Origin of the sequence: Chitinophaga hostae (assembly GCF_018224885.1) — a bacterium.
Taxonomy (GTDB): Bacteria; Bacteroidota; Bacteroidia; order Chitinophagales; family Chitinophagaceae; genus Chitinophaga; species Chitinophaga hostae.
This window is the reverse complement of record NZ_JAGTXB010000010.1, coordinates 230,685-288,355: the sequence shown is the minus strand read 5'-3', so window position 1 is coordinate 288,355 and position 57,671 is coordinate 230,685. Positions and strand designations below refer to the sequence as shown.

41 protein-coding genes and 1 pseudogene (2 of these 42 cut by a window edge) are annotated in these 57,671 nt (G+C 46.7%); 26 read left to right on the top strand and 16 right to left on the bottom strand.

Going from position 1 to position 57,671, the window contains the following annotated elements; all coding sequences use genetic code 11:
- Positions 1 to 1,313, top strand: the end of a protein-coding gene (locus KE626_RS20960) for a PKD domain-containing protein (RefSeq protein ID WP_211974888.1). Its footprint begins 2,779 nt before the window's first position; 1,313 of the gene's 4,092 nt are visible here — the last part of the coding sequence; the start codon falls outside the window, past its left edge; it ends in the stop codon at positions 1,311 to 1,313.
- On the opposite strand, the gene KE626_RS20955 is transcribed toward KE626_RS20960, so the two are convergent.
- Positions 1,310 to 1,924 (bottom strand): acyltransferase, encoded by a 615-nt coding sequence (locus KE626_RS20955; protein ID WP_211974887.1) that lies wholly within the window; start codon positions 1,922 to 1,924, stop codon positions 1,310 to 1,312. The two genes, KE626_RS20960 and KE626_RS20955, sit on opposite strands and share 4 nt — an antisense overlap.
- A 2-nt stretch (positions 1,925 to 1,926) precedes the next feature.
- A complete protein-coding gene (locus tag KE626_RS35090; protein WP_211974886.1) occupies positions 1,927 to 3,129 on the bottom strand; it encodes a glycosyltransferase in 1,203 nt (400 codons plus the stop codon).
- 175 nt (positions 3,130 to 3,304) lie between these two features.
- On the opposite strand from KE626_RS35090, the gene KE626_RS20945 reads away from it, so the two are divergent.
- From KE626_RS20945 to KE626_RS20915, 7 genes and pseudogenes are all read left to right on the top strand, one after another.
- Positions 3,305 to 4,825, top strand: coding sequence for a bifunctional GNAT family N-acetyltransferase/carbon-nitrogen hydrolase family protein (locus tag KE626_RS20945; RefSeq protein WP_211974885.1), 1,521 nt, complete (start codon positions 3,305 to 3,307; stop codon positions 4,823 to 4,825).
- A 139-nt stretch (positions 4,826 to 4,964) separates the two neighbouring features.
- On the top strand, positions 4,965 to 5,762 hold the full coding sequence (locus tag KE626_RS20940) for an FkbM family methyltransferase (RefSeq protein ID WP_211974884.1): 798 nt from the start codon (positions 4,965 to 4,967) through the stop codon (positions 5,760 to 5,762).
- A gap of 341 nt (positions 5,763 to 6,103) precedes the next feature.
- Positions 6,104 to 6,403, top strand: coding sequence for a thiamine-binding protein (locus KE626_RS20935; RefSeq protein WP_211974883.1), 300 nt, complete (start codon positions 6,104 to 6,106; stop codon positions 6,401 to 6,403).
- A gap of 44 nt (positions 6,404 to 6,447) precedes the next feature.
- Positions 6,448 to 6,948: a PH domain-containing protein gene (locus KE626_RS20930; protein WP_211974882.1), complete on the top strand. Its 501-nt coding sequence runs from the start codon at positions 6,448 to 6,450 to the stop codon at positions 6,946 to 6,948.
- A gap of 179 nt (positions 6,949 to 7,127) precedes the next feature.
- Positions 7,128 to 8,972 (top strand): SusC/RagA family TonB-linked outer membrane protein, encoded by a 1,845-nt coding sequence (locus KE626_RS20925; RefSeq protein ID WP_211974881.1) that lies wholly within the window; start codon positions 7,128 to 7,130, stop codon positions 8,970 to 8,972.
- 24 nt (positions 8,973 to 8,996) lie between these two features.
- Positions 8,997 to 10,292: pseudogene (locus tag KE626_RS20920) on the top strand (TonB-dependent receptor domain-containing protein); the annotation flags it as partial.
- 11 nt (positions 10,293 to 10,303) lie between these two features.
- Complete coding sequence (locus KE626_RS20915) at positions 10,304 to 11,713, top strand: SusD/RagB family nutrient-binding outer membrane lipoprotein (protein ID WP_211974880.1); 1,410 nt, start codon at positions 10,304 to 10,306, stop codon at positions 11,711 to 11,713.
- A 196-nt stretch (positions 11,714 to 11,909) separates the two neighbouring features.
- On the opposite strand, the gene KE626_RS20910 is transcribed toward KE626_RS20915, so the two are convergent.
- Positions 11,910 to 13,142 (bottom strand): nucleoside recognition domain-containing protein, encoded by a 1,233-nt coding sequence (locus KE626_RS20910; protein ID WP_211974879.1) that lies wholly within the window; start codon positions 13,140 to 13,142, stop codon positions 11,910 to 11,912.
- A gap of 67 nt (positions 13,143 to 13,209) precedes the next feature.
- Here KE626_RS20910 and ychF point away from each other — a divergent pair, with 67 nt between their 5' ends.
- From ychF to KE626_RS20890, 4 genes are all read left to right on the top strand, one after another.
- Positions 13,210 to 14,313 (top strand): redox-regulated ATPase YchF, encoded by a 1,104-nt coding sequence (gene ychF, locus KE626_RS20905; protein ID WP_211974878.1) that lies wholly within the window; start codon positions 13,210 to 13,212, stop codon positions 14,311 to 14,313.
- Between the two features lie 363 nt (positions 14,314 to 14,676).
- Positions 14,677 to 17,994, top strand: coding sequence for a HEAT repeat domain-containing protein (locus tag KE626_RS20900; RefSeq protein ID WP_211974877.1), 3,318 nt, complete (start codon positions 14,677 to 14,679; stop codon positions 17,992 to 17,994).
- A gap of 15 nt (positions 17,995 to 18,009) precedes the next feature.
- Positions 18,010 to 19,665, top strand: coding sequence for an SWIM zinc finger family protein (locus KE626_RS20895; protein WP_211974876.1), 1,656 nt, complete (start codon positions 18,010 to 18,012; stop codon positions 19,663 to 19,665).
- 458 nt (positions 19,666 to 20,123) lie between these two features.
- Positions 20,124 to 21,716, top strand: a complete 1,593-nt coding sequence (locus KE626_RS20890) for a reverse transcriptase family protein (RefSeq protein ID WP_211974875.1) — start codon at positions 20,124 to 20,126, stop codon at positions 21,714 to 21,716.
- 145 nt (positions 21,717 to 21,861) lie between these two features.
- On the opposite strand, the gene KE626_RS20885 is transcribed toward KE626_RS20890, so the two are convergent.
- Both KE626_RS20885 and metX read right to left on the bottom strand, forming a co-directional pair.
- Positions 21,862 to 24,747 carry a TonB-dependent receptor gene (locus KE626_RS20885; protein WP_211974874.1) on the bottom strand — a complete coding sequence of 962 codons (2,886 nt, stop codon included), beginning with the start codon at positions 24,745 to 24,747 and terminating at the stop codon, positions 21,862 to 21,864.
- A 156-nt stretch (positions 24,748 to 24,903) separates the two neighbouring features.
- Positions 24,904 to 25,941 carry a homoserine O-acetyltransferase MetX gene (gene metX, locus KE626_RS20880; protein ID WP_211974873.1) on the bottom strand — a complete coding sequence of 346 codons (1,038 nt, stop codon included), beginning with the start codon at positions 25,939 to 25,941 and terminating at the stop codon, positions 24,904 to 24,906.
- 134 nt (positions 25,942 to 26,075) lie between these two features.
- Between metX and KE626_RS20875 the strand changes: the two genes are divergently transcribed.
- From KE626_RS20875 to trhO, 7 genes are all read left to right on the top strand, one after another.
- Entirely contained in the window at positions 26,076 to 26,495 is a 420-nt protein-coding gene (locus tag KE626_RS20875) for an OsmC family protein (RefSeq protein WP_211974872.1), read from the top strand.
- 20 nt (positions 26,496 to 26,515) lie between these two features.
- Positions 26,516 to 27,703 (top strand): O-succinylhomoserine sulfhydrylase, encoded by a 1,188-nt coding sequence (locus tag KE626_RS20870; protein WP_211974871.1) that lies wholly within the window; start codon positions 26,516 to 26,518, stop codon positions 27,701 to 27,703.
- Between the two features lie 238 nt (positions 27,704 to 27,941).
- Positions 27,942 to 28,604 carry a hypothetical protein gene (locus KE626_RS20865; protein WP_211974870.1) on the top strand — a complete coding sequence of 221 codons (663 nt, stop codon included), beginning with the start codon at positions 27,942 to 27,944 and terminating at the stop codon, positions 28,602 to 28,604.
- A 39-nt stretch (positions 28,605 to 28,643) separates the two neighbouring features.
- On the top strand, positions 28,644 to 29,009 hold the full coding sequence (locus KE626_RS20860; protein WP_211974869.1) for a hypothetical protein: 366 nt from the start codon (positions 28,644 to 28,646) through the stop codon (positions 29,007 to 29,009).
- A gap of 81 nt (positions 29,010 to 29,090) precedes the next feature.
- Positions 29,091 to 31,613 (top strand): DUF5686 and carboxypeptidase regulatory-like domain-containing protein, encoded by a 2,523-nt coding sequence (locus KE626_RS20855; RefSeq protein ID WP_211974868.1) that lies wholly within the window; start codon positions 29,091 to 29,093, stop codon positions 31,611 to 31,613.
- A 466-nt stretch (positions 31,614 to 32,079) separates the two neighbouring features.
- Complete coding sequence (locus KE626_RS20850; RefSeq protein ID WP_211974867.1) at positions 32,080 to 32,286, top strand: hypothetical protein; 207 nt, start codon at positions 32,080 to 32,082, stop codon at positions 32,284 to 32,286.
- Positions 32,287 to 32,399: 113 nt separating this feature from the next.
- Positions 32,400 to 33,419 carry an oxygen-dependent tRNA uridine(34) hydroxylase TrhO gene (trhO, locus tag KE626_RS20845; protein WP_211974866.1) on the top strand — a complete coding sequence of 340 codons (1,020 nt, stop codon included), beginning with the start codon at positions 32,400 to 32,402 and terminating at the stop codon, positions 33,417 to 33,419.
- A 368-nt stretch (positions 33,420 to 33,787) separates the two neighbouring features.
- Here trhO and KE626_RS20840 read toward each other — a convergent pair whose 3' ends face one another.
- The 7 genes from KE626_RS20840 to KE626_RS20810 all read right to left on the bottom strand — a co-directional run bounded on the left by KE626_RS20840 (position 33,788) and on the right by KE626_RS20810 (position 44,831).
- Entirely contained in the window at positions 33,788 to 36,886 is a 3,099-nt protein-coding gene (locus KE626_RS20840) for an efflux RND transporter permease subunit (RefSeq protein ID WP_211974865.1), read from the bottom strand.
- A gap of 12 nt (positions 36,887 to 36,898) precedes the next feature.
- Complete coding sequence (locus KE626_RS20835) at positions 36,899 to 38,212, bottom strand: carbohydrate porin (RefSeq protein WP_211974864.1); 1,314 nt, start codon at positions 38,210 to 38,212, stop codon at positions 36,899 to 36,901.
- Positions 38,213 to 38,219: 7 nt separating this feature from the next.
- The gene (locus tag KE626_RS20830; RefSeq protein ID WP_211974863.1) at positions 38,220 to 39,311 is read right to left on the bottom strand and encodes an efflux RND transporter periplasmic adaptor subunit; all 1,092 of its coding nucleotides are present in this window, start codon (positions 39,309 to 39,311) and stop codon (positions 38,220 to 38,222) included.
- Positions 39,312 to 39,315: 4 nt separating this feature from the next.
- Complete coding sequence (locus tag KE626_RS20825) at positions 39,316 to 40,593, bottom strand: TolC family protein (protein WP_211974862.1); 1,278 nt, start codon at positions 40,591 to 40,593, stop codon at positions 39,316 to 39,318.
- A 79-nt stretch (positions 40,594 to 40,672) separates the two neighbouring features.
- A complete protein-coding gene (locus KE626_RS20820; protein WP_211974861.1) occupies positions 40,673 to 42,043 on the bottom strand; it encodes a HAMP domain-containing sensor histidine kinase in 1,371 nt (456 codons plus the stop codon).
- A 16-nt stretch (positions 42,044 to 42,059) separates the two neighbouring features.
- A complete protein-coding gene (locus tag KE626_RS20815) occupies positions 42,060 to 42,746 on the bottom strand; it encodes a response regulator (protein WP_211974860.1) in 687 nt (228 codons plus the stop codon).
- Between the two features lie 117 nt (positions 42,747 to 42,863).
- Entirely contained in the window at positions 42,864 to 44,831 is a 1,968-nt protein-coding gene (locus KE626_RS20810; RefSeq protein WP_211974859.1) for an ABC-F family ATP-binding cassette domain-containing protein, read from the bottom strand.
- 278 nt (positions 44,832 to 45,109) lie between these two features.
- On the opposite strand from KE626_RS20810, the gene KE626_RS20805 reads away from it, so the two are divergent.
- On the top strand, positions 45,110 to 45,697 hold the full coding sequence (locus tag KE626_RS20805) for a DUF3347 domain-containing protein (protein WP_211974858.1): 588 nt from the start codon (positions 45,110 to 45,112) through the stop codon (positions 45,695 to 45,697).
- Between the two features lie 67 nt (positions 45,698 to 45,764).
- Positions 45,765 to 48,125: a TonB-dependent receptor gene (locus KE626_RS20800; protein WP_211974857.1), complete on the top strand. Its 2,361-nt coding sequence runs from the start codon at positions 45,765 to 45,767 to the stop codon at positions 48,123 to 48,125.
- 136 nt (positions 48,126 to 48,261) lie between these two features.
- Here KE626_RS20800 and KE626_RS20795 read toward each other — a convergent pair whose 3' ends face one another.
- Positions 48,262 to 48,723 (bottom strand): hypothetical protein, encoded by a 462-nt coding sequence (locus KE626_RS20795; protein ID WP_211974856.1) that lies wholly within the window; start codon positions 48,721 to 48,723, stop codon positions 48,262 to 48,264.
- A gap of 375 nt (positions 48,724 to 49,098) precedes the next feature.
- Here KE626_RS20795 and thrS point away from each other — a divergent pair, with 375 nt between their 5' ends.
- Both thrS and infC read left to right on the top strand, forming a co-directional pair.
- Positions 49,099 to 51,039 (top strand): threonine--tRNA ligase, encoded by a 1,941-nt coding sequence (gene thrS, locus KE626_RS20790; RefSeq protein WP_211974855.1) that lies wholly within the window; start codon positions 49,099 to 49,101, stop codon positions 51,037 to 51,039.
- Positions 51,040 to 51,211: 172 nt separating this feature from the next.
- The gene (gene infC / locus KE626_RS20785; protein ID WP_211974854.1) at positions 51,212 to 51,910 is read left to right on the top strand and encodes a translation initiation factor IF-3; all 699 of its coding nucleotides are present in this window, start codon (positions 51,212 to 51,214) and stop codon (positions 51,908 to 51,910) included.
- A gap of 84 nt (positions 51,911 to 51,994) precedes the next feature.
- Here the strand turns inward: infC and KE626_RS20780 are convergent, their stop codons facing one another.
- Positions 51,995 to 52,510: a hypothetical protein gene (locus KE626_RS20780; protein ID WP_211974853.1), complete on the bottom strand. Its 516-nt coding sequence runs from the start codon at positions 52,508 to 52,510 to the stop codon at positions 51,995 to 51,997.
- A gap of 26 nt (positions 52,511 to 52,536) precedes the next feature.
- Positions 52,537 to 53,115 (bottom strand): HD domain-containing protein, encoded by a 579-nt coding sequence (locus KE626_RS20775; RefSeq protein ID WP_211974852.1) that lies wholly within the window; start codon positions 53,113 to 53,115, stop codon positions 52,537 to 52,539.
- A gap of 168 nt (positions 53,116 to 53,283) precedes the next feature.
- On the opposite strand from KE626_RS20775, the gene KE626_RS20770 reads away from it, so the two are divergent.
- A complete protein-coding gene (locus KE626_RS20770; RefSeq protein ID WP_211974851.1) occupies positions 53,284 to 54,261 on the top strand; it encodes a cation diffusion facilitator family transporter in 978 nt (325 codons plus the stop codon).
- 58 nt (positions 54,262 to 54,319) lie between these two features.
- On the opposite strand, the gene KE626_RS20765 is transcribed toward KE626_RS20770, so the two are convergent.
- Positions 54,320 to 55,531 carry a serine hydrolase domain-containing protein gene (locus KE626_RS20765; RefSeq protein ID WP_249207602.1) on the bottom strand — a complete coding sequence of 404 codons (1,212 nt, stop codon included), beginning with the start codon at positions 55,529 to 55,531 and terminating at the stop codon, positions 54,320 to 54,322.
- Positions 55,532 to 55,842: 311 nt separating this feature from the next.
- Between KE626_RS20765 and serA the strand changes: the two genes are divergently transcribed.
- Positions 55,843 to 57,078 (top strand): phosphoglycerate dehydrogenase, encoded by a 1,236-nt coding sequence (gene serA / locus KE626_RS20760; protein WP_211974850.1) that lies wholly within the window; start codon positions 55,843 to 55,845, stop codon positions 57,076 to 57,078.
- A 177-nt stretch (positions 57,079 to 57,255) separates the two neighbouring features.
- Positions 57,256 to 57,671: the 5' portion of a hypothetical protein gene (locus KE626_RS20755; RefSeq protein WP_211974849.1), read on the top strand. The gene runs 343 nt beyond the window's last position; 416 of the gene's 759 nt are visible here — the first part of the coding sequence; it begins with the start codon at positions 57,256 to 57,258; the stop codon falls past the right edge of the window.

Here is a 57,671-nt window from a genome sequence, read left to right as displayed (position 1 = left end):
AGAAAACCGCAGGTCCGGCGGGTGGGGATCTTACTGCTGCCGCTGCCGCTAAAACAAATGTCAACAACCTGCAGGAAGGTACCTATACTTTCCAGCTCACGGTAACCGATAACGATGGCGGGAGTAATAGCGCTACGGTAAACGTAGTGGTGTTGCCGGCTATAGTGCCTAACAAGCCACCGGTAGCCAACGCGGGAAATAATATCCAGGTGCAGCTGCCTGCAAATACCGCGTCGCTGGATGGGAGCGGATCTACCGATGCCGACGGACAAATTACCACCTGGCTATGGCAGAAAACCGCAGGTCCGGCCGGTGGAGATCTTACTGCTGCAAGCGCAGCTAAAACAAATGCCAATAACCTGCAGGAAGGTACCTATACTTTCCAGCTCACGGTAACAGATAATGATGGAGGAAGCAGCAGTGCTAGTGTGAACGTAGTAGTGCTGCCTGCGGTGGTGCCCAATCAGCCACCGGTAGCCAATGCGGGAGTTAATATCCAGGTGCAGTTGCCGGTTAACACGGCCATGCTCGATGGAAGCGGGTCCACTGATCCCGACGGACAGATTACTGCCTGGCAGTGGAAGAAGACAGCAGGTCCTGCAGGAGGAAGTATTGCCACTGCCGGTCAGGCCAGAACGACCATTAACGACCTGGTAGCAGGTACATATACTTACCAGCTCACGGTAACAGATGATAAACAGGCAACAGCTACTGCTACGGTAAATGTAACCGTGTTACCGGCGGTAGTGGTAAATAAGCCACCAGTAGCGGTAACCACCGGCGATAGAACTATACAATTACCGGTTGATGCCATCTTTGCAGATGGTAGTCCTTCCTACGACAGCGATGGCAGCATTGTGGCATATGCCTGGTCACAGTTGACCGGACCTTCAGAAGCAGAAATTGTAAATACTGACAGGGCCCAAACATTGATCAAAGGCATGAAGGCGGGTGATTATCAGTTCCAGCTCACCGTAACGGACGATAAGCAGGCAACGTCCACCGCTGTCTTTAATGTGAGAGTAATTGCATCCGGACCGGATATCCACATGGAGGATTCAGCGCGCCTGTTCCCCAATCCTGCTGCGCACCGTATATGGCTGCACGTAGCCAGAACGGGTAACAGTCCTTTGACGGTCACCATCATTGATATGAATGGAAGGATGTATCAGCGTGTGAGGTACACCACACCCGACTCGTTCCAGACAGAAATCAATATCGACAACCTTCCCAATGGTCATTATACTATGGAGATAAAAGGAGAGGACAAGCATTTCCGTTGGAGCGGACATTTTATAAAACTGGCTGATTAGATCTTTTCCCAGGTACCGGTCGATGGCCGGTACTGGCGGATAGGGCGGGCCGGGTTGCCTGCTACTACCGTGTAGGGGGGAACGTTTTTGGTAACTACGCTGCCGCCGGCTACTACGGAGTGCCGGCCTATGGTAACGCCGGCGGTGATTACGCTGTTGGCGCCGATCCAGCAATCATCTTCCACTACAATTTCGCCTACAGAACAGGGCTGCAGGGATATCGGGACATCGGGATCAGTGTAGCCGTGGTTAAGTCCTGATAATACTATGTTTTGCGCCAGTATAACGTTATTCCCTATACGAACGGGACCAATTAATACATTGCCTATTCCTATCCTGGTATGATCGCCTATAATCACTGCGCCCATACCATTATTAACAGTAGCAAAATCTTCAATGGTGGAATAACGGCCAAGGGTAAACGTATTAAACGGAAGTACATCCATCCTGGTTCTTCTCCTGATCAGTGAACCCTTTCCTTTTTTATGTTTGAATGGATTAATAAACAGCTGTACCCATTTCCGGGGACGTGCCTGGTTTTTAGGCATCAGCAGGTACAATGCCAGCTGCTTCAATCCGGGATGTTGCTTTATTTTATCTGTAATACTCATAACTAATTGCCGGGAGTGGTTAAGATGGCCTGGTAAATAGCTGCTACGGAATTTTCCCAGGTATGGGTGCCCGCAAATTGGATACGCCTGGCCGTCAACGAATCGGTATTTTCTGACAACGCTTTTTCTATCAACGGAATATAATCGTCCGGTGTAGCAGCCAGGTATACATAATCCCTGAACAACTCCATGGTTTTGGTGGCCGTAGCTACCACCGGTTTACCCATCGCCAGGTATTCATCAATCTTTAACGGATAGTTACCTACGGTTACCACATTTAATATCTGGGGATTGATGCATACATCAAAAGACTGCACATATGCCGGAAGCTCCGGCACCTCCTTTTTACCGGTGAAGTAAACATTCGGTAAACGGTGCAGTTCAGACTGAAGGAAATCTTCGTCTTCAGGCCCCACCAACACCAGCTTCCATTCCGGCCGCTCCCTGGCTATTTTCAACAGGGTAGAAATATCAAGCCGCAGCGATTTCAGCGCGCCCACATATCCTATTACCGGTCCGCTCCCTGTTGGTACATCCGGGGGAACCGGGTGTTTTACGGTGGCGTCGAAAAGACGCAGGTCGCAACCCTGACCAACATAAAAGCTGGAAGGGTTGTATTGCCGAAGCATGTCTGCCAGGTACAATGAATTAGCCACCGCCACATCTGCTTTGGCGATGTGCCGTGGTTCAAGCAGTTGTCCGTGTTTATGCCAGTAAGGTACGCCTAGCAAATAGTCCCTGCTGTAATACACATAATGTTCGGGTTGCAGGAACTCTTTCAGGTAGTAACCCCTGAAAATGTCATTATCATTAAAGAGAATGATATCTTTAAAATCCATCTCAGCTACCGCTTCTTTGATACTGTCGGCGAACTTCCGGTTATTTCGTTTGTTAAACCAGGAGAAAAGCGGCGTAAAGGGCAGCCAGTTAACAGATTCCAGCACCACGGAAGGATAGAAGTTCCATAAGTTTTCGCTTATCTGTATTATAGGAGGTACTTTTTTATCCCTGGTATTGAGGTGATACTGCACATGAGGATCGTTTTTCCCATTTAATATGGTACGCCGGTCTAACGGAGCATTTATATATAACACCCTGTTATGCCGGGCAAATTCCTGCGCAATATTTTTACAGTTGCTGCCAATAGCGGTATACCATTGCTGAAGCCCTATAATGACTATATCTCTGTTTTGAATTAAAGGCACAGTAGTAAGGTCTAAAAAGTGTATCGGTTTGAATAATAATATAAGGTAAGGTTTACCTGGGGTATGGTTAAATTATTGCAGTCGGTAAATTAAAGCACAAAGTAAATAAAATTTTCAATATTATTGAATAAGTCATTCAGGAACCGGTGTTTACTTAAAAAAAGAAAATCGCATTATGTCGGAAACAATTGAAATCAGGACGTTAACCGTGGAAGATTACCTGGATCTGAAAGAATCTATGGTATCTGCCTATGCAGATATGGCCGGTAGTTATTGGAGGGAGCCAACCATTCAAAGACTGATCAAGCTTTTTCCCGAGGGGCAGATAGCCGTTACGGTGAATGATAAAGTGGTGGGCTGCGCGCTGGCGATTATTGTAGACTACGATAAATTTGGCGATAGTCATACCTATGAGCAGATTACGGGCTATTATACTTTTAATACCCATAACCCTAAAGGTGATACGCTTTATGGTATTGAGGTGTTTGTACATCCGGACTACAGGGGTAAAAGACTGGCCCGCCGCTTATATGACGCGCGGAAAAGTCTTTGTGAGCAGTTGAACCTGGAAGGGATTGTGGCAGGTGGCCGTATTCCCAATTATGAGAAGTATGCCGACAAACTATCGCCGAGGGAATACATAGAGAAGGTGCAGGACAGGGAGATTTATGATCCTACATTGACCTTCCAGTTTTCCAATGATTTTACGGTAAAGAAAATACTAAAGAACTACCTGCCGAACGATGAGGCATCGATGGGCTTCGCTACCTTGTTGCAGTGGTTCAATATTTATTATGAGAAAGACCTGGACACTATCCGCTATAATAAATCCACTGTCCGCATCGGGTTAGTGCAATGGCAGATGCGGGATTATGGCAACCTGGATGGGTTCCTTCAGCAGGTGGAGTATTTTATTGATGCGGTGAGCGATTACGGATCAGATTTCGTGGTATTCCCTGAACTATTCAACTCCCCGCTGATGCAGGAATTTAACCAGATGGACCCCGCGGGCGCTATCAGAGGAGTGGCAAAATACACCGACCGGCTGCGGGAAATTTTCCAGCAACATGCGGTGGCCTACAACGTAAATATTATCTCGGGGAGTATGCCCATTGTGATCGGCGAGGGATTATACAATATCTCTTATCTCTGCAGGCGTGATGGTACCTACGAACAGTATATCAAAATGCATCCCACCCCCGGAGAAGTATCCGCCTGGGGTATTAAAGGCGGCAGTGAGATAAAAGTGTTTGACACGGATTGTGGTAAAATAGGTATTCAGATCTGTTATGACGTAGAGTTTCCGGAACCATCCCGTATCCTGGCGGAGCAGGGAATGCAGATCCTGTTCGTGCCTTTCATGACGGATACACAACATGCCTATAACCGGGTTCGCTTTTGTGCGCAGGCAAGGGCAGTTGAAAATGAATGTTACGTGGCCATTGCAGGATGCATTGGAAACCTGCCCAAGGTCAACAATATGGATTTACAATACGCACAATCCTCGGTGTTCACCCCTTCCGATTTTGCCTTTCCGGTTACTGGCATAAAGGCGGAATCCACTCCGAATACAGAAATGGTAGTGATTGCGGACGTAGACCTGGTGCTGCTGAAAGAGCTGCATGCCTTTGGAAGTGTGCAAACAAAAAAAGATATGCGTAAAGATCTTTATGAAGTAAAGTGGAAGAAAAAATGATTGTCAGGGAGTTACTAAAAATGAATTTGTAGCGCAACTTTTCGAGGCTTAAAAAAAACATAAAATACGGGAAGCTTAAGTCCATAGGGGATTGCAGCTTCCCTATTTTATTTGTAAATTTAGTCAAACTCCCTTAGTTATGAAAGATCAAGCCTATTATCCGTCCTGGAGAAATCTTTCTAAATACAAAAAGTACCTTGCTTACTTTGGCGAATATATCCGCTACAACGATTGGAAATCTCTTCAGGCTTCTCTTAAACTTGTATTGTTAAATAAGCCAACTCTGCAAAGCTGGAATGCTACCTCTGCGATGGGGCATTTCAGGATCCGGGAAGGCACTACCGACTTTCAGTTCATTAACTATGCTTATGAAATAGAGATCCGTAAATATCTGAAGCAACAGCTGAACCTTGGCAAGCTGGACGGCTTTATTGATATTGGCGCCTGCATCGGGGAGTATGATATCTGGCTGGCGGGCATGGGGGTACCCTGTGTAGCCTTTGAGCCGGTGAATTTTAAAGCCGTGGAAGATAATATAAGGTTGAACAATGTGGCTGATAAAGTAAAGCTCTTTCCCTGTGGTTTAGGCAGCAAGCAGGAGAAGGTTAACTTTAATGTGATGACCACCGTTACCGGATCCAGTTACATTGACCGAGATAATCCGAATGAGGGCAATATCGCGATCGAACGACTGGATGATCTGATACCTCAACTTGGATTTGCACCAGGTAGTCAGCTGGTGGTAAAACTGGATGTGGAGGGAATGGAAACAGAAGTGCTGGAAGGAGCCAGGCAATTTATTCAACAAACCCCCAACCTTCGTATTATTTTTGAGCGTTATGAAGGGGACAATACTGTAAACGATAAATTGAGTTCGTTAGCCAATTTTGCCTTTGAAAGAATTGATGAGTTCAACTACCTGGCCACTAAAAAATAATTACCGTCCGCCATCTTTTTAAGAAGACAACACCGTTATCCTAAGGTGTTGTCTTCGTATTTTTACCCCAAAATGGCTGGGTTTAAATGCGAAATATTTTTTATACGTAAGTAAAATCAGGCTGTTGCATTTTTCGGTATTTTTAGTTTTTATAAAGATATTAAATGCTTGATTTATAGTATTGTATGTGTTAACTGTTAAAGCATCACTGTAATATAAAACCACATTTTAAATCAGGAGTGCGCGTTTTATTCTTAAATTAACGACGTTTTATTTAAACTAACGCAGTAGATAAATTTTGTATTTTATTAATAATCAATAATTTGTAAACAGGTATAAAAATGAGTAAAAAGATCAATTTAGCCCTGCAAATCCTTCCTTCTGTACCGTCTGAGCAGGTTTATGCGGTAGTGGATGAAGCCATCGCTGTTATCCAGGCATCAGGGGTAAAATACAGGGTATGTCCGTTTGAAACGGTGATGGAAGGAACGTATGAGGAGCTGATGGAAGTCGTGCAAAAAGCGCAGGAAGTCTGTTTTAAAGCCGGCGCTTCCCAGTTACTGGTGTATATAAAAATGCAGATAAGAAAAGACGAGGATGTAACCATGGAAGAAAAAACAGGGAAATATGATAGCATATAGCTAAAGTTTTTTATCTTACCGGCCGAATAAAAGGAGAGGAATATATGCGTTACGATGCCCCACTGGATGCTAACTCAAAGATTATCACTAACCTGGTCATCATCCTTGCACTGGTTTTTTTCTGCCGACAGATAACTGATATCTCTCATGATGCCGTAAGCACCACTATGCTTTTATTCATCCTGGTGCCGGTAATTGTGGTCGCCTGGTGTCTGAGCCCCCGGTATTATGCTATCACTGCCACGGCTATACTTATTAAGCGGCCGCTGTTTAGCATATCCATCGAAATGACGAATGTGGTAAGACTGAGAAGTATCACAGAAGAGGATCTGGGCAGCAGCTCCCGGCTGTTGAATATAGGAGGGGTATTTGGTTACCTGGGCACCTATCGTTCTAGCGAAATTGGCAAGTATCAGCGCTGGTGTACCAGCCGTGAAAACCTGGTGCTGATAGAATCTGATAAGCAGAAATGGTTAATCAGTCCTTCCGAAGCGGATGACTTTGTAAAGAATGTAAATAAGATTATCAACGTAGCGGCTATTTGATAAAGCAGAAAGCGGAAAGCAGAAAGCAAAAAGCTATCGAGACGAATAATCAATGTGGGAGTTTCAGATCCACATTGATTATTCGTCTCGATAGCTTTTTGCTTTCTGCTTTCCGCTTTCTGCTCTCGTTTTTTTTAACGATATTTAAGTAATAGCATTATCAACCAAAATCTATCACCATGAAGTCATTTTACACTATGACGCTGGTGGGCACCTTATTTTTTTTCCCCCTTTTGTTGCTCGCCCAGAATCATCTTATTACCGGTAAAGTAGTTACTGCAGGCACCCCGGATGCGTTACCAGGTGTTACTGTTCATATAAAAGGCGCTGCTGCCGGAACTACCACCTCACCGGACGGCAGCTTCCGGCTTAATGTACCGGATGCCAACAGCATCCTTGTCTTTAGTTTTGTAGGCTACCTGACGCAGGAGCAGCCATTAAATGGCCGTACCAGTCTGGATATCCGGTTACAGCCCGATACCCGTCACCTGGAGCAGGTAGTAGTAACTGCCCTGGGTATTAAAAAGGAAAAGCGCGCGCTGGGATATGCCGTTCAGGATGTAAGCGGCGCCGACCTGATGCAGGCCAAACAATCGAATGTAGTCAACGCCCTGCAGGGAAAAGTAGCTGGCGTGCAAATTTCCAGCGGAGGAGGAGCGCCGGGGCAGGGCTCCCGTATTGTTATCCGGGGTATCAACTCCCTCGATCCGGGCAGGAACAACCAGCCCTTGTTTGTGGTGGATGGTATTGCCCTGGATAATGAAACGGTGGTGACCGGCACTGTATCCGGCTCAACAAGCGATCCCAACACTGAAACCCGGGGCATGAGCAACGGCGCTGCCGATCTCAATCCCGATGATATCGAAAGCGTGTCTATTCTGAAAGGAGGCGCCGCCACCGCATTGTACGGATTGCGCGCCGGCAATGGGGCGGTAATCATCACCACTAAATCCGGTAAAGCGGGCCGGCTGCGGGTAACTTACAGCAGTACGGCGGGTTTTGACAAAGTCAGTAAAACACCGGATGTCCAAAACACTTACAGCCAGGGCAATAACGGTGTTTATGATAACCAGAGCTTCTGGCCTTCCTGGGGCCCCACGGTAGCACAGGCCCGCACACTGGACCCCACGCACCCGGCCGCATTGTACGATAAATACAAACAGGCCTATAATACCGGCGGCCAGTTTCGCAATACCCTGGGCATCAGTGGCGGAACGGAGAAAGTCGTATATGCGGCATCGTTATCCCAGTTCAATCAGAATGGGCTCATCCCGTTTAGTAACTATAAAAACTACTCCGCCAGGGTGAGCGGTAATGCTACCCTGAGCGATAAATTCAAAATAGGTATCTCTCTCAACTATATCAACTCGGGTGGTAACCGCGCCAATTTCGACCGCTACGGAGAACAGCTGATCTATTGGTCGCCCCGGTGGAATATGCGTGACTATATCAAAGATGATGGTACCCAGCAAACTTATGGCGCCACCGACAATCCTATTTATACGGTATATAGCAATCGATTTGAAGACAATGTAAACCGGGTAATAGGGAACATCAATTTCAGCTACGCGCCTTTTAAGTGGCTGGAAATACTTTACAGGGCCGGAACAGATTATTCCAACAGCGGTATCCGGCATGCAGCTCCCGGTCCCAAAGGAACAGTCGGAGAGGTGCCCAGCACTGATAACGAGTTTGGTTTTGTAGACGAATACACAACCAACAGGAAAGCGCTGACATCAACCCTGATCCTCAATTTTAAAAATAAGATCAGCTCCAAACTGAGTTCAGACCTCAAAGTTGGACAAGATATTTATCAAAGAAAACTCAAACGGGTGTCGACCGAGGCAGACACCCTCGATATACCCGACCTGCTGATCCTGCAGAATGCAAAAAAGGTGCTGACCAACCAGTATAACGAAAACTATTTCCTGATGGGTATTTTCGGCGACTGGACCCTCAACTGGGACAGATGTCTATACCTGAACCTAACCGGAAGAACAGATATCACCTCTACCTTGCCCTAAGCCAACCGGGCATTCTTTTATCCCTCGGCCAGTTTATCGTATATTTTTACAGAACACCTGAAAATCCCGGAAAGCATTTTGTCGTACGGAAAACTCCGGGTGTCCTGGGCCCGGATTGGTAAAGATGCCACCCCCTATAATACAGGTTCGGGGTATATTCCATTGATCAACGGGCCTATTGGCGGATCCGCCATAGGCTGGACCCGCGACGACCGGCTGGGCGACCCCAACCTGAAACCGGAGTTTACCAATACGTTTGAAACGGGCGCTGAGCTGCGTTTCCTCAATGACCGTTTAGGCGTTGACGTGGCCTGGTATACTTCCAAAAGCACAGATCTCCTCATTCCGTTAAAATTATCAAATGCTACCGGCTACGAGGATTTTTATACCAATGTGGGTTCCATCCGGAATAAAGGAATAGAGGTATCGTTAAATGGTACGCTGATCAAATCAAAGAAATTCAACTGGGAAATGCGGATCAACTATTCATCCAACCGCAATAAAGTGCTCAGCCTGGGGCAGGGACTCGATGAAGTAGCCGTGGCAGAACACTTCGGCTACGCCGGTTCTACCGCCACCATGAAGTACATACCTGGCTACCCCGTAGGGGCTATCTTCGGTACCAGCTATCAGCGATACTATGGCAGCGACAAGGAAGATCCGCTCATGATCGACTACAGCAAACCCATGATCATTGGCCAAACAGGTAACAGTGCCGGATTTCCGCTGATCAACAGTAGTCAGAAATACCTGGGTAACTCCCAACCTAAATGGATAGGAAGCATCACCAATAACTTTACCTACGGTCCGTTTAGTTTATCTGTTTTAATTGACACCCGGCAGGGCTTAAAGAAATACAACCAGCTGGCCAACTTCCTGGCGGCCTTTGGGGAATCAGCTATGACGGCCAACCGGTTTGACCAGGTGGTATTTCCCGGTGTGCTGGCGGATGGTACTGCCAACACACAAAAAGTATATCTGCAGCAGGCAAAAGGTCCGGATGGCCGCAACTACGGCGCAGGATATTATCGGAATGTATACCGTGGCGTAACAGAAAACTTTGTGGAAGATGCCTCCTGGATACGTTTACGCAACGTAAGCTTTACCTACCAGCTCCCCGCAACATTGCTCAGCGCCACGCACCTGATTTCAGCCGCCAGCATTACTCTTACGGGAAACAATATATGGTTGCATACCAAATACACCGGCTTTGATCCGGAATCCAGCTCCTTTAATGCCGGCAGTAACGTGGATGCTTTTGCAGGATTCACGTATCCGGCTACACGTAGTTTTCTGGCCACTCTTCAAGTTACCTTCTAAAATCTGCCACCATGAAAAGATTACACACCATATTATTATATATCGCCTTGCCCGGGATACTGATTTCGGCCTGCAGCAAATCGTTCGATATCAACGACAATCCGAACCAGGCCACCACGCCACCTCTGAACGGGTTGCTGGTATCTGCTACCTATCATACAGCCATCAATGTGTATCAGGTTAGCAATATTACTTCCTACCTGGTGCAATACCTCGCATCACCCAATTCGGATGGTGCAACAGATACGTATCAGTCTACCGACTACAGTACCACCTGGAAACTGCTCTACGATAACATGACCGACATTCATGACCTTATTGACCAGGCAGGTAAACAGGGCGCTGCCCGTCATGTGGGCGCCGGTGAAATCATGATGGCCATTAACCTTGAAATGCTGAATGACCTCTGGGGAAGCATACCCTATACCAGTGCTTTCAATGCCAATGTAATCCAGCCGGCCTACACGGCCGACGACAGTATATACACTTACTGCATCGCGTTGCTGGATGACGGCATCCTGCAAATGAAAAAAACAGATACAAAGTATGAACTGGATGCAGCCAAGGACCTGCTGTTTGGTGGCCGTAACGAAGCCTGGATCAAAACGGCCTACGTGGTGAAAGCGCGTATCCTCAATCATCTCACAAAAAAAGCTACCTACAATGCCGCTGCTGTGTTGGCTGCGGTGGCCAATGCCTACACCACCAATGCCGACGATGCCCAGATGCTGCAGTTCCAGTCGCTTAGTCCCTGGAATGAGGCGGCTGTTAATAACATCAATAACTCGCTCGATGGCTGGTTAAGCGCTCACTTTGTAGACGCCATGAATGGGAAAACTTACGGGGTATTTGATCCCCGCTTGCCCCTGATTACTGACACCACCAAATTTGGCGATTACCGGGGTACGGTCAACGGCGCTGGCCGGATTGGCTCGGGTACAGACCAGGAGGAATGTTACCTGTCGGTGAATGGGTTCTACTCCAAACCCGGCGCTCCTTTGCTGATAGCCACCAATGCAGAATGCCGGTTTATAGAAGCGGAAGCTGCGTTCAGAAGCGGCGATAAAAAACGTGCCTACAGTGCTTATATATTAGGCATTACAGCCAACATGGACAAGGTAGGCGTGGACACGGCCAAGCGGAATGCTTATCTGCGCAATCCGGCAGTGGGAGTTGGAGAAGGAACGATTACACTGGATCTGATCCTGAAGGAGAAATATGCTGCACAGTTCCTGCATCCGGATACCTGGAATGATGCCCGTCGCTATGATTACAAATACAAGAATTTTAACCTGCCCGAAAATGCGCAGTTGACCACGTTTATCAGGCGCCTGGCATACCCCGATACCGAGAAAAGCCGCAATGGGGCTAATATGCCGGCCGTGAAGTTAACGGACCATGTTTGGTGGGATGGGAATTGACCACAGCTTTTAGCCATTAGCTCTTAGCTTTTAGTAGATGCAGCGAACCAGCTTTTAGCCATTAGCTCTTAGCTTTTAGCAAATGCACCGAATGATGAACATCATATCGTCTTCGCTGTATTTGCTAAAAGCTAAGAGCTAATGGCTAAAAGCTGGTTCGCTGCATCTGCATCTGCTAAAAGCTAACAGCTAACAGCTAATGGAAAAAGAGATACCCCAGCAACACCGCGCACAGCATCCCGAAGAAATCGGCAATGAGTCCTGCTGCCAGGGCGTATCGGGTTAATTTGATATTGACGGAGCCAAAATAAACTGCCAGCACGTAGAAGGTGGTTTCGGTAGTTCCCTGGATGATGCTGGCCAGCTTGCCTACAAAGGAATCCACGCCATGCGTTTTCAGGATGTCGACCATCAGCGCCCGGGCGCCGCCACCGCTCAGTGGTTTCATGAAAGCTACCGGTAACGCAGGTACGAAATCGGTGTTAACGCCTATCCAGGCAAAGAAGAGGCCAATGCCATTGGTGATATAATCAAGACAGCCTGTAGTGCGGAATACACTGATGGCCACCAGCATACCTACGAGGTAAGGAATAATCCTCACGGAAACCTGGAATCCTTCTTTAGCGCCTTCAATAAAGGCGTCGTATACATTTATCTTTTTTACCATGCCTGCTACCAGGAAGGTAATTATAATCGCAAAAATGACTGCCCCGCCGAGGGAGGCCGTTTTCGGTCCTATTTCTGCCGGAGGCAAACTGCTTACCCAAAACCATAAAGCCGCCATGATACCGGCAAAGAGCAGCAGGAAAATTAATACCGGTAATTTAAACAGGTTGATTTTCTGGAAGATGGATACCGTAAACATCCCCATAATAAACGCCATAAAAGTAGAGATGAGGGTAGGGATAAAGATATCCGCCGGGTTAGCCGCGCCTGCAGCCAGCCGGATGGCTATCACAGAAGTGGGGATCAGTACCACCCCCGCCGTATTCAGCACCAGGAACATAATCTGCGGATTGCTGGCCTCTTCGGGCTTAGGATTGATCTCCTGCAGCTCCTTCATGGCTTTAAGTCCCATGGGAGTGGCGGCATTGTCCAAACCCAGCATGGTAGCGGAAAAGTTCATCATCATCGACCCCATGGCCGGATGGCCTTTGGGTACGTCAGGAAATAGTTTGGAGAAAAAAGGGTTTACCATCCTGGAAAAGCGGTTGATCATACCCGCCACCTCACCGATACGCATGATCCCCAGCCAGAGGGTCATGATCCCGGCCAGCCCCAGGGAGATCTCCGCACCCGTTTTGGCGCTGGAAAACATGCCGTTCATGATCTCCCCGAAAATAGAGGCGTCATGTAAAACTACCGACTTGAAAACTGCTACAACAAATGCAATAAGAAAAAATCCCAGCCATACGTAGTTTAATGCCATTAGATTATTGGTTTATTCAATCAACAAATAAACTAAAATAAACCTATCTTTGCGCAAATTTTAAAAAATGGCTTTGCAAGTTGGAATTGTAGGATTGCCGAATGTAGGAAAATCGACTTTATTTAATGCGGTGAGCAACAGCGCTAAGGCGCAGGCCAGCAACTACCGCTTCTGTACTATAGAACCCAACGTGGGACAGGTAGACGTGCCCGACGAACGCATGTATAAACTGGAAGAGCTGGTAAAACCGGAACGCGTGGTGCCTACAACCATAGAGTTCGTGGATATTGCCGGCCTGGTAAAAGGTGCCAGTAAAGGAGAAGGTCTGGGAAATAAATTCCTGGCCAATATCCGCGAGGTAGATGCTATCGTACACGTGATCCGCTGCTTCGAAGATGAAAATATCCTTCGTGAAGAGGGAGACATCAACCCCGTAAGCGACAAGGAAATCATTGATACCGAGTTGCAGCTGAAAGATCTCGACAGCGTGGAGCGCAAAGTAGCCCGCACGGAGAAAATGGCGAAAACCGGTGGCGATCCGAAAGCAAAAGTAGAATTTGAAATACTGAAAAGATGCCAGGAACACCTGGAGAAAGGCCGTAACATCCGTGAGCTGGCCCTCAGCAAAGAAGAACGTGTGGCGATTGCCGACCTGTTCCTCCTCACTGAGAAGCCCGTTTTGTACGTAGCAAACGTAGATGAGGCATCGCTCCACACTGGCAATAAATACTCCGAAGCCCTCAGAGAAGCGGTAAAGGCAGAACATGCTACCGTTATCGTGATGAACAACACCATTGAAGCGCAGATCTCTGAAATGGAAGATCCGGCAGACAAGGAACTGTTCCTCGGCGAATACGGCTTAACAGAGCCCGGGCTGAACCGCCTGATCCGCTCCGCCTACGGTTTGCTGGAACTGATTACCTACTTCACTGCCGGCGTGCAGGAAGTACGTGCCTGGACTATTCACAAAGGTTGGAAAGCGCCACAGGCCGCCAGCGTTATCCATACGGATTTTGAAAAAGGATTTATCAAGGCAGAAGTAATCGCCTATGACGACTATGTGAAATATGGCTCCGAGGCAGGCGCTCGTGATAACGGCCGTTTGCGTATCGAAGGAAAAGAATATGTGGTTGCGGACGGAGATGTGATGCACTTCCGCTTCAACGTTTAAGATACTTCATGAAAATATCCGTGAAGGTTACAACACTCGACGGGCCGGAGTAAATCCGGCCCGTCACTATTTTTAGCAGAAAGCTATCGTGGTGAATTTTGTCTTGCCCAGGATTAAACTGATTTTGATGATTTACAGGATTTTTTTGTTTTTGATTTTAAAAGATTTGGGGAGATAGAAGCGGTTATCGTTCTCTATCTTCCCAAATCTTTTAAATCAAATAATAATCACAGGAAAAAAATCCTGTAAATCATCAAAATCAGTTTAATCCTGGGCAAGACAAAATTCACCACGATAGCTTTCTGCTTTTTATTTTGTAATTCTTTTATTAGCTTAGCCCACTATTTTATTTAATGTTAGCTCATGCGAATTGTCAGGAACGTAAAGCTCTTTTTCCGGGAAGGAAACTCGGATAAGACCTATGAAATTGACCTTTGTGAAGTTGGCCCGGAACAGTATCTTGTTAACTTTCGATACGGAAAACGCTTTGGAACCCTGAAAGACGGGACCAAAACTGTAAGCCCCGTAGCGCTTTCCGCCGCCACCACTATATTCGATGCCCTCGAAAAGGAGAAACGAAGCAAAGGCTATCTGGGAGAACAGGAAGCTGCCCAGGATCTGGCATTTGTACCGGTAGATACTACCCAGGTAACAGATGTTAAACACCGTGCCGTTTTAAAACGACTACAGGATGCCGCAGAGGAAAAATCTACCTATAAAACCCACTGGAAAACTTCGCGTGTTATCTGGAAGGCCGGTGAATGGAAAATAAAGGAAGCCGTACCTTACCTGGTCAAACTGGTAGAAAAAGGAGATGCCCTGCAACGGTATGCCGCTCTCTGGGCATTGGCAAAATGCGGTGATGCTGCCGCTATCCCGGTGCTCCGTTCCTATGCCGATAACGGCTCCTGGCCACTCAATATCCGCATGCTTGCCGCCAACGGCCTGCTCCTGGTGTTGCCGGCAGAAGAACGTGCCGCGCATATTCTTTCCTATCAGCAACGACTACCCGAAGTTTTTCAAACCGCTATTGCCAATAATTCCATCCCTGAACTTTTCAGGTTACTGGAAGAACGTATACTTAACCAGGAACAACTGAATTATCCCTTGCTGGAAGACCTTTTCATTGTATCCTTTGAAAATGTAACAGCAAGACAGGCAATCGGGGCGCTGTTTCACCGGCTACCACTCAGACCCTCTTACTTCCAGCATATAAGGCATATTTTCAAACAAGCTGAATTGCGCGATGAACAAGGTACCGTGGCTACTTTTGCAGCGCGCTTTGAACGGGAACCTTACATGTTCAAGAACCCCGGCACACTGACCGACTACGATGGTGATAAATATATTCCGGAATCTTTTGTAAAGGAACTGGAAACCTCTTTCCAGGCCGATAAGGAACTCCGTAAGCCTACCAGCAAACTGGCTTTTTCAGACAGAACAAGGGGGTATCTCCACCGCCGTGTGCTGCGTAACCTGCAACAGTTCGGTGCATCGGCGGATGCCCAGTACGTTCGGCTGGCTACCGCACTGCTGCTGCAGTATGAGGAAAGCAGGGATGCCGCCGCTGAATATCAAACCCGCGACTATGGCTATGTAAACGGCCGTTATGTAACGATTTATAAACAATATCCCGCCAATTCACGCGCGGTGTACCTTAATTATATACTCCGTGGTAATGCTGCCAACCTGGTGCTGCTGCCCAATAAAAGAGAATGGATATTTAAAGAGGAAGAATCGGCGGCGAAGAACAAGCCGGTGCTGGGAGGAAATCCTGATGCTGCGAAAGACAAAAACAAGGATACCCTGCTGAAGAAACTATTCGGCTGGCTGGGTGGCGATAAAAATCTCACTACTGCCGCCGTACCACCGGAGTATGAACCACCAACTGCGGCGGGTACTCCGGTCAGCGATGTTCCGCATCTGCACCTGTGGCAGCAATTGCCCCAGGCGTTCATACAGCTGTTGATATCAGCGCGTATGGAAGTGGTACATATTTTTGCGATGGAGCAGTTAAAGGCGCATCCCGATTATAACAGCCTGAAAGAAAAGATGGATGAAAACGTGATTGCCGGTTTGCTGGCCAATCCCTTCAGCATTCCTTCCATGTTCGGACTGGAGCTGGCAAAGGAGCGGTACAACCCCGCAAACCCGTCGCTTCGTTTGCTGTATGTGCTGGTTATGAGCCCGCTGGAGCTGGCCAGGATACAGGGATTGCAATGGATCAGTGAAAATCAGGACACCTGCTTTGCAGACATGGACTTCCTTATGCAGCTGATCTTTTCTCCCTACCAGGAAGTACGCAACTTTGTGCGTAAACAACTGAATGCCGGTTACTTGCCAACAGAAAAGGCACGTGTGCTTTGTGCGAAGGCACTAAAATCTTTACTGGCGCTGACTACTGCCACCGATGCGGGTAACAATAACCTGAACGATGGTTGCAGTATCATTGAATTGTACTGCCGCGAAACACTAACGGAAACGGGTATACCGGCTATTGAAGAATTGCTGAAAAGCCCGGTAGCTGCCTGTCACGCCTTTGCCGCAAGGTTACTGCTGCTTAAACAAGGCCATTTTAACTATGCAGAAATTTCCGATGAACTGCTGCAAAGCCTGCTGGAAAATCCTTTTCAGCCGGTAAGGGCTGCAGGCGTGGATGTACTGGGAGCAATGGGAACGGAGGCATTACTGAAAAGACCGGAACTGTTACTCCATATTATATTAAATACGTACACGGACGTACGAAATGCAGTCCGTCCGCTGATCAGTAAGCTGGTGAAGCAGGACAACAGGCTTGCTGTTTATCTCGTTAATGAGCTGGTGCCCCGCCTGATGCGCAAGGAAACAGTGGAAGGTATGCATGCAGATATCGCAGCCTTGCTTAGTAACGAATTGGTAGATTATTTACAGGATGTGGATACTGCCACCGCGCTGCGTTTACTCTACTCCAATTACAGATCCGCACAGGAATTTGGTCTTGTGGTGCTCAACAAATACATCCCTGCATCTGCGTTGTCGCTGAAACAGGTGATTGCTACCGGCAGCCACGAACTGCTGAGTGCGAGGGAATGGTGCTGGGCATTCTTCTATAAGAATGTGGAACGTATCCGCTATGAGCGCGATGCTGCTATTGGTTTGCTGGATGCAAAATGGGAGGATACCCGTCATCAGGCGATGGAGTTTTTCCGGACACAGTTTGCTGAAAACGACTGGTCACCGGAAACGCTGGTAGCGGTAGCAGATAGTGTACGTCCTGATATACAGGCCTTTGGCCGGGAGTTACTGATGCGCTTTTTCCGCGAAGAAGATGGCAACACCTATCTGCTGAAACTAAGCCAACACCCCAGCGAAGGCATGCAGCTGTTTGCCACCAATTACCTGGAACGTTACGCAACAGGTAATCTTGAGTATCTGCAACAACTGGAACCCTATTTCCGGGTGGTGCTCAGCCGGGTGAACAAAGCCCGTGTTGCCAAGGAGCGGATCTTCGGGTTCCTGGAAAAGGAAGCGCTGATGTCGCCGGAGGCAGCAGGTTATATCGGGCATATTATTGCTCATATTTCTGCGACTGTAGCCATTGGAGATAAGGCCCGCTGCATTGATATTATGCGTAAAATACAGCAGTTGTATGCTGTTGACCTGCCAATACAATTAGTGCCAACAGAGACAAGAGTATCTTAAACAGTAATCCATTTTATGTTATTCAACTACAGATATAGCGGTAACTCCCAGGTGTATAGCAATGCCACTTCAGCTGGCATTTCGTTTGCACCGGATACCCGCCGTGACCCGACTTTTTTTGTAGGGAAGCTGCATAAAAAAATAGCTTTCCGTGAAGCCATATCTGCGCTGCATGATGTAGTAGTGTCTGATCTGCGCTTTAAGCCTAAAGATAAAACTGCTTATAAGGAATGGGCTGCGCAGCAGGAAAGTATCTGGCTGGCAGAATTTATGAACAACTATGATGAAAAAGCAGCTGATCAGCGGATAGAAGGACTGAGAGCAGAACTGCACGATGTGATGGCGGAAAAAGACCGCGTGATGGCGCCGTTTTACAAAGCCCGTAAGCAATATTTCGACTTTTTATACCAGAAGGACCGGGATGCCTGGTTTGTGCTGGATCCCGTGATCAGCGTGCATCCGGATGAGCTGTTCTTTGAATGTTTCAGCCAGGATGAATCCACTTACGGGAAACTAAGCGCAAATTATAATGTATTTAAAGAGGTGAACGAGTTTGAATGCGGTACCACTAATATTGATTATTCGGCCGCGTTGTATAATGAGTTCCAGAAGATCCGGGATTATAAGGAAACAGATTTTAAAATTGATCCGGGCGGCTTCCAGGTGCAAACTTCGCAGGAAGAATTGTATCATGAAGTAAAGATCGATTTGCCGGATAGCTGGGTGAGAGGTTTTTTACAGGTAAGCTCCGCCATGACGTTACCGGCTGCCTCTTTTGACCTGCATCCTATGGATGTATATAATTTCTGCTCCTGGCTGCGGCGTTTTAAGGAAAAGAACGGCCCCCGTTCCATCCGCTTTATACTGGAGCCGGGGAAACCGGTACGCGCAGTGTTTGAGCCATGGAACCACGAAATCGTATGTGCGAGATCGTTATATACCGGTCCGCAGCGCAGGGAGATCCGGATATGGGGGAGAAGAAGAATGCTGATACTGGAAAGACTGATCCCCATTGCCCGCAAATTTACTGTGCATCTTACCGGGAATGGACTGCCATCTTTCTATGTGGCCGACCTGGGAGATATGCAGTTTACGCTGGGCCTCAGCGGTTGGACGGCCAACGATTGGTCGCGGGCAGGGCAGTTTGATCTCATGGCGCCGAGGGCGCAAGTCGATGATACGGCTAAGCTGAAAGTATTTGCTGATCTGAAAACCAGGTGGATGGCGAAACCGGAAACGATTGTTAGTGCAACCGGTTTGGATAAAGCTACCGTATTAGGGGCATTGGGTATTTATACGCAGGCAGGCAAGGTTATCTATGACCTGCACACCGGCTTTTACCGGTTGCGTGAGCTAAGTCGTGAACCATTGCCATTGGAGGAGCTGCGTTTTTCGAACGCGGAAGAAGCAGCTGCCAACAAATTGGTGACCGCAGAAAAAGTAAAGGAAATAACTGCTAAAGATATTCCTGGTGTGGGTATGCAACTAAAAGCAAATGTGCAGGGAGCACAGCGTGTATACCATCCCGTTATTACTATTGATGCTGATGAGCGATTGAGCGAAGCACATTGTGATTGTAATTTTTATGGAACGAATAAGTTGTACAAAGGGCCCTGCGAACATATGCTGGCACTGCGTATCGCGCATTCGCAACATAAAGCGGCGAAATAATTTTTCAGGGAGATAATTTATTTCCCGGAATTATTTTCTATCTTGCTGACTCGTTAATAACAAAGATCTTTGTAAAGAGGAATTGATTGCACTTGCGCCCGAAAAGGGACGAATGATGTTTCGTCATTCAGGTATTTTGACTATACATGCTTCACTAAATGCAATCTTTACTTTGGGAGGGGCCTACCATACGCATATTTCCGGTAGCAGCCCCGGGGGCTGAAATAATGCGTATGGTAGGCCCCTCCCTGGAGTTGATTGATTTAGTCAATGGTTCGCACGAAGGCCTTTCCTCTTTACAGAATTTTGTTATCCTCCCACTCAGCAAGGCAGTACAGCCGAACACATTCACACTATCTTATTTTAAATGTAGCTATTAGGTATTTATCAGCCAGCATTAATGTTTGCAGGTGATAAATAACCAAATAAGAAAATGAATAAATACCAAAATATTTATCATGTCTTTAACCCGTCAACAGCTGTACGATCAAATACGTGCATCCTCTAAAGAGGAATATATACTGGAAGAAATGACGCGACTGGGATTCTGGCCCAAAAGTGTGGGACAGCCTACCCCGGCAGTAACCCTCATTCGTAAAGAAGGAGAGTTGCGCCGTAGCCTGAATGAACTGATCGCGGAAAAACAGCGGTACCGCAATAAAAGAGCTATGCTGGAAGACATGCGGAAAGCACGCATGGCAAAGGCGAAACAGAAAAGGGCGGAAACAAAAAAACGCCGGGAGGAAGAAAGGGTAAAACGCGCAGCAGAATGGGCGGCTGAGAAAAATCTGCACATCGTTTATCTCGGCGAAGGCGTATCGGCAGGATTGAATAAGGTAAATCCTGATACCGCCCAGCTGGAGAAATTCGGATTACCCGTGTGGGCGGATGCTATTGCACTGGCCAATGCGATGGGCATTACCATCGGCAAATTGCGCTACTTATCATTTAATCGTAAAGTAGGGCATCATACCCATTATCAACGTTTCCAGATACCCAAAAAATCAGGAGGCACCCGCGTTATTTCAGCCCCCATGCCGCAGTTAAAAGCAGCACAGCATTGGATCCTTGAAAATATTCTCTATAAAATAAAGAACAACGAAGCGGCTCACGGTTTTGTACCGGGTAAGTCTATCGTTACCAATGCAGCACCGCATATCGGGCAGGACATCGTAATTAATATCGATCTTCGCGACTTTTTCCCGTCGATCGAATACAAACGGGTAAAGGGACTATTCTGTAAACTGGGTTACGCAGAGCAGGTGGCCACCATCCTGGCGCTGATCTGTACAGAACCTGAGGTGGACGAGCTCCTGCTCGACGGCCGTAAATATTACGTGACCAAAACAGCGCGTCATCTGCCTCAGGGCGCACCTACCAGCCCGGCTATCACGAACCTGATCTGTTATAAGCTGGATCGTCGTTTCGCCGGACTAGCCACAAAATACGGTTACGCCTATACGCGATACGCAGATGATATGACATTCTCGGCCAAAGGACCTGCAGCCGGCAAGGCTGGTCAGCTGCTCCGGGCCGTAAAAATGTTTGTTAAAGAGGAAGGATTTACTATTCACCCCGACAAGCTGAAGATCATGCGCCGCGGCGACAGGCGTGAGGTAACCGGTATTGTGGTGAATGAGAAACTGAGCCTCGACCGTACCACGCTGCGCAAATTCCGCGCCCTGCTGCACCAGGTAGGACAAACCGGTTTAGCCAATAAAACCTGGGGCAAAGGCAAAAATATTATCAGCAGCATGGAAGGCTACGCCAACTTTGTATATATGGTGAAGCCCGAGTTGGGAGCAAAGCTGAAAGCTACGCTGGCAGCTTTGTTACAACGGGCCGACATTAAAGCGGAAGCCAGGAGTATCTGGACCGGAGAGGCGCTGCCGCAAAAAGAAAGCAACACGGCTATTTCCGGAAATACCGAAACAATAACTACACCTGTATCAACCGCGACAAATGGCAATGGCGCCGCTTCAGCGGCCCGGGGAAATACAGGCACAGATAAACCTGCCGCTGCGGATAAACCCTGGTGGGACGTGCTGTAAAGTATATCTGAGCATAGAAAAAGGCCCTGCGTATTTGTCTTCTAAAAAATGATTAAGAAGACAGCCACGCAGGGCCTTTTGTATTTTGGGCAGATGACCGGTAATTGCTGTTACACTTGGCCATCAAACCATTAACTGGTCACGATTACAGGTTATATCCCAGGGAAATATAGTATTGTGATCCCACAGTTGGGTTACCCCATGATTGGATATATTTTTTGTTCAGTAAATTCACGGCGCCCAGTTTCACAGTTGTTTTTGCTTTCGGGAAAAATTTGCTGACCATGGCATCCAGTGTACCAAATGCAGGTATCTCGCTCAATCCGGCCACATTCACATTAGGTCCAACAAAGGAAGACTGCCACACAAAAGATTGTTGCCATTTCCATAAGAAGTTGAAAGCAAAATTTGAATTAGCGATGTTGCGGTTACCAAAATTCAGGCTGTAACGAACTTTTGGTGTGTTATACATGGCCAGGAAAGTACCCAGGTCTTTAGCGTTATTCAGCTCATTATAGGATACGTTACCACCTGCGGTGAAGTTAAGCGGTAAGCTGTAATCCAGTCCGATGGCCCATCCCCATGATTTCACTGTTTGCTGTGCGCTTACAGGCACAGAGAACACATTCCTGGTAGTGGCGCCGGTAGGTTGTATCAGTACCTGGATACCATTCATGTTTTTGAAATCATTTTTATAGATATAGGCATCTATCAGCAGTTTTTTAGCTACCAGTGCCTTGTATCCGAGTTCGTAGGCCTGTATACGTTCGGGGAGGAATTCGTTGAAAGTATATTGTTTGGGAGCGCCTGCCTGTACAGATTGTAAAGAATACAGCGGGCCTTTATCCAAACCGTAACGTTCCCGGAGGAAAGGCAAACCGCCGATCAGGTGCGCTTGTGGCGTTACGAGGTCAATATATTGATCCTGGTTATGCGGAATGCGGAAACCTGTCTGATAGGAAACGCGGATGTTTTGTGTTTCGAAAAAGGTGTACACCGCAGATATACGTGGGCTGAACTGTCCTTTAAAGTTCATGTTTTTATCATAACGCACGGAGCCGGTTAATTTGAGGTGGTCGTTGATCAGCTTCTTCATGATCTGAACATAACCGCCATATTCGTTGATCCGGAACTCTTTGCCATTATCATCCAGCGCAAATAAAGTCTTTTCAGAATTCAGCGCATAGCGGCGATAGTTACCACCTACGAGGATTTCCGCGAAGTGTACCAGGTTGTGAAAATTGTACATAAACTCTGCCTGGTACAGATTGGTTTTATCCGTGAATTTAGCGCCTACACCACTGGCATCGCCGGGGATGGCCTTGTTCTTTACTTTATCGGCGGCCGCATCAAATTCAGGTGTGCCGGGAAGTAGGCGGCCTTTGTCGGCTGCAGCTCTGGCGGCGCTGTTGTAAGTGCCGCGCTTACCGTCTAAAGCGGCCTGGGCTGCTGCCAGTGCGGCTGCAGGGCTAGCGCCCCCCTGTAAAGCAGCGCCATAGGCCTGTGCAAAGTTGGTGATGGAAGCGCCTGCATAGGTACCAAAGTATTCGCCATACCATTGCTGGCTGCTCTTCCAGGCTTCGTTAATACCAGAAGCCAGCGTACCGGCGGCATAGCTGTCGCCGGATCTTTCCTGGGTAGTATAGAGTCTTACGTAGAAGTCGGGGCTTTTCAGTTCCACTTTATACTGCGCCATGTTGAAGTTTTTCAGGGAATAGCGGTCAGCCCCGGTATATACGGTGGTACCGGCGCCATAGCTGCCCTGGATCAATGCTTCCAGGTTTTCGGTGATTTTATAGTGAAGAGCGCCATTTAACTTCAGATTTTTGGTGGTATAGTCTACCACATCTGCTTCGTTATAACCGGTGCGGGTAACATTGCTGCTGCCAGCGCCGGGAATGGCGGCGTTGAGAATCTGCTGCGGGGTTACTGTACCACCGAACATGCCCGAAACCGTTGCCAGTTGGGTGGCCAGCGGCGATCCGGGGGTGGCTGCCTGTGCTGCCAGGGTATTATACATATTCACGGTGTTCTCATCTCCATAGATATTTACGCCATTATATCCTTCATTATTGGCGCGGGTACCATCCTGCAGCGTGTGTCCGTTAGCGAGACTCTGATCGCGATGATCGTAAGCCTGCCAGTCTTTCGCCTGGAGATAACCCACATTTAATTTGAACGCTACTTTGTTGCTGAAGGCATGCGCATAACGTACCGATACATCATAGAAGCCGGTGGTGGCGGAAGTACGGCCATTGTCGTTGAGGAAGCCGGTTTTTACCTGTGCGCTCAAACCCTGGTATTGGAAAGGGTTTTTGCTGGTCATCAGCACGATACCATTGAGTGCGTTTGGGCCATAGAGGGCAGAAGCGGCGCCCGGGATCAACTCTACGTTGTCCAGGTCCAGTTCAGGGATACCCACCATGTTACCCACCGCGAAATTGAGACCGGGGGCCTGGTTGTCCATACCATCATTCAGTTGCAGCACGCGGGTATTACCATTGCTGTTGAAGCCGCGGGTATTCACTGATTTAAAGGTGAGGCTCTGTGTGCTCATTTCCACTCCTTTCAGGTTGCCGATGGCGTCATAAAAAGAAGCGGCTGGTGAGGCCTTCAACGCGCGGGCGTCGATTTTTTCGATAGACACCGGTGATTGCAGAATGCTTTCCTGAACGCGGCTGGCTGCTACCACCACTTCCTGTCCCAGGATTTCTGTTGTACCGAGTGTTATATCCACGCGGCCATCTGCCGAAGTAATTTCTTTCTCTTCCGTTTTGTACCCTACATAGGAAAACACAAGGGTAAGGGGAAAGGCATGCGTGGTTTTCAGCGAAAAGGTACCTGCGCTGCCGGTAATAGTACCTGCGGAAGCTCCTTTAACACTGACAGTAACTCCCGGCATTGCGTTGCCACTGCCTTTGTCATGAACAACCCCATTAATAGTAGCGGAAGTTTGTGCTGAAATTACCTGTACAAGGGATAATAAAAGCAACATGGAGCCCCATAAGGCTTTGATTAGAATGCTTTTCATAGACAGTGGAGTTTTAATGGGTTTAGATTTGGTCAATTTAAATATAACGAAAAAAACTTGTTTTGGGGGGTCCCGGCAAACCGGGAATAAAAAAAATGCAGTGGAGTAATCCACTGCATTTTTTTTTGATCTATGTCGCTGAAAAACAATGCCTATTTAGTCCATCCATTCCCGTAGAATCTGGCCTATTTTTTCAAATTCTATGAGGAAACCATCATGCCCGTACGAAGAGTCTATTTCATGATAAGTTGCATGGGGGAGATGGGCCGCCATCAGCTGTTGTTCCTCCGGCGGGCATAAAATATCGCTGCTGATGCCAATCAGCAGTGCAGGTTGCTGAATATGTGAAAGTGTAGCTGTAATATTTTCATGACGCCCGCGTGCAATGTTGTGGCTGTCCATCGCTTTGGTCAGGAGCCAGTAAGTTTGGGCGTTGAAGCGTTTTACCAGTTTATCACCCTGGTAGTTGATATAGGAAGAAGCCCGGAAGTGATCTGTCTTTTCCTTGTCCTCGTCCGACTGTGCCTTTACAAAGGTTTGATAGTTCCGGTAGGTAAGCATACCAATGGCCCTTGCCGCTTTAAGGCCTTTGGATCCTGCGCTGTGGCAGTTTTCCTGCCAGCTGCTGTCGGCCTCTATGGCCAGCCGCTGAGCCGTGTGGATGGCAATACCCCAGGCGCTTTCGGCGGCGCCGGTACATAACAGGAACAAACGCCCGATTATGCCGGGTTCCGTAAGCGCCCATTCCAGGGCCTGGTAACCGCCCATAGAGCCACCAATCAGCAATTGAATGCGCGGAATCCGGAGGTGTTGTCTTAATAACACATGTGCCTGCACCATATCACGGATGGTAACGGCCGGAAAGCTTTGATACCAGGGGCTTCCGGTTTCCGGGTTAGTGGTATGCGGACCGCTGCTGCCGTAACAGGAGCCGATAATATTTGCACATACAATAAAATGTCGGGCAGGATCTATAGCTTTGCCGGCGCCTATAAGTCCCGTCCACCAGTCAGCTACATCGCTGTTTGCCGTTAAGGCATGACAAACCCATACCACATTACTGCCATCCTCATTCATAGTACCATACGTATGATACGCGATATGTAATTCGGGTAATACCTCGCCGGACTCTAACCGGAATGCTGCTTTACTGTGAAATACCTTTGCCGACAATGCTTCTTTGAATTTGCGCAAAACTACAAATTCAGAATTACAAATTAGAAATTACGAATGACGAATTATGAAATACAGCTCCCCGTATATCCGTAATTCGTAATTCGTAATTCGTAATACTTTTATTTTATCTTTGTTGCAGAAACTCAATAATCATGAAGATAGCATTACAAAGAGTAGACGACGGATTTAATATGGAGGCAGTAGATGAAAACGGCCACAAGGTACTGATGGACTCATCTCTGGAGAATGGCGGTAAAAATAACGGGGTAAGACCCATGCAAATGGTGATCATGGGCCTTGGCGGCTGTTCTGCCATCGACGTGATGATGATCCTGAAAAAACAGCGCCAGGAAGTAACCGATTTCCGTATCGAAATTGAAGCAGAAAGGGAAAAAGGAAAAGAACCATCTCTCTGGGAATCTGCCCACCTGGTTTTCTATTTCACCGGTAACATCGATCCCGACAAAGCTGCTCGTGCTGTAGAGTTGTCTATGAACAAATATTGTTCTGTAGCGGAAACCCTGCGTCAGGGAAAAACAAAACTGACCTGGGAAGTGAAACTGAACGCATAAACTGCTGTAATTCCATATCCATGAGCAAAGACAGAAATCAATACCAACCGGATACCAATGCTGTAAGAATTCAAATACCCAGAACTGATCAGATGGAACACGCTTCCCCAATGTTCCTTACTTCCAGTTTTTGTTTTGATAATGCAGAAGAGATGCGCGCTACATTCGCGGATGAAACCGACTTTAACATCTATAGCCGTTTCAGCAACCCGAATGTCGACGAATTTGTGCAAAAGATGTGCGCCCTCGAGGGTGGCGAAGCCGGTTATGCGACCGCTTCCGGTATGAGCGCTATTTTCGCCGGTTTTATGGCCCTGCTTAAAGCAGGTGATCATTTACTGTCTGCCCGCTCCATCTTCGGCTCTACTCATACTGTGATCACGAAGTTCCTGCCTAAATGGGGCATTGAAACTTCCTATTTCGATATGACTGATCCCGCCGGTATAGAAGCCATGATCAAGCCCAATACCCGGATGATTTTTGTGGAAACACCTTCCAATCCCGGGCTGGAAATCATTGACCTGGAGCTGTTGGCAAACATCGCCAACAAACACAATATTATCCTGAACGTTGATAACTGTTTTGCTACGCCCGTATTACAGCGTCCTATAGCCGCCGGTGCGCACCTGGTAACCCATTCGGCTACCAAGTGGATCGACGGACAAGGACGTGTACTCGGTGGGGTGATTGTAGGTAAGAAAGAGCTTATCAAAGAGATCCATACCTTCTGCAGGAGCACCGGTCCCGCAATGTCGCCATTTAACGCCTGGGTGCTGAGCAAAAGCCTGGAAACCCTATACGTGAGAATGGAGCGTCATTCGGAAAGTGCCTTCAAACTGGCCCAGGCGCTGGAAACTAACCCGCACCTGCTGTCGGTAAAATATCCCTTCCTTCCAAGTCACCCGCAATATGATATTGCCAAAAAACAAATGAGCGGTGGCGGCGGTATTGTATGCTTTGAGCTGAAAGGCGGTCTGCAGCAGGGCGTAAAGTTCCTGGATGCGCTGCAACTGTTATCGCTTACCGCCAACCTGGGCGACAGCCGCAGCATAGCTTCCCACCCGGCCAGCACTACCCATGCAAAACTGAGTGAGGATGAAAGAGCGATCGCCGGTATCACACCCGGTCTGATACGTATTTCGGTAGGACTGGAGAATATTAAGGATATCCTGGAAGACATAGAACAGGCATTGGAAAAGAGTAAGTAGAAATAAAAAGCGGAGCTGACCGGAAGGGCAGGATAATAGTTCGGAATGTATTTACCCAACATGCGCCCTGGTCAGCTCCAATAAAATAATATACCCGTACCTGTTGCATTTCCGCAAAACAGGTAATAAATATCCCGACGTACTGGCATAGGAATAAAACGCCCCATTTAATGAATCAGCCCTTTCATAAATAGTTGACAGTTTTACTGTTAATAATTGTTTGATAGATATCCCCTCTATGAGAAAGATATTCTTCCTGTTTTTGTTGGTTAGCGCCCTGCCGCTGTATACATCAGGGCAAGGTAATTATGATCATAAGATTATAGCAATATTGCCTTTCAGAGCAATGTTTGCCGAATACAGGAATCTGACTGATAGCAGTCGTGAGGCATTCAGTTTGCTCGAAATAAAGTATGGTATGCAGTTGCAGGAAGAGCTTTATAAAACGATAACGAGGGATACCAACCGATTGCTGGTAGAAGTGCAGCCATGGCAGATGACGGATAGTTTGCTGAAGAGCCGAGGGGTGGACTTTCTGAAAGTCCCATACCTGGATCTGTCAGCCATTTCAAAACTATTAAAAGTTGATGCCTGTGTTGTAACGACCATGACACGTACCTTGCCGGTAGGTCGCAGCAGATCCAGCGGGATAGGAGGTTCACCAATTGCTGCGGCCGTATCAGCGATTGCCATGGCCTCTGCTTCAGAAGCAGGCGCTAACTTGCTTACAAAAAACAATAAAATTTTCTTCTTCCAGTTGGTAGATGGAAAGTCCGGAGACGCGGTATGGTCTTTAACTGATGAGGTAACACCAAATCAGCTGCTATTGAGTAAAGGGAAGCTTGTCATTTCTCCCGACCTTTTCAAACGATTCAGAAAACGCTTCCTTTATTGCGACTAACCTTCCTTTTCTTTGAACTTTTCTACTTATATTAGAATAATGAAATCCTTTGCGCATTTTCTCCTGATCCTCATTGTGGCTTATGTAGCCGGTATGGTATTGCCCTGGTGGAGTGTGGCACTCGTTGCTTTCCTCGTTACCCTGCTGATGCCATTATCTCCTGGAAAATCCTTTTTCAGTGCCTTTCTCAGCATATTTGTGTTGTGGATGATCCTGGCGTTTTATACCGATGTAAGAAATGATCACCTGCTGGCAAACCGTATGAGTGAGATGATCCTTAAGGTAAGGAGCGCTCCGTTGATGGGAGTGGTAAGCGGTGTACTCGGAGGACTGGTAGCCGGTTTTGCCGCGAGCACTGCCGCCTTCCTGAGAGCCGCAAAAAGCACAGATAAGAAACTCGCCTGATAGCTTATCATGGTTGTTAAAATTCTGATAAAACGGTTTGCCGGATAGGCTGGTAAACTGTTCGCCGTTACATTTGGGAATATGATCAAATATCTGTCTGCCCTGTTTTGCATCTTCATTTCCGTCTATTGTCAGGCCAATGTGATCAGAGGCCGTGTAACAGACGAAAAAGATAACCCGCTTCCTTTCGCTACCATCTTTATTAAAGGTACGACTACAGGTACCACTACCAACGCCGCCGGGCAATACCACCTGGAACTGACGCCAGGTCAATATACCGTAGTATGCCAGTACATCGGTTTCCGCAGAACGGAATTACCGGTTAACGTCAACGCAGCTACGCAAACACTGGATTTCCGTCTTCAGCCGGTAAACATGCAGATAAGGGAAGTAGTGGTGAAAGCGGGAGGGGAAGACCCCGCCTATGCCATCATCCGCCAGGCCATTAAGAAACGGCATTTCTACCAGGAACAGGTAAAGGAATATACTTGTATGTCCTATATCAAAGGCACCATCGGCATGAAAAATGTGCCGGGAAAATTCTTTGGACAGAAGGTGGATAAAGCAGATATGGGGGTTGACAGTACCGGTAAAGGAATGATCTTTCTTTCGGAATCGATGACCAAAATATCTGCCCGGTTGCCGGATAAAATAAAGCTGGAAGTAATTTCTTCCCGCAAAAGTGGTGGCGGATTTGGGCTGAGCTTTCCGGCTATCATCAGCTTTTATGATAACAACGTATCGGCTGTTATCACCCAGATGGGGCCCCGTGGTTATATCTCGCCGATTGCGGAAAATGCGCTGGCCTATTACAAATATCGTCTTGAAGGAGAATTTGTAGAAGATGGCAAAACAGTGAATAAAATTAAAGTTATACCGCGACGAAAGCAGGAGCCGCTGTTTTCAGGATATATTTTTATTACGGATGGCGACTGGCGCATTCACAGCGCCGACCTGTTACTGACCAGTGAATACCAGCTGGAGCTCATGGACTCACTGGAGATCCGGCAAACACATGTGCCCGTAACCGGCGACGTGTGGCGGGTAAAGGACCAGGTAATGCAGATCTCTTTTAGTAAATTCGGCTTCCGGATGGGAGGCAGCTTTGTAAATGTATATTCAGATTATGATGTACATCCCAATTTTCCGCCGAAATTTTTTGATAACATCTTCCTGAAATATGATACCGCCTATGATAAGCAGCAACATGCTTATTGGGACAGTGTTCGCCCGGTGCCGCTGGAGCCGGATGAGGTAAAAGACTATCGCGAAAAAGACAGTATCGCCAAAGCGGCCCGCGATTCGGCCTTTTCCCGGTATCGGCTCGACTCACTCCAGCATAAACAAAAGCCGGTTACAGTAATGAATGTTTTGTGGAGTGGTGTTAGCCGCAAATATTATTTCCGTAGAGACAGCGCCATCGAAAATCATACACTGAATATCAGGGGGCTGGCAAAATCGCTGAAATATAATACGGTAGAAGGTCTGGCGCTTGCACTTGAACCCGAACTGCTGATTAATACCGGCGAAGAAACCAGTCTGCGGATCACACCCTTTATCAGGTACGGATTAAGCAATACTCACCTAAACGCCTATACGGAAATTAATTTCCGGAACGACAGCAGGATTCGTAAACGGTATGGTCATAATGATTGGACGCTGGCGGGAGGGAAGCGGGTATCTCAGTTCAACCAGGATAATCCTATCGATAATATAGCCAATGAATTTTATACCCTGCTCCTGAAGGAGAACTATATGAAAATTTATGAGAATTGGTTTGCTAAACTGCGGTACAGTCGTACGTTTCAAACAAATGATCAGTTATCAGTAGGGGTGAATTATGAAAGCAGGATACCGGTAGAAAATACCACCGACTTTGTGTTTTTCAGGAACGATAAAAAAATGTTTACGCCCAACCACCCCTATGAAATGGCAAATGTGCCATTTGAGAAGCACCAGGCGCTGGTGGTGGATGTGAATTTTACTTTCCAGCCAGGGCAACAGTTTGTAGAACTACCAGATCGTAAAATTCCTTTCGGATCTAAATATCCAACCTTCAGGATAGGCTATAGTAAAGGGATTCCGGACATAGCCAACAGCATAGTTGATTTTGACAAGTGGAGCTTTTCTGTACAGGATAATATGAACTTTAAGTTGTTGGGCGAATTCCGTTACCATGTGGGAGTGGGTGGTTTCCTGAACGACCGGAATGTGCAGATCCCGGACTACCAGCATTTTAATGGCAACCAAACATTTTACAACCTGAAATACCTGAACAGCTTTCAACTGGCGCCGTATTACAGGTACAGTACTACGGCAGCATTTTATACGACCGTAAATGCAGAGCATCATTTTAATGGGCTGCTTACCAATAAGATCCCCCTGTTTAACCGGCTGAAATGGAACCTGGTAGCAGGCGCCAACGCCTTCTATGTAAATAGTGATAATAATTATATGGAGGTTTTTGGGGGCATTGAAAATATCCTGAAAATGATCCGGGTAGATGTGGTGGCGGGTTACCAGAGTAAAGAAGATACGCGTATAGGCGTTCGCGTAGGATTTGGCGGTATACTGGGTAACGTGGTGAAGTTTAAAACCAACTGATAATGATGCCGGGGATTTTGTTACCACCTGTGAAAGCCTGCCAGGTAACAAAATCCCCGTATCTCAACATGCACTGATCAATGAAGTCATTTCATTATTTCTTCCTGCTCTTCAATTCTTTCTTCTCATCAAAGAAATAAGCCAGCAATCTGTAGATCCAGATACCAACTACTGCATAAATAAAGTAGGTAATGTAAATACTCATAACATAACATTTTAGGGTTAATCAATATTGCTTCTATAAACTGTTTTTCAAAAAGGGTGCCAATCGGGGTTGTAACGTAAAGGCAAAGTTATATACAATAATTATCAAATAGTTATAAAATAATAAATATTTTTTTTGGTGTTTGATGAACTTTTGGTTGATTGTTTACGTTAGTAAGGTAAGCATAATTGGACAAGCGCTGTGCACATTTTACTCACACGTATGTACCAAAAAGTATCGTCATCTTTTGAATTCTCTGCTATGCGAAAAATAGCCCTCATTGCGCTCCTGTCAGGGATTTTACTGGCCGCCGCCGCTTATTTTACGGAAATGAATGATCTGCCGGGTGCGGTAGAATTGAGGACTCCCGGGTTTATCGGTTATATCTTCATTATCAGTGCCATTGCCTGGTTTTCCCTGCATGTCCTGTATCAGTGGGGCAAAGAATCGGACCCCTATCACTACTGACTTTCCCTGAATTTCACTACCTTTGCGCCCTAATCAATTGTTCTTTTACAATTAAAGAGGGTTGATTGAAGTTTTGTTCACGACGCAGGTGTCCTTAAAATTTCAAGTGAAACATGGCATTACACAACAGAGTATCTGCCGCCGAGCTGAAACAACGGCTGGCGCAGGAAACATTTAAACGCGTTACTATTTCCTTCTACCAGTACGCGAAAATCCCAGATCCGCAGGCATTCCGCGATCAATTGTACGCATCTCTTTTCCAGCTGGACACATTCGGACGCATCTATGTGGCTCATGAAGGCATTAATGCCCAAATTAGTGTGCCCGGGCATCACTTTGAGGCATTTAAGCAACAGTTGTATGCCATCGACTTCCTGGAGGGCATTCGCCTCAATGTGGCAGTGGACGACGACGGTAAATCCTTTTTTGTACTCAAAATCAAGGTGCGGGATAAAATTGTAGCCGATGGCATCGAGGACCCCACCTTCGACATGGCCAACCGTGGCCGTTATGTAGATGCTAAAACCTTTAATGACCTTAGCGCCGATCCCGATACCGTAATCGTGGATATGCGTAATCACTATGAGTACGAAGTAGGCCATTTTGATGGCGCCATTGAAGTGCCATCCGATACCTTCCGCGATCAGTTGCCCATGGCGGTAGACATGCTGGCAGATAAAAAAGACAAGAACATCATTATGTACTGCACCGGTGGTATCCGCTGTGAAAAGGCATCCGCCTATATGTTACACAACGGCTTCAAAAATGTTTTCCACCTGGAAGGCGGTATCATTGAATACACCAACAAAGCCAAACAACAGGGACTTCCCGTTAAATTCAAAGGCAAAAACTTTGTATTCGACGACAGGCTGGGAGAGCGTATCAGCGATGATATCATCAGTCATTGCCACCAATGCGGCGCCCCTTGCGACGCCCATACCAACTGTTTAAACGACGGTTGCCATCTCCTGTTTATCCAATGCGAATCCTGTGCAAAGAAATATGACGGCTGCTGCAGCGAATCCTGCCAGACCGTTCACGCACTGCCCGCCGAACAACAGGCGGAAATGCGCAAGGGCGTGGAAAAAGGATTGATGTTTAATAAGTCAAGACGCAGAAAAGTGCAGGAATAAAAAATCCGCCCCGCGTTGTTTCTTCTCGGCAGGGCGGAGTAGTTGACCATAAAATTGAATTGGCTGGAGTAATCCGGCCTTTTCGTTTTTATGGCCATTCTATCAACCTATATGCGAACTAAAGCGGTTAGCTATTAGCTGTTAGCTTTTAGTAGATGCAGCGAACCAGCGGTTAGCTATTAGCTGTTAGCTTTTAGTAGATGCAGCGAACCAGCGGTTAGCCATTAGCTGTTAGCTTTTAGTAAATGCAGCGAACCAGCGGTTAGTTATTAGCTGTTAGCTTTTAGCAAATGCAGTTGAGACCAACATAACATAATCTTCTCTGCATTTACTAAAAGCTAAAAGCTAATGGCTAAAAGCTATCTCACCTACATCTGATCCTTCTTATTTTTATATGCGCCATAAAAAATGATCGGGAATACCAGCAATGTCAACACGGTGGCGGTAATCAATCCGCCTATCACTACAATTGCCAGTGGCTTCTGTGTTTCAGAACCAATACCATGTGAAACGGCTGCCGGTATTAAACCAATGGCTGCCATCAACGCGGTCATTACTACCGGTCGGATGCGGCTTTGTACGCCCAGCTTGATTGATTCATTTAATGATAACCGTGCTTCCAGGTTTTTATGGAACACCGAAATAAGGATCACCCCATTCTGTATACAGATACCAAACAACGCTATAAAACCAACACCAGCGGAGATACCGAAGTTCATATTGGTGACATGTAACGCCAGGATACCGCCAATCAGGGCAAACGGCACGTTCATTAATACCAGGCCGGCATCTTTTACACTGCCAAGCATGATAAATAATACCATGAAGATGGCGATGATACTGATAGGTACCACTTGTCCTAACCGCTGGGTGGCACGTACCTGGTTTTCAAATTCCCCTGTCCAGCCGATGCTGTAGCCTTTCGGTAGTTTCACGGCTTTGTTGATCCGGGCCTGCGCCTCTGCGATAGTACTTCCAAGGTCGCGGTCGCGCACGGAGAATTTCACACCGATAAAGCGTTTGTTGCTATCGCGATAAATGAAAGCCGGACCGGTAATGGTTTTGATATCCGCAATCTCTTTCAGTGGTATTTTATTGTTGTTGATGGTAGGCACCATAAGGTTGGCCAGGTCATCTTCCGTTTTACGATAGTTTTCATCGTAACGGATCCTGATGTCAAATTTCTTCTCGCCTTCATACAGCTGGGTAGCGGTTTTACCGCCAATCGCCATTTCAATAACGGCCTGGGCATCGCCGGTAGCTACACCATATTGGGCCATTTTGTTATCGTCCAGGTTGATGCTCATTTCCGGCTGACCAATATTCCGGATCACGCCAAGGTCTTTGATACCCTGCACCGTTTTCAGCTGCGCCACCACTTGCTGTGATAATGCTTCCAGCTTCACCAGGTCATCACCAAATATTTTCACCCCATTGGCCGCCTTAAAACCAGCTACGGCTTCCGACACGTTGTCACTGATGGGCTGTGAGAAGTTCAGGATAATGCCCGGGTATTTTTTCAGGCGCTGCTCCATTTCGGAGATCAGTTCATCTTGCGAAATTTTGCGCTTCCACTCATCTTTCGGCGCCAGATCTACCTGGTATTGTACAAAGTAGAAACCATTTGGATCGGTACCATCGTTGGATCGGCCTACCTGCGACAGCACCCGCTTCACTTCCGGGAAGCCGCCAAGGTCCTGCCGGATATCATGGGCCATTTTAGTGCTTTCCGTGAGCGACATACTCATGGGCAGCTCGGTGGTAACCCAGAGAGAGCCTTCATTGAGTTGAGGAAGGAACTCTGTTCCCAGGAATTTGGCAGAGATAAATGTCAACACCATAAATGCCAGGGCGAGCGTAATACTTAAACGTTTATTCCGGTAAGTCCAGCCAAAACCCTTCATCACAATGCGATCAAAGAAATTTACCAGCACATTGTGTTTCTCCTTTACATTTTTGTTGAGCAATATAGAGCAGAGTACCGGTACCAGTGTTAAGGTAAACAGGAGCGCGCCCAGCAAAGCAAAGCCCAGTGTCCAGGCCAGCGGAGAAAACATTTTGCCTTCTACTTTCTGGAAGGAGAAGATAGGGATGAGGGAGATGATAATAATAAGTTTGGAGAAGAAGATGGCCTTTGCCAGCTCTCCGCCGGTTTGCTTGATCCATCCCAGTTTGGCCATCTTGTTAAAGCGCTGCATGCCATATTTCTGCGCCTTATGGTCCAGCATTACAAAAATGCCCTCTACCATCACCACGGCGCCATCTATGATGATACCAAAGTCAATCGCCCCCATCGACAACAGGTTAGCACTCATTCCTTTCAGACGTAAACACATGAAAGCAAACAACAATGCCAGCGGGATAATGATGGATACAATCACGGTAGTACGCCAGTCGGCCATGAAAAGGAATACAATCACCGTTACGAAAATGATACCTTCGGCGAGGTTGTGCATCACCGTATGGGTACAGAACTCCATCAGGTTATCACGGTCGTAGAAGGTTTCCATTTTAATATCGTCGGGGAGAATGGTTTCATTCAGCTCCTTCAGCTTTTCTTTTAGCCGTACCAGCACTTCTGATGGATTTTCACCCTTACGCATCACCACAATACCCTCTACCAGGTCATCATTTTTATCAATACCTACCTGGCCCACCCGCGGGGCGGATGCTTCGTGTACGTTGGCCAGGTCTTTTACCAGCAGCGGTACGCCATTGATGTTCTGGATGATGATGTTGTTAATATCGTTAATGCTGTTCAGCAGGCCAATACCGCGAACAACGTATGCCTGCCCGTTTTTTTCGATCACGTCGCCGCCTACATTCACGTTGCTTTTGGTGACGGCCTGGTATAATTCCAGTGGCGTGATATCGTATTTGGCGAGTCTTACCGGGTCGGCAGAGATCTCGTAGATCTTTTCCTGTCCGCCAAAGGCCACTACGTCCGCAACACCGGGCACACTGCGGATCTGCCGGTCTATCACCCAGTTTTGCCAGGTCAGCAGATCACGGGAGTCGCGTTTGTCGCTTTTGAGATAGTAGCGGAAAATTTCACCGGTTGGACCGTAGGGTGGCTGTACTTCGGGCTCTGCGCCTTCAGGGAGACCAATATTCTGCAGCATGTTATTGACCTGCTGCCTGGCGAAGAAATCTTCCACATCGTCGTCAAACATGATCTTCACTACGGATAAACCGAACATGGTAACGGATCGTACGCTGGTTTTCCTTTGTACGGCGTTCATAGATACTTCTATAGGCAGTGTTACAAAGCGTTCTACCTCCTGGGCACTGCGGCCGTTCCACTTGGTCACAATCACGATCTGCGTGTTGGTTACATCCGGGAATGCTTCAATGGGCGTATGTAAAAAGGAAAATACGCCGGCAGCAATCAGCGTAGCCACGCTGATGAATACGAACAGTTTGTTCCTCAGCGAAAAAGCTACAATATTTCTAATGAATTTATTCATAACTCCTGATCTTTAGAAAGCCACTCTGGTCCTTAATCCGATGATGTTAACCGGTCCGCGGTCACTGTTGTAGGCAGGATGCAGCACAAACTGGTAATCAGGGCTCAGGGCAATATGTAGCCTGGTAATGTTACATTGATAGAAAACTTCAGCGATCATTTCCGGTGCGTAGTTCAGCTGACCGTCGCCGATCATAAATCCTGTGCCGCCGGCAGCCAGGTAGTTGCGGTGATCTGCGGACAAACCGTTTACCACCAGCGCTGCACCCGCATTGTCCTGTGCACGGTGCCAGCGTCGTCCGTTCTGCAGCCATCCGGCGCTCACGGAACGATCTATTTCTGTATAGGCCCAGGTTTCGTTGCGGCCATCGTTCCAGGATGCTTTGAGAAAAGCGCCGCCGTCAGATGTGATTTCCTGGTCTATGTTGATACCGAAACCATATTTGGTATGGCCATCCCTTCCCACAGCGCTGATGTTGGGCGTATCCTTGGCCTGCTTCACAGCCTCATTGTAGTTGCCCATAGGAGCCTGGTTAATAAATGCCATCACCCGCACATTCCCTTCATGTTTATTCAGTATATGCGTGTGCGTTACCTCCAGTACTTCTCCGTTTGATTTCCCGTAATGGTAGTTCAGTTTGGGTCCGTTGGCTTCCAGTGGCTCCAGGGAGGTGGCCGCCTGCAGCTGCCAGTTGTCTTTCCGGTATTGTACGGTCAGTGCCATGGTATAACCACGAACATCTGCCGGATAGTCCCAGGCAGCATTACTCATCAGCGCCCAGTTCAGGAACTGGGTGCGCGGATCATGGCTGTAGTTGTTCTGGTCGAAGAAGTCGGCCAGGCAATACTTACCGCCTATGAAGCGCAGGTAATGGGTAGGAGTGGTGCCGGCTACATTGTTCAGATCATCGTCGTCGGCTTCCGTTTTAGAAGTTAACGGCAACGTATATACGCCATAGGCACGGGCCAGGTAAATTTTAGGTTTGGAATCTCCCACCCGGAAAGTTTCTCCGTTGGGAAAACCCGCAATGCCGGTGGCGTGGCTGAGACCTTCGCCACCAGCTAGTTCCGGGTTGATATATAGTTCCAGATTTTTCAGCGGACGGATACCTGCATACAGGGTACTGGTAATAGAAGTGGCGCCTTTTTCATGGGTACGGAAACTGTTGGCGCCGGAGTACTTCGCCTGGAAGTCAGGGTGCCATTGCGTTACCAGCGTTTGCTGGAAGTGGAAGGTATACGGAACAATGCTGTCCGTTTTCCTGTCCTGTGCCAGCAGGCGGGTGCCGCTCAGTGCCAGTATACCTATGGAGAATAAACGCTTCATTACCGGGTTAGTCTTTAAGGGCATCGTAAATAAGCAATTGATTTTTGGAGATTACTTTCTCGTCCGGACTTAGCCCGGATGCCAGATAGGTGATATCTCCCGCCGTTTTTGCTACTTCGACCTGGCGTACAGCGATATTGAACTTGTCTTTGAATACCAGTACATAGTTTTTACTGTTATCGAAGATCACAGCCGCCGAAGGCACGGCAATTTTCTGATCTGTATCCCGGTATTTTACATATACTGTAGCAAACATTTCGGGCTTCAGCAACATGTTCTTGTTATCAATGGCGATTCTCACCTGCATGGTTTTGGTAGCGGGATCCAGGAAGTTGTAGATCTTGTCTATTTTCCCGCGGAAAGGCTCGTCAGGATAGCTTACTGTAACAACATCTGCCTCGTATCCTTCCTTGATGCGGGCAATATCTGTTTCAAACACATTGGCCATTACCCAAACATCATCAAGCTCCGAGATGGTAAAAATGTTCGCACTGTTATCCGAACGGATCTCCATGTTGTTGTTGATGTTTTTTTCGATGATATAGCCGGAAATAGGCGCTGTAACCAGGTAGGTGGCGCCTTTGCCTTTTTTGTAGATCTTAAACAGGTCGTTGAGACGGGTAATTTCTGCATCAGACTTTTGCACTTCACCTCTTGCATTTACCACATCTTTCTCCGTACTCAAACGGCTGTCGAACAGGTCCTGCGCAACTTTCAGGTTCTTGTCCGCTACATTTCGGTCGGACCTTGCCTGGGCCAGTTGCTTCTCATAGTCGGCAATTTCGGCACTGTGTATAACTGCCAGTACCTGGCCTTTTTGTACATAATCGCCCAGCTGCACTTTAATATCTTCCACATATCCACTCACCAGCGGGTATACCTTTAATACCTTACCTCCATTGGGTGTTACCTTACCGGAAAGGCGGATCTCATTGAGTACGGGCTCCATATGCGCGGTGTCAATGCGTATATTTTTCAGCATTGTATCGCTGAGAACAAAGGTGGTCTTCTCTGAATCTTCTGCCTGGCTGTGTTTGCAGCCGCTCCATACAAGGATGGTCAGCAGCGAAAAGCCAATAAGGAAAATAGGCTGTTTCATGCGCTTAATTTTTAAATAATTCTTGTCCTGTTGCATAGTTGAGTTCTTCGTAAGCATTTACCCGGTTGGATAAAAACTTATTGATATTTTTTGCGTTGTCGCTATAGCTGTTGAAATAGTCGATGAACTGCAGCAGGGAGATATTTCCTTTACTGAAGTTCTTAGCCACTTCGGAGATGAGTGTATCAAACTCGCCCTGGAACTGGTGCAGGTCGAAACCTTTGTAGCGTTTTTCGAGCGATACTATTCGTTGATAGGCATTGAGCACTTCGGATTGTGCAATGGACTGTTGCTGAAGCAGCTGTTGTTGTTCACTGCCGATCTGCAGTTGTGCGGCGCGGATATTACCCTGGTTGCGGTTCCACACAGGCAGGTCAATTCCCAGTGTAAGTCCTACGAAGTTGGGCGTATAACTGCCCTGTTTATCATAGGTGGCGCCTACATGCAGATCCGGAACGGCCATGGATTTCTGCAACCGGTAGTTTAACTGCGCGGTTTGATATTGCATGTCAGCCATGCGTACATCCGGGCGGTTTTGCGCAACGCTGTCGAGCAACTGTGGCAACTGGATCTTATCCAGGCTGTATGAAGCCAGTTCCGCGGGTTGCAGACTGGCCTCATAAAAATCCCTGGTATGTAACAGTTGCTGTAGGTTTTTCTGAGATTCCAGTTCCTGTTGTTTCAGGTCTGCATAATCATTCTCGATGCCCACCTGCAGGGCCTGCAGCCTTACGAGGTCGGCATGTGCCACGCTTCCTTTTTTATCGGCAGTAACATACGCATCCACAATTTTCTGCAGGTTTTCCAGCTGCTCGTTCAACACTTTTTCCGTTTGTTGCTGGTAGTAGATATTGTAGAAGTTTTCGCGGAGCTGCAATCGAAGCGTACGAACGAGTTCATCGAAATTAGCCTCGCTCATTTTTGAGGCTGCTGCGGCCAGCTGGATGCTTTTATTTCTTTTCCCTGCCAGCTGAATTAACTGGTCGATATTATATTGTGTTTCGCCACCCGAGCCTACATTAAATGGCTTGAATTTATCAGTGCTGCCAAAACCCAATACGGTGCTGAAAGATGGATTGCTCCACATTTTTGCTTGTCGTACCAATGCTTTAGAGGCATCCACCTGGTAACGTTGTGCCAGTAACAGGTAGTTTTTTATGAGGAAGGAATCCTCTACGGATTGCAGCGTAACGGTTTGCGGTGTCGTTTGTGCCTGTGTAGGTTGAATAAAGCCCAGGCAGGAAACGCTTGCTGTTATTAACAGCATCCTTATAGTTCGCATAATGCCAGATTTCATGATACAAAGCTCACAAAGCGGAATTAAAGCGGCCTTTAAGGAAGATTAAAAAAGCCTTAAAGAATTATATGTGAGGGAGTATCACTGCGAAAGTGGTGCCTTCGGAAGGAGTAGCCGTAACAGTAATATGACCGTTATGGATTTGCACAATTTTTTTGCAGATAGACAAACCAAGGCCATGGCCGCGGATTTGGAGCGCGTTGCGGCCACGGTAAAAGGGTTCAAATATTTTATTGATTTCTTCCGGCGGAATACCGATACCATTGTCTTTTATCTGTACAAGGATGTATTGGGTGTAGAAATCTATAGAGACCCACGCGGTATTATTCTCAGAAAATTTACAGGCATTATCGATGAGGTTCAGGAACAATACCTTCAGCAGGTTTTCATTTCCATAGCAGGTTACCATGGAATCATTATCCGGTACTTTCACAAAATGGATCTCCACTTTGCTGGGCGTTTTTTGTTTCAGGCGGATCAGGGTGGTCATTTCCATCAGCAGCTCATCGATCCGCACATTGCTCAGTACGAACTCCTGTTGCCGCATTTCTGACTGGGCGAGCTGTAACAGGCCATTGGAAAGGTCGGAGAGGTTTTCCGCATCTTCCAGTACAGACGTCAGCAAGGCAAGGTATTCTTCCCGGGAGCGATCTTTCGACAATGCCACCTGCAGCTGGCTGATAATGGCTGCCAGTGGGGTACGCAGTTCATGAGAGGCATTGCTTACAAAGCTTTTCTGGAGATGAAAAGATTCGCTGAGACGCTGCAGCATTGTGTTGAAGTTCGCTCCCAGCTTGGCGATTTCATCTTTTCCTTTTACTGCTACCTGGGTATCGTGCATGTTGTTGGCATTGATGCTATCTACCTGTTGTACCAGCTGATCAATAGGTTCCACCATTTTGCGGGCAAAGAAATAACCAACACCTACCAATACAATAACAGCGGTAATAAGCTCCAGGAGCAGGATCTGGCTGAGATTACGCAGATTTTGGAAACCATATTTATCAAAGGAGGACACGATGACGATAACCGATACATCTCCCTCTGTATAATACACGCCTACTACTTCACCGCTTCCCTTATCATAACTATATAATTTGTTTTCCTTTATAAAGTTCAGCAACCTGGGATGCGTGCGGATAGTGGTATCTTTCAGGTTACTATACAGCAGGTCGTAGCTGGGGTTATATACCAGGATGGTTTCTTTATAAAGGTCCTGGAAAGTGGTGCGGTCCAGTTTACGGAGCAGGTCTACCTTTACATTTCCATCTTCAATAATTACATTGGCAATGGACCGGGCGCGGTATTCCAGTCTTTCGAGGTATTCCGCCTTGCGTGATTTGGCAGAAAAGTAATAGGCCAGCACTGCAAATGCGATGAGCATCAGCGCGGCTGAAATAGTGTAATAGAGCGCTATTTTGTATTTGATCTTCAATCAGAAAAAGGTAGTGTTATTCTTCAGAGAGATAATACCCCATACCGGTTTTGGTATGTAATAGTTTCTGTTCAAAATCCTTGTCTATTTTCTTTCGGAGGAAGTTCATGTATACTTCAATCACGTTGGTACCGGTATCAAAGTCGATATCCCATACCTTTTCAGCGATGGTGAGTTTGGAGATTACCTTGCCTTTGTGCATGGCGAGGAATTCGAGCAGCTGGTATTCTTTGGCGGTGAGGGCAATTTTTTTGCCGCCACGGGTAACATCCTTTTTCTCCCGGTCTATTTCCAGGTCGGCGATACTGATTTTATACTGAGTGCCGTGGGTAGCTTCGGAGCCGGCCCTTTTGAGGAACACCCTTATACGTGCCAGTAGTTCACGGAAGTCGAAAGGCTTTACAAGGTAATCATCAGCGCCCAGTTCAAAGGCCTGCATTTTGTCTTCCACGCCGCCAAGGGCGGTGAGCATAATAACCGGAACCCGGTTATTTTTATGCCGGATCACCTCACAGATTTCATAACCGTTATGATGGGGAAGGTTGAGATCAAGGATGACCAGGTCGTAGTTATTGCTGATGGCTAATCCTTTGCCAATACGGCCATCATAGGCCACATCCACGTCAAAACCATTTTCTTCCAGCCCCTTTTTAACGGCATTGGCCACTTTTACTTCGTCTTCAACTACCAGTATTTTCTGCATAAGATGAAATTACGAATTATAAGGAAAGAATTACGAATAATGAATTACGAACTACGAATTACGGATTGGTGCGAAGATCTCGGACAAATCCGTAATTCGTAATTCATTATTCTTTCCTCAGCTGGTCAGGTTTGCTTCCAGCTGCATTATTTTTTCAAATAACTGTTCGTATTGCTGATTTGCCCGGTCCAGGTATTTCAGTACATCCTGGTATTCGCTTTCTACCTGGGCAAATTTTGTTTTGTCGTTATAGATGTCTGGTGAGCCCAAACTGGCTTCCAGGCTGGCTTTACGCTCTTTCAAGCTTGCTACCTGTCCTTCAACCTGCGAAAACTGTTTTTGCTGTTTCTGCAGTTCACGCTGCACATCTTTGTTGATAGCGCCTTTGCCTTCAGCGGCAGGAGCCGTATTTTGCTGCCGTGTATCTTTCTTCGTATCTGCGTTGCTGTTAGCCTTTGCACTTGCCTGCTGCTGTTGCTGCTGGGCAGCCATCCTCTTTTTCCATTCTTCGTACTCGTTGTAAGTACCCTTGAATTCCTTGATTTCGCCGTCTACAATTTCCCAGATCTTATTGGCGGTCTGGCTCACGAAGTAACGGTCGTGCGATACCAGTACCAGGCTGCCGTCGTATTTATTCAGCGCATCAATGAGCATCTGCACCGAGTTCATATCCAGGTGGTTCGTAGGCTCATCCAGCATCAGGAAATTTGCCTGGCTGATAATGGTTTTGGCCAGTGCCACCCTTGCTTTTTCTCCCCCGGAAAGTATCCTGATCTTTTTAAATACATCATCGCCGGTGAAAAGGAAACAGCCGAGCAGTTGCCTTAATTCGAGTTCATTACGACCACTACCGAAGTTTTTCAGTTCATCGAGAATCTCGCTGTTCATATCGAGCGATTCCAGCTGATGCTGCGCATAGAAGCTGGTGACTACGTTATGACCCGGAACGCGTTCGCCTTCCATAGGTTCCATGCCGAAAATGATACGGAGCAGGGTAGACTTACCCTTACCGTTGGCGCCGATCAGGGCAATTTTATCACCCCGGTTGATTTCTGCGCTGGTATTTTTAAGGATTTCTATGTTCCCGAAGCTTTTGCTGATATTGTTCAGGGTACATAAAATTTTCCCCGGCGTTTTGTCTACCGTGAAGTTGATTTTTATTTTAGAGGGACCGTTGTCAGTTTGTTCCACCCGTTCCAGCTTGTCCAGTCTTTTGGCAATACTCTGGGCCTGTGCAGCCTTCGATGCTTTGGCTTTAAAGCGCTCAATAAAACGTTCCTGCTGGCGGATATAGTCCTGCTGGTTTTCGTAGGCACGTTGCTGCATTTCGCGGCGGAGTTCTTTTTCCACTTCATAGTCGGCATAAGAACCGGCGTAGTGGTGCAGCTGTTGTTGGTATACTTCCACGATCCTGTTTACCATACGATCCAGGAAGTAACGGTCGTGCGATACAATGATCACGGCGCCGTTATAGCCGATCAGGTATCTTTCCAGCCATTCAATGGAGGGAAGATCCAGGTGGTTCGTGGGCTCATCGAGCATGAGTACATCGGGTTGCTGCAGGATCAGGCGGGCCAGGAGTACACGCATGCGCCAGCCACCGGAAAACTGGCTGTAGGGACGTTCAAGATCGGAAGTGGTAAAACCCAGTCCTTCCAATACCTGCGCGGTTTTGTGCTTCATGTTATAGCCATCCAGCGCTTCAAATTCATGCAGTTTATCGCTGAATTCATGCAGCAATTCGTCGGTCTGGCTGTCTTCCAGCTCTTTGGTTATACGTTCAATATCTTTCTCCAGCTCCAGCGCTTTACCAAAAGCCATCATGCCCACTGTCAGGATAGATTCATCTGTTTCAAAGCTGAGCAGGTCCTGGTTAAAGAAACCTATTGTCAGATTTTTACTTTTATTAATACTTCCTTTGGAAATGGAATATTCCCCATTGATAATGCGTAACAGGGTAGATTTGCCGGTACCATTCAACCCGATAAGCCCCACGCGGTCGCCTGGTTCTATGTGCCAGGAAGAATCTTCCAGTATAACCCTGGATCCAAACTCAAACGTAATGTCCTGTAATGCGATCAACATAAAAAATAAAAAAATTGGATAAAAAACGTGCAAAGTTAAGGATAAATGTCGGGATTTCGCAGAAACTGTCTGGCCCGGGATTAGACTGATTTTGATGATTTAAAGGATTTTTTAATAACTATAATTTGATTTTAAAGGATTAGCGAAGATATCCGCTGATATCTCCCTTAATCTTTTAAAATCAAAAAGAAAAAATCCTTTAAATCATCAAAATCAGTCTAATCCTGGGCCAGACAATTTCCCGGTATTTATTTAGTTTTGCGTCAAAGCACAAAACTATGAGTTTTAAAGTAGGCGTTCCCGTAGGATTGTTAATACTGGTAACAGGTTTGGTTGCATGCCACTCCGGTACACCAAAGGAAGAACCGCAGCAGGCGGTCACTTCAGCCGCTTTACAGGCGCCCTATAACCAGGTGTTTTATGATTCGCTGGGAACTGCGATGGCATCCTATTACCGTTTGTCGGATGCACTGGTACAGGCGGATAGTGTTGTTGCCAACCGGGTGGCGACAGATTTGAAATTGCATGTGGATAGTTTGCCGGTAGGTCTTTTGCAGATGGACAGTACCCACCTGGCTAATATTTCCGGTATCACCGGCAGTATCAGCGCGGAACTGGCCGGTTTTGAAGGCGAAACAGGACTGGATGGCAAACGGGCCGCTTTCCAGATGGTATCGGATATGCTGTTCGACCTTGTTAAGAATACGGGTTTAAAAGGACATACTATTTATCACCAGTACTGCCCCATGGCATTTGACGACAAAGGCGCTTACTGGTTGAGCGATAAGCCGGGGATACAGAATCCGTATTTTGGTCATAAAATGCTCACCTGTGGCGAAACGCGGGATAGTTTAACCTATAAATAATAGATCGTTGAATCGTGGCCAGTAAGTCGTAAATTACGATACTTTGTTGTTTATGATTTAACACGGTATGTTCACACGATATGGTGCCTTCTTGCTGGTCCTTTTTTTACTGTGTGCCTCCAGGGAGGCAGAGGGGCAGCAATATACCGTGAGCGGCTTTATAAAAGACAGCACCAACGGAGAATCCCTTCCGGGGGCCACTATACAGGTTTTACACTCGACTACCGGTGTTCAGACAAATAATTACGGTTTTTATTCTATTACCCTTCCGGCCGGAAACTATATCCTGTTGTATTCTTTTCTTGGATATGAATCCAAAGCGGTTGCGCTTACCCTCAACGAAAATATTACGCAAAACCTGGAATTGTTTCCCCGTTCCTACCAGGCCAAAGAGGTGGTGATTACGGATAAGCGGAAAGATGCCAATGTTAAAAGCACCGATATGGGCCGCGCCGAACTCACCTCTATCCAGGTAAAGAAATTGCCCGCCCTGATGGGAGAAGTGGATGTGCTCAAGGCGCTGCAGCTCATGCCCGGCGTACAGGCGGCTGGCGAAGGAAATGCGGGTTTTTATGTGCGTGGCGGCGGTCCGGATCAGAACCTTATCCTGCTGGATGAGGCGCCGGTATATAATACAGGCCATTTGTTCGGCTTTTTTTCTGTGTTTAACGCAGATGCCATTCGCAATACCACGCTCATCAAAGGCGGTATGCCGGCCAATTACGGCGGGCGCTTGTCATCTGTGGTTGATATTGCCATGAAAGAAGGGAATAATAAAAAATTCCAGGGAGAAGGGGGAATAGGACTGATTGCTTCCCGGCTCTCTTTCCAGGGACCGTTGAAAAAGGACAAGGCCTCTTTTATTGTCAGCGGCCGTCGTACCTACATTGACCTGATCACCAAACCATTTATTAATAAAACGAACTACAAAGGTTCAGGGTATTATTTTTATGACCTGAATGTAAAGATGAACTATATTTTTTCGGACAGGGACCGCCTCTATTTGAGCGGCTATCTTGGAAAAGATGTTTTTAGCTTTAACAATAACGACCGCTCTTTTAATGTAAAGATTCCCTGGGGCAATACTACCGCCACGTTAAGATGGAACCATGTGTTCAATAAAAAGCTGTTTGCCAACACCTCATTGATCTATAACGACTATAAGTTCCAGTTCAGTGCGGTGCAGAATAACTTTGATATCCGTTTATCTTCCGGCATCAGTGACGCCAACATAAAAACAGATTTTGACTATTACGCACATGTGAATCATCACATCAAATTCGGTGCAAATTATATCTATCACACCTTTACCCCGTCTACTGTTTCAGGGAACCAGGATACCACAAAATTTTCTCCCGAAAATGCATTTAAAAAATATGCACATGAAGTAGCATTATACCTGATGGACGACTGGGAAATATCGCCTCATCTGCAACTGAATGCAGGTGTGCGGTACAGCGGTTTTATGCAGATAGGGCCCTATACCAGGTACACCAGGGATGCAGCCGGTAATAAAACCGACAGCATTGTATACCGGCGCTGGCAGCCGGTTATCCGCTATGGCGGTTTTGAGCCGCGGGTCATCCTGCGCTGGTCATGGAATGATCTTAATTCCATTAAAGCGGCTGTAACACGCAACTACCAGTTTATCCACCTGGTGTCTAATGCCGGTACCACGTTGCCTACGGATGTATGGGTGCCCAGTACCTACCTGGTACAGCCGCAGTTATCGTGGCAATACTCCGCAGGTTATTTCCGCAATTTCAACAACAATACCTATGAAGCTTCAGCCGAAGTATACTACAAAAGCATGGAACACCAGATAGAGTACAGAGAAGGGTATACGCCTTCCCTGACTGATCCCGAACAGGATTTCGTATTTGGGAAAGGAGAGGCTTATGGCCTGGAATTGTTTGTGAATAAGAAAAAGGGACGCTTTACCGGCTGGCTGGGTTATACATTGGCCTGGACCTGGCGGCAGTTCCCGGATCTGAATGACGGTAAACGCTATCCGGCCAAATACGACCGGCGTCACGACCTGGCATTGGTGGGCACCTACGACCTGGATAAGCACTGGACTTTGTCGGGCGTGTTTATTTATGGCACGGGTAATACCACTACTTTACCGGAAACATTTTATTTTATGGAAACCACGCTGATACAGGGTTATGGCAGTATCAACTCTTACCGGCTGGCAGCTTATCACCGGCTGGATTTGTCGGCTATTTATACCCCAACACCCAAAAAGCCCCGGCGTATAAAAAGCAGCTGGACTTTTTCTATCTACAATGTATATAGCCGGAAAAATCCTTACTTTATTTATTTCGATCAACAGGGAAACGTGTTGAATGGTACTTTAGAGGTAAGCGCAAAGCAGGTATCGCTATTCCCGATTTTGCCATCGGTGACCTATAATTTCAGGTTTTAGGAACGGGTAAAAAAGGGGGAAGTACACACAGATTAATGGGGGAGCACACACAGTAGTTGAAGCGGAAATACACGATGGAAGGGACATTGAAAATGGGGAGTACACACAGATAGAAATACACGATGGAAGGGATCCGTTATCTCAATATTCCGGCATATTTGAGAATGGTACACACGGTGACAATAATAACTATCACCTGTCCCAGACTCGCAGCGAACATGTGTTTTGTCAGCCTGGTTTCAGTGTCATGAATGCTCCGGGTTAACTGTAATTTGACATCGGAGAGCTCCTCTTTGGTCGCCATTAAATTAAGTCTGGTGGCAACGGCGTGGATCTCCTGTTTGAGTTCATTTTTTGTTGCGTAAAGTTCCTCTTTTGTCGCCATCAGGTCCATCCGTGTGGCCACCAGGTGGATTTCCTGCTTAAGCTCCGTCTTAACTGCCAGCAATTCTGTTTTTGTTGCCAGATCCAGGTCTCTTTTTGCCAGTTGCATTTCGGAAAATTCCCCCAGGGTTGTTACAAACTCCATGGCTTTCTTGTCCGGTAAATGCAGATCGTGTCTGGCGAAATCGTACAATTTTAATGTTCCTGTGTTCATTATGTAATTATTTTATATTACAGTCGTAAAATTAATTGATTCCTACTTTTAATATTGATCTTTAAATAGATATTTCTTTTAACTATATTATTTTTCAGGTGGTATTATCGATTTGAAAAAGAACTTGTTTTATGGATTCAGGCGCTATAAACAGGCTAAAGGCTGTGTTATTTTGTAATTATTATATATTATAAAAGTAAGCGGTAAGGCTTTTTTTCAACTGAACGCACATCGCTGTACCAATATTTATTTTTAAAATCCTTAAGTTCAATGACATGGTTATCTAAAAGCTAACAAACTATTTCTTAACTTCGCAAACATTTTATAAAGGAAATATAGCCCATATGAAAAAGTATGGTGCTAACAGCAAAACGTATGATAAATATCACTTTTCCGGATGGCGCAGTTCGTCAGTATGAACCAGGAGTAACTGCATTGGACATTGCCAAATCCATCAGCGAAGGATTGGCACGCAAAGTATTGGCTGCAAATGTTAATGGGCAGGTAGTTGATGCTACACGCCCGATTTTGACGGATAGCACGCTGCAGCTGTTGACGTGGGTGGATAAAGATGGTAAGGCTACGATGTGGCATTCCTCTGCGCACTTGATGGCAGAAGCCCTGGAAGCCCTGTACCCCGGTGTGAAACTGGGTTATGGTCCCTCTATTGAGAATGGATTCTATTATGATATTGATTTAGGCGACCGCACAATTTCCGAGGAAGACCTGAAACAGGTAGAAGCGAAAATGGTGGAATTGTCTAAACGAAACAGTGAGTATGTACGTAAAGAAGTAAGCAAGGCAGATGCGCTGGCCTACTTTACCGAAAAGGGTGATCAATACAAAATCGAAACCATCAATGAACTGGCGGATGGAAGTATTTCCTTCTACACCCAGGGTGGATTTACAGATTTGTGTCGCGGGCCTCATATTCCGAATACCGGCTTTATCAAATCCATCAAACTAACCAGCATCGCCGGCGCCTACTGGCGCGGAAGTGAAAAAAACAAGATGCTGACCCGTATCTACGGTATTACCTTCCCGAATCAGAAAGAGCTGGATGAATACCTGACACTGATAGAGGAGGCTAAAAAACGTGATCACCGCAAACTTGGTAAGGAACTGGAATTGTTCGCCTTCTCTGAAAAAGTAGGATTGGGTTTGCCTATGTGGTTACCAAAAGGAGCTATGCTGCGTGAGCGTTTACAACGCTTTCTCCAGGAAGCACAGGTAGCCAGCGGTTACCTGCCCGTTGTGACTCCGCATATTGGTAATAAAAACCTGTATGTGACTTCCGGTCACTATGAGAAATATGGTAAAGATAGTTTTCAGCCTATACACACACCTGAAGAAGGGGAAGAGTTTATGCTGAAACCAATGAACTGTCCGCATCACTGCGAACTGTATAAGGTATCGCCAAAGTCGTACAAAGACCTGCCGGTTCGTTTCGCTGAATTCGGTACCGTATACCGCTATGAGCAACATGGTGAACTGCATGGTCTTACCCGTGTAAGAGGATTTACCCAGGATGATGCGCATTTGTTCTGCCGTCCTGACCAGGTAAAAGAGGAGTTCCAGAAGGTGATCGACCTGGTGATGTACGTATTCAACAGCTTGAGCTTTACAGAGTACACTGCTCAGATTTCGCTGCGTCATAAAACTGACCGCAGCAAATACATGGGTACCGAGGAGAACTGGGAACTGGCGGAAAAAGCCATCATTGAATCTGCTGCCGAGAAGGGCCTGAATACAGTGGTGGAATATGACGAAGCAGCTTTCTATGGCCCTAAGCTGGACTTCATGGTAAAAGATGCCTTGGGCCGTAAATGGCAGCTGGGTACTATCCAGGTGGACTACAACCTTCCTGAGCGCTTTGAACTGGAATACATCGGGGCAGATAACCAGAAGCATCGCCCGGTGATGATTCACCGCGCGCCATTCGGTTCGCTGGAGCGCTTTATTGCAGTACTGATAGAGCATTGCGCCGGTAAATTCCCGCTTTGGCTGGCGCCTATCCAGGTGAAAATCCTGCCGATAAGCGATAAAAGCCAGGACTATGCAGAAAAAGTAGCAGAATTGCTAAAAAAAGCGGAAATTCGCGCTGAAATAGATGACAGAAGCGAAAAAATCGGTAAGAAGATCCGGGAAGCAGAGCTGGCAAAGATTCCGTACATGCTCGTACTCGGTGAAAAAGAAGCAGCTGATAATGTGGTAGCCGTTCGTCGTCAGTCTAAAGGTGATTTGGGAACCATGCCACTCGAGCAGTTTACCACGATGATAAACGAAGAGGTAGCAAACAGAAAGCCGATAGAATAACCAGGTAAATGAATGTGGAAAAAAGGTATATAAAAGAATGAACATTACTTGAATGAGGTATGTTTATTGCTGTGATTTTCCCCTTATTTTTGTAAAGATTGTTTTTGGTCCATGGACGATATGTGGACCATGGACTAAAAGGACAATTAATTAATTAATTTTATTTTTCTTAATGCAACAAAGACCCAGACCAAGTTTTGGCGGCAACAACCGGGGCAGAAACCCCAACTTCCGCAGGGAACAACAACAAGAACATCGCACCAACAGGATGATACGCGTTCCTGAGGTAAGGCTTGTAGGTGAAAATATTGAGGTAGGTGTCTACAGAACCGAGGAGGCGCTGAAAATGGCAGAGGAACAAGGTTTAGACCTTGTTGAAATTTCCCCAAATGCTGTGCCCCCCGTTTGTCGTATCATCGACTACAATAAATTCCTTTACGAAAAGAAGAAGAAGGAAAAAGAAATGAAGGCGAAGGCGCACAAAAGCGAAGTGAAAGAAATTCGTTTTACGCCTAACACCGATGATCATGACTTCGACTTTAAAGCTAAACATGCTGAAAGCTTCCTGAAAGACGGTAACAAGGTGAAGACCTATGTACAGTTTAAAGGTCGTGCTATCATGTTCAAAGAGCGCGGTGAGTTAATTCTCCTGAAGTTTGCTGAAAGGCTGGCAGAAGTAGGTGGTCTGGAAAGTATGCCTACCATGGAAGGTAAGCGTATGATCGCCATCTTCGCACCTAAAGCGGCTAAGAAGAAAGAAAAGGAACCCCGTGAGCCAAGAGAGCCCAGGGAACCGAGAGAACCAAGAGAAGCAAAGGCACCCGTTACACCTCCGCCTGCAGCTGATGCAGCAGAAGATGCTAACGCGTAACCAATGGTTATATCTGATTAGAAAAGCAGCACAACAGGGTGTTATACCTTGTTGCGCTGCTTTTTCTTTTATAGGCTAACTATGCTATTGTATCTCCTTTAATACTTTCCGGGCTCTTGATCTGATCCCTGGAGAGGCATTGTTTTCCAGCAACTCTTCAATCAGCAACCTGATCTCGTTTTTTATCTCGGGATAGTTCCCCGCTAAACGGGCCAGTACCGTCATGGAAAAGGCTTTCACCGCGGTCGTTTCCTGCGGATCTTCAAGAAAAGCAAAACAACAGTTCATCACCGGACCATGAAGGTTTTCCGGTATGGGCACCTGTTGTAATATCCTCACCACATTTCTTCTTACCGCTGCAGGCATTCCCTTTTCCTCCATACGGGCCACCATGGCCGGCAGGTGAGGGGTAAGCAATAGAGGATGGTTATCGGCTACCATACTTATTATCCATGCTGCGCGCTGTACCACGCGGTATTCATCGTGCAGAAACAGTTGTATCAACTGCTTAAACCGAACGGCATCATGGCCTATCCAGCCGGTTATGTGAAGGGATTGCGCGCGGGAATGTTCCGCCAGTATTTCAGAACGTAGGTCCATACAACCGGCAATTTAATGCAAGCTGGTTAATTACCATGCTTTAACAGGTAGGATAATGTTTTTTGCTTTATCCTGTCCACGTCTTCGGGGTTCACCGGCAGATCCGTTTCCTTCCCCATATCGTCCCATATCCGGAGCTGTATGTATTGCGAGAACAAAGGATCACTGCGGAAAGCCAGCGCTTCTTCTTCGTTCATAGGACCTCCCTGGTATTCGAGCGTTTGCTTGCTTGCTTCAGACAAAGTATCATAATAAGCACTGTCAGACCAGGTCAGATAGCGTTTGGCGGCTACATGGCTGCCTACCAGTTTTGCCATTCTTTCAGGAAAGCCACATTCCAGTAAATAGGCGCTGCCCAGATCGTCATGCGCCAGCGAGCCATAGGTCCCCATCTGCTCTGTATGCTCAAAAAAATGGCCAATGTCGTGCAGAAAAGCGGCGATGATCATTTCATCGTTGAAGCCGGTGCGCTCTGCTATCAATGCAGCCTGCATCATATGCATCATCATGGTTACCTGTTCCCCGTATTCCTGTTGGCCGTAATTGTTATACAGGTCAAATATCTGGTCAATAACGGAGTAGGCGTGTAATTCGTTGTCGGTCATTTTTCGTACATTAATAAGGGTTAGGACTGTTTTCCATTGATTATCGTGGTATTATCGCAAATGTAATCGCTGTCGCTGCTATATCAGCAAACCGATTGTTATTTTATTATTAATACCGCCATACGATGGTACCCCGATAATCGTTTACCTTTATATAAATCTACACCGTTGCTAAAAAAAGAACTACGTGTGATTTTCGTGTCGCTGATCGTTAGTTTTATACTGACAGGGGCGAAGTTTGCAGCCTATTTTATAACCCACTCTGTTGCGATTCTTTCCGACGCATTGGAGTCTATTATCAACGTAGTGGCCGGTGGTTTTGCCTGCTATAGCATTTACCTGGCCGGTCAGCCTAAAGATGTGAACCATCCATATGGCCATGGCAAAGTAGAATTCTTCTCTATCGGGTTTGAAGGGGCCATGATCTTTATTGCGGGGATGCTGATATTGGCAAAAGCAATACAGTACTTTGTTTTTCCGAAAGAACTTTTTAAAATAGAAAGCGGCTTGTGGCTAATAGGCGTCACCACTATCGCCAATCTCTTACTGGGTCTGTACCTGGTGCGCTCGGGCAGGGAATTATCGTCTATTACCATCCGCGGAAACGGACAACATATTATGACCGATGTATACAGCAGCGTGGGGCTGATGATCGCGCTCGGCGTCATACAGGTTACCGGGTGGAAATGGCTGGATCCTGCGGTATCATTGCTGATGGGAAGCCTGATCCTTACCAGCGGCTATCGGCTGATGCGTCGCTCTATTTCCGGGCTGATGGATGAAACGGATATGAGGGTAGTGGATAAGGTAATCGCTATTTTATCTGCTCACCGCCGTCATAACTGGATCGATATCCATAATATGCGGGTGCAGCAATATGGACACAATTATCATATTGATTGTCATGTTACATTACCGTATTACCTTGAATTGAACGATGCACATGAAGAAATGAAACATATTGAAAAGCTGGTCAACAAAGAGTTTGCAGCGGGCGAGGTAGAGTTTTTTATTCATATGGATCCCTGTATTCCTTCCTGCTGTCATTATTGTTTGAAAGATGACTGCACGGTGAGGAGCCATCCTTTTACGGGCGAAATAACGTGGACAAGAAACAATGTAATGCCTAACCGGAAACATGGATAAAAAAAGCGTATAGTCGTTAGCATTAGCTAAAAACTATACGCAAAAAAAAATCAGGCGGCTATTCTTCTCCGGCTTCTTCACCATCTCCATGGCCCATAATATCACGCACGGGTTTTACTGCCTGGTAAATACCGCGGTTATATTTATTTCCTAAGATGATCAACGTAGTGGAGTCTTGTACAAAACGATAGAATACCGTGTTGTTACCATGCCACCAGCCATTGTGATAGATAATATTTTTGGTCCTGTCGGGGTACACCATGAGTCGCCATCCAAGACCGTAGTTACGGATGCCCGGCTTTTCGTGGCTGTATGGCGTATATGCTGCTTTCAGGGTTTCAGCATTTAACAGCTGACCCGAATAAAGCGCCTGGTCCCATTTAAGCATATCGCGTGCGGTACTGTAAATGCCTTTATCGCCCATTACGCCGTCGAAATAAGTATCCGGTTCAAACTGACCATTGTATTTATGACTCTGGGTTTGATGGGAGCGTGCCGCCGAAGCCGGATCATACACGAATGTTCCGGACATCCCCAGCGGCTGGAAAATGGTTTGTTCCATGAACACCGCATATTTCTGTCCGCTTACTTTTTCGATGATAGAGGCCAGCAACAGGTAGTTAGTATTACAATACTGGAAATGTGTGCCTGGCAGATGCTGCATAGCAGGTTTATGAACTTCCATCAGTTTGATCACCTCATCATTGGTAATAAAACGTGATTCTTCTTTCCATAAGCTGTCACAGAAATAGAGGTAATTGGGCAGGCCGCTGCGGTGACTCAGCAACATGCGCACATTGATTCCTTTGTAAGGAAATTCGGGGAAGAATTTCTGCAGAGAATCGTCCAGGCTCAGCTTTTCTTTTTGCACCAACCACAGCACCGCTGCGCCGGTAAAGGTTTTTGAAACAGAAGCCAGCTGAAAAGAGGAGCTGTCTATTACAGGAGTTTTAGTCCTGGAGTTTTCGTAACCATGATATTGTTCAAAGATGATAACGCCCTTTCTGGCTACCAGGATGGCGCCATTGAAACCGGAGCGTAAAAGTTTACCATTGTAGAATGCCGATAATTCGTGTTGCATCTGTATCGTACGCGGCGATTTGAGAACGGCTTCTTTTTCTGCGTTAGTTAATCCCAGTGTGTATAGAACGCTGTCGGACGATGCTTTTTTCCTTTCGGCTTCCCTGCGTGCTGCAGAGCTCTGGCAACTTGATATAATTGCAATTCCGGATATAGTTAAGATGATACTTACTGCTTTCAATCGCTTCATTAGAGGTGTACTACGTGCTTAATTCAAAATGACCCTTAAAAAATACAAAGCGCTAAATTTATGCCCAATGTGAAAGAATCCCAAATAAAAACGGTGTTTTCTGTTCCTTTTAATTGATTTTTAAGCCTAAAAGCTGAAAAAAGTTAAAAAAATGACCCTCAGAAGTACGTTTTTTTGATAAAATCGAATTTGATCCCCCTGCTATTTGAATATTCCCCAACATCGAGTAGGTTTGTGCCCTGTTTCCCCGCTATCAGCAATTATTAAGCCAATTGCAGCATATAGATACACATATAATCTAGTATAATATTATGGACCAGCAAAAGTCGACAAGTTATCCGAAAGAGAAGATCAGCATTTTATTATTGGAAAACATCAGCGATGCCGCGGTGGCGGAATTTACCACTGCAGGGTATCAGGTTCGCAAGTTGTCGGGCGCACTGAGTGAAGAGGATCTGATCAATGAAATCAAGGATGTACACCTTCTGGGCATCCGTTCCAAAACCAAAGTAACACGCAAAGTGCTGGAGTCGGCCAGAAAGCTGCAGGCGATTGGATGTTTTTGTATCGGAACAAACCAGGTAGACCTGAAAGCGGCTACAGAACATGGCGTAACCGTATTCAACGCACCTTATTCCAATACCCGCTCGGTGGCTGAGCTGGTAATAGGTTTATCTATTATCCTGATCCGCCGCATTGTTGATAAAAACGCCGCCGCCCATAATGGTATCTGGATGAAGGAAGCTACCGGCAGCTATGAACTCAGGGGGAAAACGCTGGGTATCGTAGGATATGGTAATATCGGCAGCCAGGTAAGCGTACTGGCGGAAGGAATGGGAATGAATGTTATCTATTATGATGCTGAAACCAAGTTGCCACTGGGTAATGCCGAGCAGCAACGCAGCCTGAAGGAGCTCTTTAATAAGGCCGATATCGTTTCCCTGCATGTGCCTTCCAGCAAAACCACGGCGAACATGATCACCAAAGAGGTGCTGGCAGACGCAAAACCCGGCGCTATTTTTATCAATTATGCCCGTGGAGAAGTAGTAGACCTGGAAGCATTGAAAGACGCGCTGGAAAGCGGCCTGCTATCAGGCGCAGCGATCGACGTATTTCCTGTTGAACCGGAAAAGAACGGCGCTGCTTTCAGCACACCGCTGCAGAAATTATCGAACGTTATTTTAACACCACACATCGGTGGCAGCACGGAAGAGGCACAGCATAATATAGGTCTTGACGTGAGCAGCAAAATGCTGAACTACCTGGAAAAGGGCGCCAGCTTTGGTTCCCACACTGTTCCGGCCATCAGCGTGCCACCTATTGAGAATACACACCGTATCCTGCATATTCACCAGAACGTGCCCGGTGTGTTGTCAGCGATCAACACCGCCTTGTCTGCCAACAAAATCAATATCCTGGGTCAGTACCTGAAAACCAACGACCAGATTGGTTATGTAGTGCTGGACGTGGATACCAGGTTATCACAGGAAGCCCTGGCGCTGTTGAAGGAGGTGGAACATACTATTAAAACCAGATTGCTGTACTAGTCATCCTGGATAATGAATTGGCCGGAGATGATCACATAGGTTGATCATCTCCGGCCAATCTTTTTTTTCACCCGGTATATCACCCTGTTCACCGATTCTTTTTCACTTTACACGCTTTTTCTGCACATATTTTGGAAATTCTTTGTTAACCTTGTAGTGCAACTGAAAAAATTACACATGAAAATGAACAGGGCACTGATAACAGGAGCAGGGTTGATAGCCGGACTTTTGTTGAATATGAATGCATCGGCACAGGATGAACCCAATAAATGGGCCCCGACCAATATTAAGATAGACGGACAACCAACCGAATGGCCCAAACCACTACAGTTCTATAATAACGTAACCAAGTTATTTTATACTATAGCCAACGATAAAGAAAATATATACGTAGTCGTAAGTGTACCCGATCCGCAAAGCCAGATGAAAATTATGCGCTCAGGACTTACGGTTTCCCTGAATGCCTCCGGCAAGAAAAAAGGTGGCGCCTCTGTTACATTTCCACTAACGGCAAATGTAAATACCGGCGCACCGGATGTACCGGAAGCCTCCCGCGCGCTGATCGCGGGTGAACTGAAAAAACAGATACTGGC

Excerpts from the sequence above, each read along its gene's own strand:
- KE626_RS20865 (WP_211974870.1), top strand. The coding sequence starts at position 27,942 with ATGAGAAAGATATTCTTCCTGTTTTTGTTGGTTAGCGCCCTGCCGCTG.
- KE626_RS20910 (WP_211974879.1), bottom strand. The coding sequence starts at position 13,142 with ATGGCATTAAACTACGTATGGCTGGGATTTTTTCTTATTGCATTTGTT.
- KE626_RS20855 (WP_211974868.1), top strand. The coding sequence starts at position 29,091 with ATGATCAAATATCTGTCTGCCCTGTTTTGCATCTTCATTTCCGTCTAT.
- KE626_RS20830 (WP_211974863.1), bottom strand. The coding sequence starts at position 39,311 with ATGAAACAGCCTATTTTCCTTATTGGCTTTTCGCTGCTGACCATCCTT.
- KE626_RS20885 (WP_211974874.1), bottom strand. The coding sequence starts at position 24,747 with ATGAAAAGCATTCTAATCAAAGCCTTATGGGGCTCCATGTTGCTTTTA.
- KE626_RS20915 (WP_211974880.1), top strand. The coding sequence starts at position 10,304 with ATGAAAAGATTACACACCATATTATTATATATCGCCTTGCCCGGGATA.
- KE626_RS20815 (WP_211974860.1), bottom strand. The coding sequence starts at position 42,746 with ATGCAGAAAATACTGGTAGTTGAAGACGAAGTAAAAGTGGCCAATGCC.
- KE626_RS20870 (WP_211974871.1), top strand. The coding sequence starts at position 26,516 with ATGAGCAAAGACAGAAATCAATACCAACCGGATACCAATGCTGTAAGA.
- KE626_RS20900 (WP_211974877.1), top strand. The coding sequence starts at position 14,677 with ATGCGAATTGTCAGGAACGTAAAGCTCTTTTTCCGGGAAGGAAACTCG.
- KE626_RS20780 (WP_211974853.1), bottom strand. The coding sequence starts at position 52,510 with ATGGACCTACGTTCTGAAATACTGGCGGAACATTCCCGCGCGCAATCC.
- serA (WP_211974850.1), top strand. The coding sequence starts at position 55,843 with ATGGACCAGCAAAAGTCGACAAGTTATCCGAAAGAGAAGATCAGCATT.
- KE626_RS20925 (WP_211974881.1), top strand. The coding sequence starts at position 7,128 with ATGAAGTCATTTTACACTATGACGCTGGTGGGCACCTTATTTTTTTTC.
- KE626_RS20895 (WP_211974876.1), top strand. The coding sequence starts at position 18,010 with ATGTTATTCAACTACAGATATAGCGGTAACTCCCAGGTGTATAGCAAT.
- infC (WP_211974854.1), top strand. The coding sequence starts at position 51,212 with ATGCAACAAAGACCCAGACCAAGTTTTGGCGGCAACAACCGGGGCAGA.
- ychF (WP_211974878.1), top strand. The coding sequence starts at position 13,210 with ATGGCTTTGCAAGTTGGAATTGTAGGATTGCCGAATGTAGGAAAATCG.
- KE626_RS20850 (WP_211974867.1), top strand. The coding sequence starts at position 32,080 with ATGCGAAAAATAGCCCTCATTGCGCTCCTGTCAGGGATTTTACTGGCC.
- KE626_RS20840 (WP_211974865.1), bottom strand. The coding sequence starts at position 36,886 with ATGAATAAATTCATTAGAAATATTGTAGCTTTTTCGCTGAGGAACAAA.
- KE626_RS20875 (WP_211974872.1), top strand. The coding sequence starts at position 26,076 with ATGAAGATAGCATTACAAAGAGTAGACGACGGATTTAATATGGAGGCA.
- KE626_RS20775 (WP_211974852.1), bottom strand. The coding sequence starts at position 53,115 with ATGACCGACAACGAATTACACGCCTACTCCGTTATTGACCAGATATTT.
- KE626_RS20825 (WP_211974862.1), bottom strand. The coding sequence starts at position 40,593 with ATGCGAACTATAAGGATGCTGTTAATAACAGCAAGCGTTTCCTGCCTG.
- KE626_RS20810 (WP_211974859.1), bottom strand. The coding sequence starts at position 44,831 with ATGTTGATCGCATTACAGGACATTACGTTTGAGTTTGGATCCAGGGTT.
- trhO (WP_211974866.1), top strand. The coding sequence starts at position 32,400 with ATGGCATTACACAACAGAGTATCTGCCGCCGAGCTGAAACAACGGCTG.
- KE626_RS20935 (WP_211974883.1), top strand. The coding sequence starts at position 6,104 with ATGAGTAAAAAGATCAATTTAGCCCTGCAAATCCTTCCTTCTGTACCG.
- thrS (WP_211974855.1), top strand. The coding sequence starts at position 49,099 with ATGATAAATATCACTTTTCCGGATGGCGCAGTTCGTCAGTATGAACCA.
- KE626_RS20800 (WP_211974857.1), top strand. The coding sequence starts at position 45,765 with ATGTTCACACGATATGGTGCCTTCTTGCTGGTCCTTTTTTTACTGTGT.
- KE626_RS20835 (WP_211974864.1), bottom strand. The coding sequence starts at position 38,212 with ATGAAGCGTTTATTCTCCATAGGTATACTGGCACTGAGCGGCACCCGC.
- KE626_RS20930 (WP_211974882.1), top strand. The coding sequence starts at position 6,448 with ATGCGTTACGATGCCCCACTGGATGCTAACTCAAAGATTATCACTAAC.
- KE626_RS20860 (WP_211974869.1), top strand. The coding sequence starts at position 28,644 with ATGAAATCCTTTGCGCATTTTCTCCTGATCCTCATTGTGGCTTATGTA.
- KE626_RS20955 (WP_211974887.1), bottom strand. The coding sequence starts at position 1,924 with ATGAGTATTACAGATAAAATAAAGCAACATCCCGGATTGAAGCAGCTG.
- KE626_RS20940 (WP_211974884.1), top strand. The coding sequence starts at position 4,965 with ATGAAAGATCAAGCCTATTATCCGTCCTGGAGAAATCTTTCTAAATAC.
- KE626_RS20945 (WP_211974885.1), top strand. The coding sequence starts at position 3,305 with ATGTCGGAAACAATTGAAATCAGGACGTTAACCGTGGAAGATTACCTG.
- KE626_RS20765 (WP_249207602.1), bottom strand. The coding sequence starts at position 55,531 with ATGAAGCGATTGAAAGCAGTAAGTATCATCTTAACTATATCCGGAATT.
- KE626_RS20795 (WP_211974856.1), bottom strand. The coding sequence starts at position 48,723 with ATGAACACAGGAACATTAAAATTGTACGATTTCGCCAGACACGATCTG.
- KE626_RS20890 (WP_211974875.1), top strand. The coding sequence starts at position 20,124 with ATGTCTTTAACCCGTCAACAGCTGTACGATCAAATACGTGCATCCTCT.
- KE626_RS20805 (WP_211974858.1), top strand. The coding sequence starts at position 45,110 with ATGAGTTTTAAAGTAGGCGTTCCCGTAGGATTGTTAATACTGGTAACA.